Source organism: Leisingera thetidis (genome assembly GCF_025857195.1).
Lineage (GTDB): Bacteria > Pseudomonadota > Alphaproteobacteria > Rhodobacterales > Rhodobacteraceae > Leisingera > Leisingera thetidis.
The window spans coordinates 2,467,927-2,523,701 of the sequence record NZ_CP109787.1 but is presented as its reverse complement, the minus strand read 5'-3'; the positions used below and the strand labels follow the sequence as shown (position 1 = coordinate 2,523,701).

General features: G+C 65.9%; 52 protein-coding genes, 2 tRNA genes and 1 riboswitch (2 of these 55 only partly in view). Of the genes, 30 read left to right on the top strand and 24 right to left on the bottom strand.

Annotated features, from left to right (window positions below; translation table 11 throughout):
- A protein-coding gene (locus tag OKQ63_RS12105; protein WP_264210329.1) for a DUF1217 domain-containing protein crosses the window boundary here: on the top strand, positions 1-275 show its end. It extends 1,450 nt beyond the left edge of the window; the window shows 275 of its 1,725 coding nt (coding positions 1,451-1,725); the start codon falls outside the window, past its left edge; its stop codon occupies positions 273-275.
- A 301-nt stretch (positions 276-576) separates the two neighbouring features.
- Here OKQ63_RS12105 and purD read toward each other — a convergent pair whose 3' ends face one another.
- Complete coding sequence (gene purD, locus OKQ63_RS12100; protein WP_264210328.1) at positions 577-1,842, bottom strand: phosphoribosylamine--glycine ligase; 1,266 nt, start codon at positions 1,840-1,842, stop codon at positions 577-579.
- Positions 1,843-1,976: 134 nt separating this feature from the next.
- On the opposite strand from purD, the gene xseA reads away from it, so the two are divergent.
- The gene (gene xseA / locus OKQ63_RS12095; protein ID WP_264210327.1) at positions 1,977-3,428 is read left to right on the top strand and encodes an exodeoxyribonuclease VII large subunit; all 1,452 of its coding nucleotides are present in this window, start codon (positions 1,977-1,979) and stop codon (positions 3,426-3,428) included.
- A gap of 61 nt (positions 3,429-3,489) precedes the next feature.
- Here the strand turns inward: xseA and OKQ63_RS12090 are convergent, their stop codons facing one another.
- Positions 3,490-3,888, bottom strand: coding sequence for a hypothetical protein (locus OKQ63_RS12090; RefSeq protein WP_264213915.1), 399 nt, complete (start codon positions 3,886-3,888; stop codon positions 3,490-3,492).
- Between the two features lie 154 nt (positions 3,889-4,042).
- Between OKQ63_RS12090 and OKQ63_RS12085 the strand changes: the two genes are divergently transcribed.
- Positions 4,043-4,684 carry a lysoplasmalogenase gene (locus OKQ63_RS12085; protein ID WP_264210326.1) on the top strand — a complete coding sequence of 214 codons (642 nt, stop codon included), beginning with the start codon at positions 4,043-4,045 and terminating at the stop codon, positions 4,682-4,684.
- Between the two features lie 77 nt (positions 4,685-4,761).
- Complete coding sequence (gene ftsY, locus OKQ63_RS12080; RefSeq protein WP_264210325.1) at positions 4,762-5,844, top strand: signal recognition particle-docking protein FtsY; 1,083 nt, start codon at positions 4,762-4,764, stop codon at positions 5,842-5,844.
- 9 nt (positions 5,845-5,853) lie between these two features.
- Here ftsY and OKQ63_RS12075 read toward each other — a convergent pair whose 3' ends face one another.
- Complete coding sequence (locus OKQ63_RS12075; protein WP_434086061.1) at positions 5,854-6,339, bottom strand: MgtC/SapB family protein; 486 nt, start codon at positions 6,337-6,339, stop codon at positions 5,854-5,856.
- Between the two features lie 60 nt (positions 6,340-6,399).
- Between OKQ63_RS12075 and OKQ63_RS12070 the strand changes: the two genes are divergently transcribed.
- Together OKQ63_RS12070 and OKQ63_RS12065 are read left to right on the top strand one after the other, a co-directional pair.
- On the top strand, positions 6,400-7,302 hold the full coding sequence (locus OKQ63_RS12070) for a DMT family transporter (protein ID WP_264210323.1): 903 nt from the start codon (positions 6,400-6,402) through the stop codon (positions 7,300-7,302).
- A 28-nt stretch (positions 7,303-7,330) separates the two neighbouring features.
- Complete coding sequence (locus OKQ63_RS12065) at positions 7,331-7,945, top strand: inner membrane-spanning protein YciB (RefSeq protein WP_264210322.1); 615 nt, start codon at positions 7,331-7,333, stop codon at positions 7,943-7,945.
- 106 nt (positions 7,946-8,051) lie between these two features.
- On the opposite strand, the gene OKQ63_RS12060 is transcribed toward OKQ63_RS12065, so the two are convergent.
- Complete coding sequence (locus tag OKQ63_RS12060; RefSeq protein ID WP_264210321.1) at positions 8,052-8,741, bottom strand: glutathione S-transferase N-terminal domain-containing protein; 690 nt, start codon at positions 8,739-8,741, stop codon at positions 8,052-8,054.
- 114 nt (positions 8,742-8,855) lie between these two features.
- Positions 8,856-8,934: riboswitch (SAM riboswitch) on the top strand.
- A gap of 60 nt (positions 8,935-8,994) precedes the next feature.
- On the opposite strand from OKQ63_RS12060, the gene metZ reads away from it, so the two are divergent.
- Positions 8,995-10,185, top strand: a complete 1,191-nt coding sequence (metZ, locus tag OKQ63_RS12055; protein ID WP_264210320.1) for an O-succinylhomoserine sulfhydrylase — start codon at positions 8,995-8,997, stop codon at positions 10,183-10,185.
- Positions 10,186-10,307: 122 nt separating this feature from the next.
- Here the strand turns inward: metZ and OKQ63_RS12050 are convergent, their stop codons facing one another.
- Positions 10,308-11,096 carry a HalD/BesD family halogenase gene (locus tag OKQ63_RS12050; RefSeq protein WP_264210319.1) on the bottom strand — a complete coding sequence of 263 codons (789 nt, stop codon included), beginning with the start codon at positions 11,094-11,096 and terminating at the stop codon, positions 10,308-10,310.
- A 103-nt stretch (positions 11,097-11,199) separates the two neighbouring features.
- On the opposite strand from OKQ63_RS12050, the gene OKQ63_RS12045 reads away from it, so the two are divergent.
- The 12 genes from OKQ63_RS12045 to OKQ63_RS11990 all read left to right on the top strand — a co-directional run bounded on the left by OKQ63_RS12045 (position 11,200) and on the right by OKQ63_RS11990 (position 27,139).
- Positions 11,200-12,051, top strand: a complete 852-nt coding sequence (locus OKQ63_RS12045) for a LysR substrate-binding domain-containing protein (protein ID WP_264210318.1) — start codon at positions 11,200-11,202, stop codon at positions 12,049-12,051.
- A 111-nt stretch (positions 12,052-12,162) separates the two neighbouring features.
- On the top strand, positions 12,163-13,266 hold the full coding sequence (gene folE2 / locus OKQ63_RS12040; RefSeq protein ID WP_264210317.1) for a GTP cyclohydrolase FolE2: 1,104 nt from the start codon (positions 12,163-12,165) through the stop codon (positions 13,264-13,266).
- Positions 13,267-13,561: 295 nt separating this feature from the next.
- Positions 13,562-14,332, top strand: coding sequence for a hypothetical protein (locus OKQ63_RS12035; protein WP_264210316.1), 771 nt, complete (start codon positions 13,562-13,564; stop codon positions 14,330-14,332).
- A 47-nt stretch (positions 14,333-14,379) separates the two neighbouring features.
- Positions 14,380-15,828: a TrkH family potassium uptake protein gene (locus OKQ63_RS12030; RefSeq protein WP_264210315.1), complete on the top strand. Its 1,449-nt coding sequence runs from the start codon at positions 14,380-14,382 to the stop codon at positions 15,826-15,828.
- Positions 15,829-16,003: 175 nt separating this feature from the next.
- Complete coding sequence (locus OKQ63_RS12025) at positions 16,004-17,242, top strand: aspartate kinase (RefSeq protein WP_264210314.1); 1,239 nt, start codon at positions 16,004-16,006, stop codon at positions 17,240-17,242.
- Between the two features lie 259 nt (positions 17,243-17,501).
- On the top strand, positions 17,502-19,742 hold the full coding sequence (ptsP, locus tag OKQ63_RS12020; protein ID WP_264210313.1) for a phosphoenolpyruvate--protein phosphotransferase: 2,241 nt from the start codon (positions 17,502-17,504) through the stop codon (positions 19,740-19,742).
- 213 nt (positions 19,743-19,955) lie between these two features.
- On the top strand, positions 19,956-22,250 hold the full coding sequence (locus OKQ63_RS12015) for a bifunctional salicylyl-CoA 5-hydroxylase/oxidoreductase (protein ID WP_264210312.1): 2,295 nt from the start codon (positions 19,956-19,958) through the stop codon (positions 22,248-22,250).
- A complete protein-coding gene (locus OKQ63_RS12010; protein ID WP_264210311.1) occupies positions 22,247-23,002 on the top strand; it encodes an SDR family NAD(P)-dependent oxidoreductase in 756 nt (251 codons plus the stop codon). Before OKQ63_RS12015 ends, OKQ63_RS12010 begins: the two co-directional genes overlap by 4 nt.
- Positions 22,999-23,451, top strand: coding sequence for a MarR family winged helix-turn-helix transcriptional regulator (locus OKQ63_RS12005; protein ID WP_264210310.1), 453 nt, complete (start codon positions 22,999-23,001; stop codon positions 23,449-23,451). The genes OKQ63_RS12010 and OKQ63_RS12005 overlap by 4 nt, the downstream gene beginning before the upstream one ends.
- Entirely contained in the window at positions 23,451-24,254 is an 804-nt protein-coding gene (locus OKQ63_RS12000; protein WP_264210309.1) for an enoyl-CoA hydratase family protein, read from the top strand. The genes OKQ63_RS12005 and OKQ63_RS12000 overlap by 1 nt, the downstream gene beginning before the upstream one ends.
- Positions 24,255-24,363: 109 nt before the next feature.
- Positions 24,364-25,524, top strand: a complete 1,161-nt coding sequence (locus OKQ63_RS11995; protein WP_264210308.1) for an acyl-CoA dehydrogenase family protein — start codon at positions 24,364-24,366, stop codon at positions 25,522-25,524.
- 1 nt (position 25,525) lies between these two features.
- Entirely contained in the window at positions 25,526-27,139 is a 1,614-nt protein-coding gene (locus OKQ63_RS11990) for an AMP-binding protein (RefSeq protein ID WP_264210307.1), read from the top strand.
- 497 nt (positions 27,140-27,636) lie between these two features.
- On the opposite strand, the gene OKQ63_RS11985 is transcribed toward OKQ63_RS11990, so the two are convergent.
- Positions 27,637-27,710, bottom strand: a tRNA-Cys gene (locus OKQ63_RS11985).
- 136 nt (positions 27,711-27,846) lie between these two features.
- On the bottom strand, positions 27,847-28,554 hold the full coding sequence (locus OKQ63_RS11980; RefSeq protein ID WP_264210306.1) for a CbiX/SirB N-terminal domain-containing protein: 708 nt from the start codon (positions 28,552-28,554) through the stop codon (positions 27,847-27,849).
- Between the two features lie 173 nt (positions 28,555-28,727).
- Between OKQ63_RS11980 and OKQ63_RS11975 the strand changes: the two genes are divergently transcribed.
- The 4 genes from OKQ63_RS11975 to OKQ63_RS11960 all read left to right on the top strand — a co-directional run bounded on the left by OKQ63_RS11975 (position 28,728) and on the right by OKQ63_RS11960 (position 33,930).
- A tRNA-Gly gene (locus tag OKQ63_RS11975) sits at positions 28,728-28,801 on the top strand.
- A gap of 179 nt (positions 28,802-28,980) precedes the next feature.
- The gene (locus OKQ63_RS11970; protein ID WP_264210305.1) at positions 28,981-30,780 is read left to right on the top strand and encodes an ABC transporter transmembrane domain-containing protein; all 1,800 of its coding nucleotides are present in this window, start codon (positions 28,981-28,983) and stop codon (positions 30,778-30,780) included.
- Between the two features lie 209 nt (positions 30,781-30,989).
- On the top strand, positions 30,990-32,885 hold the full coding sequence (locus tag OKQ63_RS11965; RefSeq protein ID WP_264210304.1) for an acyl-CoA synthetase: 1,896 nt from the start codon (positions 30,990-30,992) through the stop codon (positions 32,883-32,885).
- Positions 32,886-33,003: 118 nt separating this feature from the next.
- A complete protein-coding gene (locus OKQ63_RS11960; protein WP_264210303.1) occupies positions 33,004-33,930 on the top strand; it encodes an alpha/beta hydrolase in 927 nt (308 codons plus the stop codon).
- Between the two features lie 6 nt (positions 33,931-33,936).
- Here OKQ63_RS11960 and OKQ63_RS11955 read toward each other — a convergent pair whose 3' ends face one another.
- The 10 genes from OKQ63_RS11955 to OKQ63_RS11910 form a co-directional block, all read right to left on the bottom strand.
- On the bottom strand, positions 33,937-34,494 hold the full coding sequence (locus OKQ63_RS11955) for a DUF4453 domain-containing protein (protein WP_264210302.1): 558 nt from the start codon (positions 34,492-34,494) through the stop codon (positions 33,937-33,939).
- An 81-nt stretch (positions 34,495-34,575) separates the two neighbouring features.
- Positions 34,576-35,412, bottom strand: coding sequence for an alkaline phosphatase family protein (locus OKQ63_RS11950; RefSeq protein WP_264210301.1), 837 nt, complete (start codon positions 35,410-35,412; stop codon positions 34,576-34,578).
- Positions 35,413-35,563: 151 nt separating this feature from the next.
- Positions 35,564-36,385, bottom strand: coding sequence for a DUF2182 domain-containing protein (locus OKQ63_RS11945; RefSeq protein ID WP_264210300.1), 822 nt, complete (start codon positions 36,383-36,385; stop codon positions 35,564-35,566).
- 6 nt (positions 36,386-36,391) lie between these two features.
- Positions 36,392-37,033, bottom strand: coding sequence for a DUF1326 domain-containing protein (locus OKQ63_RS11940; protein ID WP_264210299.1), 642 nt, complete (start codon positions 37,031-37,033; stop codon positions 36,392-36,394).
- 218 nt (positions 37,034-37,251) lie between these two features.
- Complete coding sequence (locus OKQ63_RS11935) at positions 37,252-38,889, bottom strand: ABC transporter ATP-binding protein (protein WP_264210298.1); 1,638 nt, start codon at positions 38,887-38,889, stop codon at positions 37,252-37,254.
- A complete protein-coding gene (locus tag OKQ63_RS11930; RefSeq protein WP_264210297.1) occupies positions 38,886-39,701 on the bottom strand; it encodes an ABC transporter permease in 816 nt (271 codons plus the stop codon). The genes OKQ63_RS11935 and OKQ63_RS11930 overlap by 4 nt, the downstream gene beginning before the upstream one ends.
- Positions 39,698-40,654 (bottom strand): ABC transporter permease, encoded by a 957-nt coding sequence (locus OKQ63_RS11925; protein ID WP_264210296.1) that lies wholly within the window; start codon positions 40,652-40,654, stop codon positions 39,698-39,700. The genes OKQ63_RS11930 and OKQ63_RS11925 overlap by 4 nt, the downstream gene beginning before the upstream one ends.
- Complete coding sequence (locus tag OKQ63_RS11920) at positions 40,655-42,238, bottom strand: ABC transporter substrate-binding protein (RefSeq protein WP_264210295.1); 1,584 nt, start codon at positions 42,236-42,238, stop codon at positions 40,655-40,657.
- Between the two features lie 429 nt (positions 42,239-42,667).
- Entirely contained in the window at positions 42,668-43,114 is a 447-nt protein-coding gene (gene dtd, locus OKQ63_RS11915; protein ID WP_264210294.1) for a D-aminoacyl-tRNA deacylase, read from the bottom strand.
- A gap of 20 nt (positions 43,115-43,134) precedes the next feature.
- Positions 43,135-43,809, bottom strand: coding sequence for a nitroreductase (locus OKQ63_RS11910; protein WP_434086010.1), 675 nt, complete (start codon positions 43,807-43,809; stop codon positions 43,135-43,137).
- Between the two features lie 136 nt (positions 43,810-43,945).
- Here OKQ63_RS11910 and OKQ63_RS11905 point away from each other — a divergent pair, with 136 nt between their 5' ends.
- Positions 43,946-44,365 carry an Hsp20/alpha crystallin family protein gene (locus OKQ63_RS11905; RefSeq protein ID WP_264210293.1) on the top strand — a complete coding sequence of 140 codons (420 nt, stop codon included), beginning with the start codon at positions 43,946-43,948 and terminating at the stop codon, positions 44,363-44,365.
- Positions 44,366-44,460: 95 nt separating this feature from the next.
- Here OKQ63_RS11905 and OKQ63_RS11900 read toward each other — a convergent pair whose 3' ends face one another.
- From OKQ63_RS11900 to OKQ63_RS11875, 6 genes are all read right to left on the bottom strand, one after another.
- A complete protein-coding gene (locus OKQ63_RS11900; protein WP_264213913.1) occupies positions 44,461-45,582 on the bottom strand; it encodes a TFIIB-type zinc finger domain-containing protein in 1,122 nt (373 codons plus the stop codon).
- Between the two features lie 90 nt (positions 45,583-45,672).
- Complete coding sequence (locus OKQ63_RS11895; protein WP_264210292.1) at positions 45,673-46,845, bottom strand: SPFH domain-containing protein; 1,173 nt, start codon at positions 46,843-46,845, stop codon at positions 45,673-45,675.
- Positions 46,846-46,893: 48 nt separating this feature from the next.
- Entirely contained in the window at positions 46,894-47,835 is a 942-nt protein-coding gene (locus tag OKQ63_RS11890) for a DUF2927 domain-containing protein (RefSeq protein WP_264210291.1), read from the bottom strand.
- 5 nt (positions 47,836-47,840) lie between these two features.
- The gene (locus OKQ63_RS11885; RefSeq protein ID WP_264210290.1) at positions 47,841-49,031 is read right to left on the bottom strand and encodes a toxic anion resistance protein; all 1,191 of its coding nucleotides are present in this window, start codon (positions 49,029-49,031) and stop codon (positions 47,841-47,843) included.
- Between the two features lie 18 nt (positions 49,032-49,049).
- Complete coding sequence (locus tag OKQ63_RS11880; RefSeq protein WP_264210289.1) at positions 49,050-49,943, bottom strand: 5-bromo-4-chloroindolyl phosphate hydrolysis family protein; 894 nt, start codon at positions 49,941-49,943, stop codon at positions 49,050-49,052.
- A gap of 174 nt (positions 49,944-50,117) precedes the next feature.
- Complete coding sequence (locus OKQ63_RS11875) at positions 50,118-51,170, bottom strand: pseudouridine synthase (RefSeq protein ID WP_264210288.1); 1,053 nt, start codon at positions 51,168-51,170, stop codon at positions 50,118-50,120.
- 170 nt (positions 51,171-51,340) lie between these two features.
- Here OKQ63_RS11875 and OKQ63_RS11870 point away from each other — a divergent pair, with 170 nt between their 5' ends.
- The 4 genes from OKQ63_RS11870 to OKQ63_RS11855 all read left to right on the top strand — a co-directional run bounded on the left by OKQ63_RS11870 (position 51,341) and on the right by OKQ63_RS11855 (position 53,407).
- A complete protein-coding gene (locus OKQ63_RS11870) occupies positions 51,341-51,790 on the top strand; it encodes a nucleoside deaminase (RefSeq protein ID WP_264210287.1) in 450 nt (149 codons plus the stop codon).
- A gap of 99 nt (positions 51,791-51,889) precedes the next feature.
- The gene (locus OKQ63_RS11865) at positions 51,890-52,471 is read left to right on the top strand and encodes a TetR/AcrR family transcriptional regulator (protein ID WP_264210286.1); all 582 of its coding nucleotides are present in this window, start codon (positions 51,890-51,892) and stop codon (positions 52,469-52,471) included.
- A gap of 22 nt (positions 52,472-52,493) precedes the next feature.
- The gene (locus tag OKQ63_RS11860) at positions 52,494-52,787 is read left to right on the top strand and encodes a YciI family protein (protein ID WP_264210285.1); all 294 of its coding nucleotides are present in this window, start codon (positions 52,494-52,496) and stop codon (positions 52,785-52,787) included.
- The gene (locus OKQ63_RS11855; protein WP_264210284.1) at positions 52,784-53,407 is read left to right on the top strand and encodes a DNA-3-methyladenine glycosylase I; all 624 of its coding nucleotides are present in this window, start codon (positions 52,784-52,786) and stop codon (positions 53,405-53,407) included. The genes OKQ63_RS11860 and OKQ63_RS11855 overlap by 4 nt, the downstream gene beginning before the upstream one ends.
- A 103-nt stretch (positions 53,408-53,510) precedes the next feature.
- Here OKQ63_RS11855 and OKQ63_RS11850 read toward each other — a convergent pair whose 3' ends face one another.
- Complete coding sequence (locus OKQ63_RS11850; protein WP_264210283.1) at positions 53,511-54,203, bottom strand: metal-dependent hydrolase; 693 nt, start codon at positions 54,201-54,203, stop codon at positions 53,511-53,513.
- A 175-nt stretch (positions 54,204-54,378) separates the two neighbouring features.
- On the opposite strand from OKQ63_RS11850, the gene gatC reads away from it, so the two are divergent.
- Together gatC and gatA are read left to right on the top strand one after the other, a co-directional pair.
- Positions 54,379-54,666, top strand: a complete 288-nt coding sequence (gene gatC, locus OKQ63_RS11845; protein ID WP_264210282.1) for an Asp-tRNA(Asn)/Glu-tRNA(Gln) amidotransferase subunit GatC — start codon at positions 54,379-54,381, stop codon at positions 54,664-54,666.
- A 5-nt stretch (positions 54,667-54,671) separates the two neighbouring features.
- On the top strand, positions 54,672-55,775 hold the 5' portion of the coding sequence (gatA, locus tag OKQ63_RS11840) for an Asp-tRNA(Asn)/Glu-tRNA(Gln) amidotransferase subunit GatA (protein WP_264210281.1). 384 nt of this gene lie beyond the right edge of the window; only the first 1,104 of its 1,488 coding nucleotides appear in the window; it begins with the start codon at positions 54,672-54,674; its stop codon lies off the right edge, out of view.

Genomic DNA, 55,775 nt, shown 5'->3' with positions numbered 1-55,775 from the left:
AGCGTGAGCTGCAAAGCGTTGCCGACGAGGGCGGCAGCGAAAACGCCCATTGGTACAACATCATCGGATCGCCGCCGTTGCGCACGGTCTTCGAGACGGCGCTGGGCCTGCCCTCGGGCATTGGCCAGCTGGATATCGAGCGGCAGCTGGAAGAGATGAAGGACCGTTCCTTTGCGGCCTTCGGGACAACCCACCCGGCGGATTTTCTGGAGCCGGAAATGCTGGATCAGTTCCGCAGGCGGTTCCTGATACTGAGCGACCTGAACAGCTTCTAGCCCGGCGGCGCTGAAAAATCCGGGCCGTGCCGCCGCCGGCCGGAAGCGGTGCCGCGCCTCTGCGATATCCGCGCCGGCCTTTGGCGGACCCCGCCGCACAGGGCCGGGACACAGGACCGGAACACAGCGCCGGCCCCTGCCGGGCGGCGCTGCCGGACATCAGAGAACGACACCCGGCGCGGCGGCGGCGGCCTGCGGCGGCAGCCGGGCGCCTTTGCGCCCGGCCGGGCCCAACTGCGGCGGACAATCTCCGATTGGCCGGGCGCGGGCGGGAGTGCCCCGGCGGACCGGGGCGCGGCGGTTATTTCAGGGCGCGCCAGCCGATGTCGCGGCGGAAGAAGCCTTCTGCCCAGTCCACCCCGCCGGCCATCTCATAGGCGCGGTCGCGGGCCTCCTGCAGGGAGGCGCCGCGGGCGGTCACGTTCAGCACCCGGCCGCCAACCGCCAGCACCTTGCCGTCCTGCGCCTTGGTGCCCGCGTGAAACACCATGCTGCTGCTGTCCTCGGGCAGCGCGTCCAGCCCCTTGATCTCGGAGCCTTTCTCGTAAGCGCCCGGATAGCCTTCGGCGGCCAGAACCACGGTGATCGCGTGGTCGTCGGCCCAGTTCACCTGCGCGTCGGCCAGGCGGCCTTCGGCGGCGGCGTGCATCAGGTCGAGCGCCTGCGCGCCCAGCCGCATCATCAGCACCTGGCATTCCGGGTCGCCGAAGCGGACGTTGTATTCCACCAGCCGCGGCAAACCGTCCTGGATCATCAGACCCGCGTAGAGCACCCCCTGATAGGGCATGCCGCGCTCGGCCATCACCCGCATGGTCGGCTTCACGATCTCTTCCATCGCCTTCGCCTCGATTTCGGCGCTCAGCACCGGCGCGGGGGAATAGGCGCCCATGCCGCCGGTGTTGGGGCCGGTGTCGCCTTCGCCCACCCGCTTGTGGTCCTGGGCGGAGCCGATCGCCAGCACGTCCTCGCCGTCGACCAGCACAAAGAGGGACGCTTCCTCGCCTTCCATGAACTCCTCGATCACCACCTCGGCGCCGGCGCCGCCGAAGGCACCGCCGAACATGTCGCCGATGGCGGCAATGGCTTCATCTTCTGTCATGGCGATGATCACGCCCTTGCCGGCCGCCAGACCGTCGGCCTTGACCACGATCGGCGCGCCATGCTTGCGCACATGCGCCTTGGCGGCCTCGGCATCGGTGAAATGGCCGTAGGCGGCGGTGGGGGCGCCGGCGGCGTCGCAGATCTCCTTGGTGAAACTCTTGGAGGCTTCCAGCCGGGCCGCGGCCTCGGAGGGGCCGAACACCAGCAGGCCCGCCTCCCGCAGCCGGTCGGCAACGCCCGCCGCCAGCGGCGCTTCGGGGCCGATGATCACGAAGTCGATGGCGTTTTCCTCGGCAAAGGCGGCGACCGCGCCGCCGTTTTCGATGTCCAGCGCGGCGCAGTCGGCAATCTGGGCGATGCCTGCGTTGCCCGGCGCCACGATCAGCTTGTCGCATTTGGGGTTCTGCATCACTGCCCAGGCCAGGGCGTGTTCGCGCCCGCCGCTGCCGAGGATGAGGATGTTCATGTGCGTGTTCTCCGATCTGCCTGAGCCGTCTGGCCTCCCGGCGCCATCCGGGGCTTGCCATGCTTGCGGCGCGTTCTATGCTGCGCGCGGCCTCAAAACAAGACCAGCCTCAAGCCACTGGAGAGCAGCGCCCCATGTCCGATCTGTTTGACGACCCGCAGCCGGGGCAGAACGCCCCCGAATTCACCGTTTCGGAAATTTCCGGCGAGGTGAAGCGCACGCTGGAGGGCACCTTTGGCCGCATCCGGGTGCGCGGCGAGGTGGGCCGGGTGTTCAAGGCGCGCTCCGGGCATCTCTACTATGACATCAAGGATGACCGCTCGGTGCTGGCCTGCACCACCTGGAAGGGGCAGATCAGCGGCCTCTCGGTGGTGCCGGAGGAAGGGCTGGAGGTGGTGGTCACCGGCCGGCTGACGGCCTTTGGCGCGCAGTCGAAATACAACATGAACGTGGATGAGGTTGCGGTCGCGGGCCAGGGCGCGCTGATGGCGCTCCTGGAGAAGCGCAAGAAGCAGCTGGAGGCGGAGGGGTTGTTTGCGCCGGAGCGGAAACAACCGCTGCCCTACCTGCCGCATATCATCGGGGTGGTGACCTCGCCGTCGGGGGCGGTGATCCGCGATATCCTGCACCGGCTGCGCGACCGTTTCCCGCGCAAGGTGCTGGTCTGGCCGGTGGCGGTGCAGGGGAAAACCTGCGCGCCCGAGGTCGCCCGCGCCATCGAGGGCTTCAACCGGCTGACGCCGGGCGGCGCGCTGCCGCGGCCCGATCTGATCATTGTCGCCCGCGGCGGCGGCTCGATCGAGGATCTGTGGGGCTTCAACGAGGAAATCGTGGCCCGCGCCGCGGCTGCCAGCCGGATCCCGCTGATCTCGGCGGTGGGGCATGAGACCGACACCACGCTGATCGACTTTGTCTCCGACCGCCGCGCACCGACGCCGACGGCGGCGGCGGAACTGGCGGTGCCGGTGCGGCTGGAGCTGATGGCCTGGGCGGAGAATCAGGGCGCGCGGCTGATGCGCGCCGCGGGCCAGGCGGTGCAGCTGAGGCGCCAGCGGCTGAACGATCTGGCGCGCGCGCTGCCCCGGCCCGACACCTTGCTGGAGACCCCGCGCCAGCGGCTGGACCGGATTTCCGACCGGCTGCCGGGGGCGCTGATGTCCGGCGTGCAGCGCCGCCGCCTGCACCTGAGCGAAACCGCGGCCTCCCTGCGCCCGGCCACCCTGCGCCAGCTGGTCGAGGGGCGGCGGAACCGGCTGCAGAACCTGTCCTCGCGGCTGACGCTGCGGCCGATCCAGCGCGAGGCGGCGGCCCGCAGGGACGCGCTGGCGCGGCTCGGCCAGCGGCTGGAGGCGGCGCAGGGGCTGCGGCTCGACCGGCAGCGCCAGAGCCTGGCCGCGGCAGGCCGCCAGCTGGAGATCCTGAGCTACAAGGCGACGCTGCAGCGGGGCTATGCGGTGGTGCGCTCGGGCGCGGAGATCCTGACGACCCGGACCGCCGCCGCCGCCGCGGCCGGCCCGCTGCAGATCGAGTTTGCCGACGGCACCCTGGATCTGGAGGGCAGGGACCCGGCAGGCGGCAGCGCCTAGGCGCCGGGCGGCAGCCGGGGCGCGCTGTTCCAGGCATCGCAGAGGGGGCCGGCCTGCGGCCTCAGGTGCCGACCTCGGGGCCGTAGCACAGCATCTTCTCGCCGATCTCCTCGGCCTCGTAGAGCTCGGTCGCGGCGGGGTCGTTTTCGAACCGCGCCGTCAGCCCGCGGGAGGTGAGCTCGAAGCTCCAGCATTGCGGGTCCTCGCGGTCCTGATAGAGGAAGCAGATCTGGCCCGCCTCCTCGTACCAGCTGCCTTCCTGGCACTCGCCGTCGAGAAAGGACCAGATCACCCGCCGTCCGGGCAGGTAGCGTTCGACCCCGTACATGGCGCCGCCGAAGCCGTAGAACAGGGTGCGGCCCTGGGTATAGCGGTCGAACTCCTCGGCGTTCAGAGGTTCGGCGGCTCTGAGCGGCCCGGAGAGGGCGGCGAGCAGGGGAATCAGCAGCAGCAGGCGCATGGCGCCAGTGTGCCAGAGTGTCCGCCGTCCGGCCACGCGTGATGTGCATGCCTGCGGAAAACCCGGCGGCGATGCCCGGGGTCCCGTTTGGTCACCTTTGACCTGAGCTCCGGCTTGCGGCCAAGCTGGCGGAAACAGGCAGGGAGGCAGGATGATGGCAGTTGAAGCGGCTGCTGCCGCGGGCGGCGCGGTCTGTGCAATCGGGTATCTGATCATGGCCGCGCGCCCGCCGGGTGCGTGGCGCAGCCTGGCCAAGACGGCCTCGGTGGCGCTGCTGGCGCTGGCGGGCTGGGCGGCCGGCGGGCCGCTGCTGCTGGTGCTGGCGCTGGCCCTGTGCGCGCTGGGCGATCTCATGCTGTCGCGCGGCGGCGAGACGGCGTTCATGGCAGGTACCGGCGCCTTTGCCGCCGGGCATCTGGCCTATGCCGCGCTGTTCCTGACCCGTGCGGACAGCGATCCCGCCCGGCTGCTGCAGCTGCCCGGGGCGGCCTGGGCGGCGGTGCTGCTGCTGCTGGGGGCCCTGATGGCCCGCGCCCTGGCGCCGCGGGCGGGCGCGCTGAAGGGCGCGGTGCTGGGCTATATCCCGGTGATCCTGGGGATGGCGGCGGCGGCGCTGGCCCTGCCGCCCGGCAGCGGCGTTTTTGCGGCCGTCTGCGCCTTTGTGCTGTCGGATATGGTTCTGGCGGCGGAGACCTTTGTGCTGGCGGCGGCGCATCCGCTGCGCCGCGTCGCGCCCTATGCGGTCTGGGCGCTGTACTGGGGCGCGCAGGCGGGGTTCCTGGCGGCATTTTCCTGATCCGCGGCGCGGCTTGCGCTTTGCACTCCGGCTCAAACCGCATTAGGTGGGGTGCAGACCCTTTTCCGGAGACCAAGATGGCGTTTTTCTCAAAGCTCAAGGAACGGCTGTTCAAATCCTCTTCCAAGCTCGAGCAGGGGCTTGATGCGATCGTGGAAGAGGGCGCGGAGAGCGGTGCGGACAAGGCGGTGGAGGCGCTGGCGCAATCGCCGGCGGTCGCGCCGGAGCAGCCTGCGCCCGCGCCGGCGCCGGAGCCGGAACCGGCCCGGGAGACGCCCGGCCTGCTGGGCCGGCTGATCGGGCGCGGCAGCGCCGCGGAGCCGCGCCGGGCGCTGGACGACGGCATGCTGGAGCAGCTGGAAGAGCTGCTGATCGGCGCCGACATGGGGGTGGACACGGCGCTGCGCGTCACCGCCAACCTGGCCGAGGGGCGGATGGGCAAGAAGGTGTCCAGCCGCGAGATCAAGGAGCTGCTGGCGCAGGAAGTCGCCCGCATCATGGAACCGGTGGCGAAACCGCTGCCGATCTACGCCAAACGCCCGCAGGTGGTGCTGGTCGTGGGGGTGAACGGCTCCGGCAAGACCACCACCATCGGCAAGCTGGCCAGCCAGTTCAAGGGCGCAGGCAAGAAGGTGGTGATCGCCGCGGGCGACACCTTCCGGGCCGCCGCGGTGGAACAGCTGCAGATCTGGGGCGACCGTGCCGGGGTGCCGGTGCTGACCGCGCCCGAAGGCTCGGACCCCGCGTCGCTGGCGTTCGACGCGATGACACGGGCGCAGGAAGAGGGCGCCGACCTCTTGATGATCGACACCGCCGGGCGGCTGCAGAACCGCGCCGACCTGATGGAGGAGCTGGCCAAGATCGTCCGGGTGATCCGCAAGAAGGACGAGACCGCGCCGCACAACACCCTCTTGGTGCTGGATGCCACCACCGGGCAGAACGCGCTGAGCCAGGTGGAGACGTTCCGGAAGCTTGCCGATGTGTCCGGCCTGGTGATGACCAAGCTGGACGGCACTGCCAAGGGAGGTGTTCTGGTGGCGCTGGCGGACAAGTTCGGCCTGCCGATCCATGCCATCGGCGTCGGCGAGCAGATCGACGATCTGGCCCCCTTTGATCCCGAGGAATTCGCCAGCGCGCTGACCGGTCTGGATGCCCGGTAAGGGCGGCGGCTACCGGGTGCCCATCCAGCGCTCCAGCGCCCGCAGCAGGATCAGCACCGCGAGCACGAGCACGGTGGCCAGCGCCGCCAAGGCAATTTCGCCGCTGCCGCAGCTGAGCCCGATGGCGCCGGTCAGCCACAGCGAGGCCCCGGTGGTGACATTGCGGACTTCGCCGCCGGAGGAGAAGATCAGCCCGGCAGCGAGGAAGGCCACCCCTGCGGTGACCGCCTCGATCAGGCGCAGCGGGTCCACCCGCAGCGCATCGCCGGAGTTCATGAAGGGCGTTGCCGCCAGCTGCTGGCTGATCAGCATGAACAGGCAGGCGGCGACCGAGACCAGCATGTGGGTGCGCAGCCCGGCGGGTTTGTCGCGCACCTCGCGCTCCAGCCCGATCACCCCGGCCAGCACCAGCGCCGCGATCAGGCGCAAGGCCGCCACCGAGGGCGGCACCCCGCCGAACCCGTTTGCGATATCCTGCCTCAGACTGTCGAGTATGCCGTCCATGACCCCGGACGTTAGTGGATTTCCGGTCCGGCCGCCAACAGGGAAAATGGCATGAGCGCGTGGCTGATTTCGCTGGAGGGCACCCCGGCAGGGCACCAGGCGGCGCTGTATCTGGCGGTGATGGCGGCGTTTCTGCACGCGGTCTTCGGGGCGCTGCAGAAGGGGCGGCACGATCCCTGGCTGTCGCGCGGCGCGATCGATTTCTCCTACTGCGTGATGGCGGCGCCGTTTGCGCTGTTCGTGGTGCCCTGGCCGGAGCCGCACATGTGGCTGATCTTCCTGGGCGTCTGGGTGATCCATGTGCTCTACAAGCTGTTCCAGGCGCTGGCCTATACCAAGGGCGCCTATACGGTGGTCTACCCGGTGGTGCGCGGCACCGGGCCGCTGTTCACGGTGATCGGCGCCTACTGGCTGTTCGGCGAGATCTTCACGGTGACGCAGTGGCTGGGCGTGGGCGTGCTGCTGGCCGGGATCTTCGGCCTGGCCATCTACAATTTCATCTTCCTGGTCTCGGCGCGCGAGACGCTGGGGATTGCGCTGGTGCTGGCGGTGATCACCGGGCTGTTCGTCGCGCTCTACACCACCTATGACGCCTATGGCATCCGCTCCACCGCCGATCCGTTCACCTTTCTGGCGTGGTTCTTCATGATCGACGGGCTGGTGTTCCCCTTCATCGCGCTGGCCCGCTGGCGGCGGATGCCGGAGCCGCCCGCGCCAGGGCCGCTGATGGTCAAGGGGTTCTTCGGCGGGCTGGTGGCCTTTGCCTCCTTCGGGGCGATCATGCTGGCGACCCGGCTCGACAAGGTGGGGGAGGCGGCGGTGCTGCGCGAGACCTCCACCGTGTTTGCAGCCCTCATCGGCTGGCTGGTGCTGAAGGAAACCGTGGGGCCGCGGCGGATCGCGCTGATGGCTTTGATCGCGCTGGGTGCCGTGATAGTGGAAATGGGCGGCTAAAGCCCGCGCAGAATTGACAGGAGGCCCCATGGCCGGAAAGAGAATCAACCCGACCCTGAAGATGGTGCTGGAGCTGGGCCCGATCGTCCTGTTCTTCATCGGCTATCTGAAGCTGAAGGACGAGGTGTTTCTGATCGGCGGCAGCGAATACAAGGGCTTCATCGTCATCACCGCCGCCTTCATCCCGCTGATGGCGGCCTCGACCCTGGCGCTGTGGAAGCTGACCGGGCATCTGTCGCGGATGCAGTTTGCCACGCTGATCCTGGTGGTGCTGTTCGGCGGCATGTCGGTGTGGTTCAACGACGACCGCTTCATCAAGATGAAGCCGACGATGCTGTACCTGCTGTTCGGCGGGCTGCTGGGTCTTGGGCTGCTGCGGGGGCAGAGCTGGCTGAAGGTGGTGATGGAGGAAATGATGCCGCTGCAGCAGGCGGGGTGGATGATCCTGACCCGGCGGCTGTGCGCGTTCTTTTTCGCCCTGGCGGCGGCCAATGAGCTGATCTGGCGGACGCAAAGCACCGAGACCTGGGTCTATTTCAAGACCTTCGGCCTGCCGGTGGCGATGTTCGCCTTTTTCATGCTGCAGGGGCAGCTGTTCCAGAAATACGGCGCCGAGGAGGAAGAGGCAGGCCCGGCGGAGTGACCGGCGGGCGGCAAGGGCGGGCTCCCGCGCCTTGGCACTTCATCACGGATGAAGCTTGAAGCCTTGGGCCGGGCAGCGCACCTGCGGTGCGCTGCGGTTGCGCAAATCAGCCGCCTTGCCCGAAAATCACCTGCTGCGCCCGGGTGTCCGACCTGTCCGCCCGCAGATCCGCGTGCAGCGCCCGGCCTGCAACCACCCCGGGCCGCGACCACATCAGATCGAGCCAGCGGGCGAAGTGGGGCTTGTCCTCCAGCGTCTGCTGCTGGCCCTCCCAGAGCGAGGCCCAGGGCCAGATGGCGATGTCGGCAATGGTCATGTCCGGCCCGGCCGCGTATTCATTCTCCGCCAGCTGCCGGTCCAGCACGCCGTAGAGGCGGGCCACTTCGCTGCGGTAGCGGTCTTTGGCATAGGGCAGGTCCTCGGGCGCGTATTTCAGGAAGTGATGCGCCTGTCCGGCCATCGGGCCAAGGCCGCCCATCTGCCACATCAGCCATTGGTCCGCCGCCAGCCGCGCCCGTTCGTCCCGGCCATGGAACTGCCCGGTCTTGCGGGCGAGATACTGCAGGATGGCGCCGCTTTCGAACAGAGAGACCGGGGCGCCGCCGGGGCCGTCCGGGTCGATGATTGCGGGCATCCGGTTGTTGGGGGAGATCTTCAGGAATTCCGGCGCGAACTGATCGCCCCTGGTGATGTCGATCAGCGTGACCTCGTAAGGAAGCCCCATCTCCTCCAGCGCGATGGAGATTTTCCAGCCGTTCGGCGTGGGCCAGTAGAATAACTGGATCGGGTCCTGCATCTTTCTTCTCCGCCGGTTGCCCGGCCACAGGAGCATACGCCGGGGCCTGGGGGCAAGAGCGGAACCGATGCCGCCCGCCGGCTTGACCGAATCCCGCGGCGGGCGTAAAGGCAGGCATCATATCGTGGCGATTTGTTACCGGATTGCGGGCCACGTTAAACATTCCCGCTAAAGAGGTCAGGACGAGAAGGACCCCCTTTCGCTTGGCCGATCGGGGGTTTTTTTGTGCGCTGCGGGCGCGAGGAGACAGAAGATGAGCGACAACTGGAACAGCCGCACCAAGCTGGTTCACGGCGGCACCCGCCGCAGCCAGTACAACGAGGTGAGCGAAGCGATTTTCCTGACCCAGGGCTTTGTCTATGACACGGCCGAGCAGGCCGAGGCGCGGTTCATCGAGACCGGCCCGGACGAGTTCATCTATGCCCGCTACGGCAACCCGACCGTGGCCATGTTCGAAGAGCGGATCGCGGCGCTGGAAGGGGCCGAGGATGCCTTTGCCACCGCCTCCGGCATGGCGGCGGTCAGCGGCGCGCTGACCTCGGTGCTGAAGGCGGGCGACCATGTGGTGTCGGCCAAGGCGCTGTTCGGCTCCTGCCTTTATATCCTGGAGACCATCCTGACCCGGTTCGGCGTCGAGGTGAGCTTTGTCGACGGCACCGACCTGGAGCAGTGGCGAGCGGCGATGCGGCCGGACACCAAGGCGGTGTTCTTCGAGTCGATGTCGAACCCGACGCTGGAGGTGATCGACATCAAGGCGGTGGCGGAGATCGCCCATTCCTGCGGCGCGCTGGTGATCGTCGACAACGTGTTCTCGACCCCGGTGTTTTCGCGCGCGGTCGAGCAGGGCGCCGATGTGGTGGTCTATTCCGCGACCAAGCACATCGACGGCCAGGGCCGGGCGCTGGGCGGCGTGGTGCTGGGCAGCAAGGATTACATCCGCGGCACGCTGGAACCCTACATGAAGCACACCGGCGGCAGCCTCAGCCCGTTCAATGCCTGGGTCATGCTGAAGGGGCTGGAGACAATCGACCTGCGGGTCAACGCCCAGGCCGGCAGCGCGTTGAAGATTGCCGAAGCGCTGGACGGCCACGCGGCGCTGGAACGGACCATTTATCCTGGCCTCGCGGGCCACGCGCAGAACGCGCTGGTGCAGACCCAGCTGGGCGGCAAGGGCGGCACCGTGCTGTCGCTGGACCTGAAGGGCGGCAAGGAGGCGGCGTTCAGGTTCCTGAACGCGATGACCATCCCGGTGATCTCCAACAACCTCGGCGACGCCAAATCCATCGCCACCCACCCGGCAACCACCACCCATCAGCGCCTCAGCGAAGAGCTGAAGGCGGAACTGGGCATCACGCCCGGGCTGGTGCGCTTCTCGGTGGGGCTGGAGGATGCGGACGACCTGATCGCTGACCTGAAAGCCGCGCTGGACGCAGCGCAGGCCTGAGGCCGCCGCAGCCAGAGGATCCAGTCTTCATCTGGCCGGAAATATCCTCGGGGGTGAATTGAGCCGAAGGCGCAAGAGGGGGCAGACGGCCCCCTCTTTTGTTCCTTCCGGCAGGTGCTTGGTCATGCGGCACGCCCGTAAAAACCGATCTGCTCCTTGGCGCTGAACATCACGCCGGGGCGGTCGAAGAAGGAGAAGACGGCAATCACCCGGTGTTTTTCCCCTTTGACGGTGCCGACCCGATGGGGGGAGTTCCTGCCGCGGAAGATGTTGAGCGTGCCGGGGGACAGCGTCACCGAGCGCATGTTGGGGTCCGTGCCGGTCAGCAGCCGTTCGACACCGTCGTAATTCGGGTCCTCTTCGCTGCGCAGTTCGGGGCTGTAGATGAACGCGCCGCCTTCCTCCGGGGCCTGCAGCAGCATCGTGGTGGTGAATTCGGAACGGTCGAAATGCCAGTTCAGGGCCTGCTCCGGACCATAGGACATCACATTCACCCGGGCCAGCGGATCCTGCATGGTGTAGAGCTGCGCCTTGCCCATGGCGGCGGCGAGGAAGTCCGCAAACGGCGGCCATTCATAGAGCCGCAGAACCGGCGAGCCTGCAAGCTGGTCGGCGCAGAGTGTCAGATTCGAGGTCTTGAACCGCTGCAGGGCAGGGTGGTCCGGGGCCAGCCCCTCGATCCCGTCCTGGAAGTAGATGTTGTGCTCGCGCTCATGGCGGAAGCTTTCGGTTTCGAACTTGGCCGCCAGCGCCTCCGCGGCGCCCCGGGCCGTCTCCGGCGTCATCAGCCCGTGCAGGCTGAACATGCCGTCTTTTGCCAGCTCCTCCCGGCAGCGGTGCACCAGTGCCTGCCAATCGGGGCTGCCGGGGCGGTCGAGCGGGTAACGCTCCAGATCCAGAATATCGCGCATGTCGTTTCTCCCTTGGCCTTTTGCCTGAGCCTGCGCGCCGGGCGGGGGTCTGACCACTGTAAAATATCTTGGCGAGCATAAGAAAATCTTGCACTGTGCCGCCATGAAGCTGCCGCCGCTCAATGCCTTGCGCGCCTTTGAATGCGCCGCCCGGAGCGGGAGTTTTTCGGCTGCCGGGGCAGAGCTGGGGGTGAGCCCGGCGGCGGTGTCGATGCAGGTGAAGAACCTGGAGGACTGGCTGGGCCTGAAGCTGTTCACCCGCCGCGCCAACCAGGTGCGGCTCACCGATGCGGGGCGGGACTATTACCAGAAGGCGGCGGTGGCGCTGGCGGAGATTGCCAGTTTCACCCGGGCGCTGACCGAGGGCGGCAAGCGCCGCCCGCTGGTGGTATCGGCCACGCCCGCGCTGGCGCAGTTGTGGCTGCCGGAGCGGCTCAAGGCATTTGCGGCGGCCCGCCCGGATGTGCCGGTGCAGCTGCGGATCGAGGATGACAGCATCGACCTGGAGGCCGAGGGCATTGATGCGCGGCTGTCTTATGGCGGCGAGCATCCGGACCACCGCATGCAGGAGCTGTTCACCGACCGCTTGGTGCCGGTGGGCGCGGACCCCCAAGCCGGCCTGGACTGCGCGCCGCTGGTGGAGGTGAACTGGGGGGCGGCGATTTCCTCGGTTCCGGGCTGGCGGCAGTATTTTGTGCAGCACGGGACCGCGCGCGGCGACGCGGCGGCGGCCATCGCGCCGTCGGTGCCTTCGGCGGTGGCGCTGGTGCAGGCGGGGCTGGGCATTGCCTTGCTGCCGGAGCAGGTGATTGCCGGGGAAATCCGCGCAGGCCGGCTGCACCGCCTGGACGGTCCGGTGCTGGAAATGCCGCGGCCCTATGTGCTGGTAACGGCGCATTACAAGTCGCGGTCACGCAGGCTCACGGCGCTTGCGGAGGCGCTTTGGGTCCGATAAGGCGCCGGTTCTGCCGCAAATGGCGGATCCGTTTTGAAAATTGCCGCGTAACAGTATATGAGGGTGGCCTGCCGGCTCTTATATGGGCCGTATGACTTGGGGGAAACGCCGATGAACATTCACAACCGCGACGCTGCCGAGGCGCCGGACCGCGAGGCAGCTGCCGCCGCGCTGGATGTGCTGCGGGCCTGGGCCGGCACCGTGACCCAGACCGAGATTGCCGAGCTGGACCCGGCTGTGGCGCGGCTGCTGCCGGGCCGCGAGGTCGGCAACTACCCGGAGCTGTCGCGGCAGTATCCCGAGGATTTCACATCGGACGAGGCCTACCGCGCGACGCTGCCGGATCTGCAGAACGGCCCGACCAGCCTGATCCGCGGCGCGCAGGAGCAGATCCAGCATGTGGGGATCTCCAACTTCCGCCTGCCGATCCGGTTCCACACCCGCGACGACGGCGATCTGACGCTGGAGACCAGCGTGACCGGCACCGTATCCCTGGATGCCGGCAAGAAGGGCATCAACATGTCCCGGATCATGCGCACCTTCTACAAGCACGCCGAGCGCACCTTCAGCTTTGAGGTGATGGCATCGGCGCTGGACGATTACCTGAGCGACCTGGACAGCCCGGATGCGCGCATCCAGATGCGGTTCTCCTTCCCCGCAAGGGTGGAAAGCCTGCGCTCCGGCCTCAGCGGCTACCAGTATTACGACTTTGCGCTGGAGCTGGTGGACCATGACGGGGTGCGTGAGAAGATCATGCATCTGGACTATGTCTATTCCTCGACCTGCCCGTGCTCGCTGGAGCTGTCGGAACACGCCCGCCAGTCCCGCGGCCAGCTGGCGACGCCGCATTCGCAGCGCTCGGTGGCGCGGATTTCGGTGCAGTCGGTGCCGGGCAGCGACTGCCTGTGGTTCGAGGATCTGATCGAGCTGTGCCGCCGCGCGGTGCCGACCGAGACCCAGGTGATGGTCAAGCGCGAGGACGAGCAGGCCTTTGCCGAGCTCAACGCCGCCAACCCGATCTTTGTCGAGGACGCGGCGCGGCTGTTCTGCGAGGCGCTGCAGGCGGACGCGCGGATCGGCGATTTCCGCGTCATCGCCAGCCATCAGGAAAGCCTGCACAGCCATGATGCGGTCAGCGTGCTGACCCAGGGGCCGCTGTTCAAGGCGATGAGCCTGGATCCCAAGCTGTTCGCGACGCTGATCCACCAAGGGTAGGGAAAGCGGGCAGACCTGCCTGATCTGCAGGCAGGTTTCCGCTTGGCCTGCGGCAATTGCTGCGTTGCCGCAGATTTTATGCCGCTGTGCAGAAACGCATGCTAGCCTGCTTTGCGAATCCCCCGGTCATCCTGCCGGGGGCATGGGGAGCTTGTGCGCAGGTGTCTGCAATTTACGGCCCGATTTCCGCTGCACCCGGCCTGGAGCGCTGCCGGCGCCCGCTTCCCGTCATCCTTGCCCGGATACCGCAGCGCAGACCCGGCGCAAGGCCAGTGCAGGACTTGAGGAGTATCAAATGACGAGCTTTCACCAGATTCCCGGCCTTGCGGCCAAAGCGCACGAATGGGCGGGGTTTGCGGCCGGGCTGCAGATGAAACTGTGGCGGCAGGCGGCAGAGGCGGCGATGCAGGCTCCGCTGGAGCAGATGCGGCTGGCGCATTCGATGATGGAAGCGCAGAAGCGGCTTCTGGGCGGGACCGCGGCCGCACCCGGGGCAGCGCGGGATGGCGGCGCAGCGGCCACGGCCGAAACCGCCCCAACGGCCGGGCCCGCGAAAAAGCCGGCCGGCAAGGCGGCGGCCAAGAAACCTGCGGCCAAGAAACCTGCGGCCAAGAAACCTGCATCCAGGAAGCAGGCGGCCCGCAAGGCTGCGGTCCGCAAGCCGGCCGTCCACAAGGCCCCTGCGCAGGCCACTGCCGGACCCGCAGCGGTCAGGCCGGAGCCGGCCGCAGCGGCGCCGGCCCAGCCGCTCTCCGGTTCTGCCAAAGCGGCGCCAGCAAAGCCAACCGGCGGCGCCGGCGGACCCGGACCGGCGGAAGGGCCTGCAGTGTTCCGCATGTCTGCGGCCCGCGCAGAGCCGGCCAATGGCCCTGCGGCGGCAAAACAGCAATCCGCGCAGACCGCTGCCGCCAAACCCCAGGCGCCGGAGCCGGCGGCGCAAACTGCAGCTGCCCCGGTGCAGGCGGCGGCACAGCAGGACACCCCGGACAAGCGTCCGCGCAAGCCGTCCAACCCGCCGCAGATGCCGCAGCGCAACGCTGCCGGGACAAGCAGCAGCGGGGATTAACGCCGCAGGCTTGACACTTGCCGGGCACAGGGCCAACGCTGCGCCGCATGTTGGATCTGCGCCCGGTTGGGTATGTCATCGGCCTGCTGGTCGTCATTCTGGGAGCCATGATGGTGTTCCCGCTGCTGGTCGATCTGATGGACGGCCGCGGCGAATGGCACGTGTTTCTGGAAAGTGCTGTGTTCACCATTCTGGTCGGCGGCCTGCTGGCGCTGAGCTGTGCCAATGGCGTGCGCGAGGGGCTCAGCATCCGCCAGACCTTCCTTCTGACCACCACGGTCTGGCTGGCGCTGCCCTTGTTCGGGGCGATTCCGCTGATGCTGGGGGCCACCGAGCTGCGCTTTGTCGATGCGTTTTTCGAGGCGATGTCGGGGCTGACCACCACCGGATCGACGGTGATCTCAGGGCTTGACGGCCTGCCGCGCGGGCTTTTGCTGTGGCGCGGCATCCTGCAATGGGTCGGCGGCATCGGCATCATCGTGGTGGCGATGGTGTTCCTGCCCGAGCTGCGGGTCGGGGGGATGCAGATCTTCCGCTCGGAAGCCTTTGACACCATGGGCAAGATCCTGCCCCGGGCGCAGGCGATCGCCAAGCAGATCTCGCTGATTTATGTCTCGCTGACGCTGGCCTGCGTGCTGGTCTACATGGTGCTGGGAATGGAGCCATTCGACGCGCTGGTGCATGCGATGACCACCATGTCCACCGGCGGGTTCTCCAACTACGATGCCTCGTTCGGGACGTTTTCAGGGCCCGCGGAATATGCCGCGTCGTTCTTCATGATCGCGGCGGCGCTGCCGTTTGTGCGCTATGTGCAGCTGATCAACGGCCATGCGGTGCCGCTGTTCCGCGACAGCCAGATCCGGGTGTTCATGATGACGATCGGGGTGTTGGTGGCGGTGACGTCGGGGGTGCTGGTCACCGTGTTTCCGCACCATCCCGAGCAGGCTTTCCGCGAAGCGCTGTTCAACATCACCTCGATCATTTCCGGAACCGGCTATGCCAGTGTCGATTACATGCAGTGGGGCAGCTTCCTGATCATGGTGTTCTTCTTCATCGGGCTGATCGGCGGCTGCGCGGGCTCGACGGCCTGTTCGGTCAAGATCTTCCGCTACCAGCTGCTGTTTGCCTCGATCCGGGCGCAGATCCAGCGCATCCGGTCGCCGCACGGGGTGTTTCCCACCCGCTATGACGGCCGCCGTGTCGATGCCGAGGTGCTGAGCTCGGTGATTTCCTTCTTCATGTTCTTCGTGGTGACCCTGGGCATGGTGGCCTGGGCTCTGGCGCTCACCGGCCTGGACTTTGTGACCTCCGTGTCGGGCGCCGCCACAGCCGTGGGCAATATCGGGCCTGGCCTGGGGAATACCATCGGGCCTGCGGGCAATTTCTCCACGCTCAACGATCCGGCCAAATGGATCCTCAGCGCCGCGATGCTGATCGGGCGGCTGGAGCTGATGGCGGTCTATGCCATCCTGACGATCCGCTTCTGGCGCGCCTGAGACACCGGTTGGCGAAAATTGCGCGGCCTGCGCCTTGTGGCGGTTTGCCGCGCTGCAATTACCGCCGGAACCGCAGCTTCCTTGCCCGGCGGGCCTGCGCGCTCTTGCCCTCAAGGGGCCGCTCGCATATGAGGCACGGGACCGAAACCCGCAAGCGCAGGGAGACCTGTTCCATATGCCCGTACTTGTGATGAAATTCGGCGGCACCTCTGTCGCCAACCCGGACCGCATCCGCCGCGCCGCCAAACGTGTGGGCGTCGAGGTGGCCAAGGGCTATGACGTGATCGTCATTGTGTCGGCGATGTCCGGCAAGACCAACGAGCTGGTGGGCTGGGTGGATGAGACCTCGCCGCTGTATGATGCGCGCGAATATGATGCCGTGGTGTCCTCGGGCGAGAATGTGACCGCGGGCCTGATGGCGCTGACGCTGCAGGAAATGGATATCCCGGCGCGCAGCTGGCAGGGCTGGCAGGTGCCGCTCAAGACCAATTCGGCGCACAGCCAGGCCCGGATCGAGGAGATCCCGCCGGAAAACATCCGCGCCAAGTTTGCCGAGGGCATGAAAGTGGCGGTTGTGGCCGGCTTCCAGGGCATCAGCCCCGAGGGCCGCATCACCACCCTGGGCCGGGGCGGCTCCGACACCACGGCGGTGGCCTTTGCCGCGTCCTTCGAGGCCGAGCGCTGCGATATCTACACCGATGTGGACGGTGTCTATACCACCGACCCGCGGATCTGCGGCAAGGCGCGCAAGCTGGACAGGATCGCCTTTGAAGAAATGCTGGAGCTGGCCTCGCTGGGGGCCAAGGTGCTGCAAACCCGCTCGGTTGAACTGGCAATGCGCTATAAGGTGAAGCTGCGCGTGCTGTCGAGTTTTGAGGAACAGTCCGACGAGGCCGGAACCCTGGTCTGCGACGAGGAGGAAATCATGGAATCCAATGTTGTGGCCGGTGTGGCCTATTCCCGTGACGAAGCCAAGCTGACCGTGCAGTCGGTGGCCGACCGCCCCGGCATCGCGGCGACCATTTTCACCACGCTCAGCGATGCGGGCGTGAACGTCGACATGATCGTGCAGGACATCTCCGACGAGGGCCGCACCGACATGACGTTCTCCTGCCCGACCGACCAGGTGGCGCGCGCCGAGCAGGCGCTGCTGGCGATCAAGGAAAAGGGCGAGCTGAACTATTCCGAACTTCTGGCCGACAAGGATGTCGCCAAGGTGTCGGTGGTCGGCATCGGCATGCGCTCGCAGTCGGGTGTGGCGGCCAAGATGTTCAAGGTGCTGTCGGGCGAGGGCATCAACATCAAGGTGATCACCACCTCGGAAATCAAGATCTCGGTGCTGATCGACCGCAAGTACATGGAGCTGGCCGTGCAGGCGCTGCATGATGCGTTCGAGCTGGAGAAGGCCGGCTAAGCGCCGGGCTGAAAAGAATTTTCCGTTTCCTGCAAAGGCGCCGCTCCGGCGCCTTTGCCGTATCTGCCCGGCGGCAGGCGGCGGTTGCCCGAAGCCGCGGCATTCCGCTTTGATTGCAGGCGGAGCCGCAAAAAAACTTGGACTTTTTCCGCTGGGGTGGGACAAGTGGGTGGAGGAGCGCGCGCTGCCGCACTACTTTGGGCGGAGTCCGTCTCAGGGGGCGGCGGCGAACAGGGTATGAGCCCGGGAGAGGGTGGCAATGGCTGACACGACAGAATCCGAGAGCAGGAGGCTTCTGGTTCGCTTGCGCGAGGCGATGGCGGGGGATGATGCCGGCCAGGCGCGGCTCGACAAGATCACCCATCTGATCGCCGACAGCATGGGGACCGAAGTGTGCTCGGTCTATCTGTTCCGGGATGACGAGACGCTGGAATTGTGCGCGACCCAGGGCCTGAACCTCGAATCGGTGCACCAGACCCGGATGCGCATCGGCGAGGGGCTGGTGGGACGGGTGGCAAGGTTCGGCAAGGTGGTGAACACCCCGGATGCGCCCAATGCCAAGGGCTTCCGCTACATGCCGGAAACCGGCGAGGAGCGGTTTTCCTCCTTCCTTGGCGTGCCGGTGCAGCGGCTGGGCGAGATGCTGGGCGTGCTGGTGGTGCAGTCCAAGGAGGCGCGCGAGTTCTCGGCCGACGCCGTCTATGCGCTGGAAGTCGTGGCGATGGTCATCGCCGAGATGACCGAGCTGGGCGCCTTTGTCGGCGAGGGCGCGGCCCTGTCGCCCCTGCACCAGCAGGCGGTGCTGATCCACGGCACCTCGGCCCAGGAGGGCGCCGCCGAAGGCCATGTCTGGCTGCACGAGCCGCGGGTGATCGTCACCAACCCGATCGCCGATGATCCGCAGCGCGAGCTGGAGCGGATGAACAATGCGGTCGAGGAACTGCGGGTGGGCGTCGACAAGATGCTGGAAGTGTCCCGCAACGGCGACAAGGAGCAGCTGCAAGTCCTTGAAGCCTATCGGATGTTCGCCAATTCCAAGGGCTGGATGCGGCGCATGGAAGAAGACATCGCCCGCGGCCTGAGCGCCGAAGCGGCGGTGGAGAAAGAGCAATCCCAGGCCCGCACCCGCATGAGCCAGGTGCAGGATGCCTATCTGCGCGAGCGTCTCAGCGACCTGGACGACCTGTCCAACCGGCTGCTGCGCATCCTGACCGGGCAGGGCGCCAACACCGGGGCGGAGCTGCCGGACAACCCGATCCTGATTGCCCGCAACATCGGTCCCGGCGACTTGCTGGAATACGGCCGCAGCTTGCGGGGAGTCGTGCTGGAGGAGGGCTCGGTCGGCTCGCATGCTGCGATTGTCGCCCGCGCGCTGGCGATCCCGCTGGTGGTCAATGCAAAACGCATCACCACCGAGGCGCTGAACGGCGACCACATCATGGTGGACGGCGATCAGGGGGTGGTGCATTTGCGCCCCGATGAAACTGTTGTCGGCGCCTTCCGCGACAAGATCGCGATGCAGGCCAAGGCGCAGGAGCGCTATGCCTCGATCCGCGACAAGCCCGCCGTGACCACCGACGGGCAGCGCATCAACATGGTGATGAATGCCGGGCTGATGGCGGACCTTCCGTCGCTCGACGGCTCCGGTGCCGAAGGGGTCGGGCTGTTCCGCACGGAATTGCAGTTTCTGGTGCGCAACCAGATGCCGAAACGCTCGGAGCTGGTGGCCCTGTACAAGCGGGTGCTGGATGCGGCGCATGGCAAGCCGGTGGTGTTCCGCACCCTGGACATCGGGTCGGACAAGGTGCTGCCCTACATGAAGCCCACCGACGAGCCGAATCCGGCGCTGGGCTGGCGGGCGATCCGGGTCGGGCTGGACAAGCCGGGCGTGATGCGGATGCAGCTGCAGGCGCTGCTGCGCGCCGCCGAAGGCCGGCCGCTGTCGGTCATGTTTCCCTTTGTCGCCCAATTCGAGGAATACCGCGCTGCCAAGGCCGAGGTGGACAAGACCATCGCGCGGGAGCGCATTCTGGGCCACGTGCTGCCGTCCGAGCTGGAAGTGGGGGCGATGCTGGAGACGCCGTCGCTGGCCTATGCGCCGCAGAAATTCTTTGACGAGGTGGCCTTCATTTCGATCGGCGGCAACGACCTGAAACAGTTTTTCTTTGCCGCCGACCGCGAGAACGAGCGGGTCAGGCGCCGCTATGACACGCTGAATGTAAGCTTCCTGAGCTTCATCGAGCGGATCGTCGAGCGCTGCGCCATCTCCGGCACGCCGCTGAGCTTCTGCGGCGAGGATGCGGGCCGCCCGGTCGAGGCCGTGTGCCTGGCCGCCATGGGTATCCGCACGCTGTCGATGCGCCCGGCCTCCATCGGGCCGGTGAAGTCGCTGCTGCTGCGGGTGGATCTGGGCGAGCTGCGCAAGATCATCGCCGATGCGCGCCACCGCGGCGATCAGGCGGTGCGCCCGGCAGTCATGGAATACCTGCGGGGGCTGTGAACCGCGCTGATCCGCGGTTCGCGCCGTGACCCCCGGGTCCGTGCCATCTTCGGCGGGTGTTTTTGCAGACAGCCAGTGTCAAGGCGGTGCCGCCTGCGGGCCGCGGGGAGACGGCTGGCCATTTACTTCAAGCTTAAAACTTTATGCTTGAAGTTTTTTGGATCCCGCTTATCCTGACTTTCAGAGAGTTGCGCTGAACGGGAAGGGATGATCATGAAAATCGCCTGTCTGGGAGGAGGGCCTGCGGGCCTCTACTTTGCGATCTCGATGAAGCTGCGGCGGCCGGAGGCGCAGGTCACGGTGATCGAGCGCAACAAACCCGATGACACATTCGGCTGGGGCGTGGTGCTGTCGGATGACGCGCTGGAGAACCTGAGCGCCAACGATCCGCAGAGCGCCGAAGCAATCCGCGAAAACTTTGGCTATTGGGACGACATTGCGGTGGTCCATAACGGCACCCGCACGGTGTCGGGCGGCCATGGATTTGCCGGGATCGGGCGCAAGCAGATGCTGCTGCTGCTGCAGGACCGGGCGCGCGAACTGGGGGTGGACCTGCAGTTTGAAACCATTGCCAAATCCGCTGCCGAGTATCAGAACGACTATGACCTTGTGGTCGGTTGCGACGGGCTGAATTCCAGTGTCCGCAATGAGTTCGCGGAGCATTTCAAACCTGAAATCGACGTGCGGCCCTGCAAGTTCATCTGGCTGGGCACCCATCAGAAATTCGACGACGCCTTCACCTTCATCTTCGAGAAGACCAAGCACGGCTGGATGTGGATCCACGCCTATCAGTTCGACGCCGCCACCGCGACGGTGATTGTCGAATGCTCGGCCGAGACCTGGGAGAACTGGGGGTTCGAGGGGATGAGCAAGGAGGAGATCATCCGCACCTGCGAGGAGATCTTTGCCGATCACCTGGGCGGGCATCAGCTGATCTCCAATGCCGCGCACCTGCGCGGCGCGGCGGTGTGGATCAACTTCCCGCGGGTGCTCTGCGAGAAATGGCATCACGAGAACGTGGTGCTCTTGGGCGATGCCTCGGCCACCGCGCATTTCTCCATCGGCTCGGGCTCGCGGCTGGCGTTTGACAGTGCGATTGCGCTGGCGGAGCTGGTCAGCACGGAACCCTCGCTGGAGCGTGCCTTTGAGCGGTACCAGGAGGAGCGGCGGCTGGATGTGCTGCGGCTGCAGTCGGCGGCGCGCAACTCCTTGGAGTGGTTCGAGGAGGTCGAACGCTATCTGGACATGGATCCGGTGCAGTTCAATTACTCGCTGCTGACCCGCTCGCAGCGGATTTCCCATGAAAACCTGCGCCTGCGCGATGCCGAATGGCTGCAGAGCGCCGAGAAATGGTTCCAGGACAGGGCCGGCGCGCCCGCCGATGCGCCGGTGCGGCCGCCGATGTTCGCCCCCTACAAGCTGCGGGAGATGGAGCTGAAGAACCGCATCGTGGTCTCGCCCATGGCGCAGTACAAGGCGGTGGACGGCTGCCCGACGGACTGGCATTTCGTCCATCTGGGCGAGCGCGCCAAGGGCGGCGCCGGTCTGGTCTACACCGAGATGACCTGTGTTTCGGCAGAGGGCCGGATCTCGCTGGGCTGTCCGGGGCTTTATGCGCCGGAGCATGAGGCGGCGTGGAAGCGGCTGACGGATTTTGTCCACGGCGAGACCACGGCGAAGATCTGCTGCCAGATCGGCCATTCGGGGCGCAAGGGATCGACCCAGCTGGGCTGGGAGGAAATGGACGCGCCGCTGCCGGAGGGGAATTGGGAGACGGTCTCGGCCTCCGCAATCCCGTGGTCGGCCAACAACCCGGCGCCGCGGGAGATCACACGGGGCGAAATGGACGCGATCAAGGCGGAATTTGCGGCCTCGGCACAAATGGCAGCGCGTGCCGGGTTTGACATGATCGAACTTCATGCGGCGCATGGCTACCTGATTTCGTCGTTCATATCGCCAAAATCGAACATCCGGGACGATGAGTACGGCGGCTCTCTGGACAACCGCCTGCGCTACCCGCTGGAGGTGTTCCAGGCGATGCGCGCGGTATGGCCGCAGGAAAAACCGATGTCGGTCAGGATCTCCGCCAATGACTGGGTTGGAGACGAAGGCGTCACGCCGGAGGACGCGGTGGAAATCGCCAGGGCCTTCACCGCTGCCGGCGCCGATATCATCGACGTCTCCGCCGGGCAGACCTCGACGGATGCGCAGCCGGTCTATGGCCGCATGTTCCAGACGCCGTTTTCCGACCGCATCCGCAACGAGGCCGGAATCGCCACCATGGCGGTGGGCAACATCTATGAGGCGGACCATGCCAATTCGATCCTGATGGCGGGCCGCGCCGATCTGGTCTGCGTGGGGCGGCCGCATCTGGCCGATCCCTATTGGACCCTGCACGAGGCAGCGCGGATCGGCGACCGGCACGGCGACTGGCCGCTGCCCTATCATGCCGGCCGGGATCAGGCCTGGCGGCTGGCCGACCGCGAAGCGGAGGTGATCCGGGCATGAGCGTGGCAGGCAAACATGCGGTGATCACGGGCGGCGGCTCCGGCGTTGGCGCCGAATTGGCGGCGCGATTTGCCGCGGCGGGTGCCAAAGTCACCATCCTGGGCCGCCGCATGGAGCCGTTGCAGCAGGTGGCTGCTGAAACCGGCGCCTTTGCCGCCGTATGTGACGTGACGGACCGCGAGACGCTGGATGCGGCTCTGGCCGAGGCGGTTGCGGCCAACGGGCCGGTGAGCATCGCGCTGGCCAATGCGGGAGCGGCACCGTCGAAACCTTTTGAGAAGATGGCCACGGCTGATTTCGAGGCCGCGCTTTCGGTCAATCTGACCGGTGTCTTCAACTTGTGGCAGGCCTGTCTGCCGGGGATGAAGGCGCAGGGCTGGGGGCGGCTGATTGCCATTGCCTCCACCGCCGGGCTGAAGGGCTACCCTTATGTCTCCGGCTACTGCGCCGCGAAACACGGGGTTGTCGGCCTGACCCGGGCGCTGGCGGTGGAACTGGCGAAAACCGGGGTCACGGTGAATGCGCTGTGCCCGGGGTTCATTGAAACACCGCTCTTGCAAAGATCGCTGGACAACATCGTGGCAAAAACCGGGATGACCGGGGAGCAGGCGGCAAGATCGCTGCGCCGCGGCAATCCGCAGGACCGCTTTGTCCAGCCGGAGGAAGTGGCGGATGCGGCGCTGTGGCTGGCGGGGGCCGGCGCGGGCGCGGTCAATGGCAGCGCGCTGCCCATATCGGGAGGGGAGATATGAGCACGACATCGAAAGACCGGCTGCGGCTGTGGCTGAAGGTGCTGAAGGCGACCAAGGCGGTGGAAAGCGAAGTGCGGGAGAACCTGCGGCGCGATTTCGCCACCACGCTGCCGCGGTTCGACGTGATGGCGGCGCTGATGCGGCACGGAAAAGGTTTGAAGATGAGTGAGTTGTCGGGCGTTCTGAAAGTCTCCAACGGCAATGTCACCGGCATTGTCGAGCGGCTGGTCGAGGATGGCCATGTGCTGCGCGAAAAGGTCGAGGGCGACCGGCGCGCCAATCTGGTGCGGCTGACGCCAGCAGGCAAGGCGGAGTTTGCCCGCCAGGCGGATGCGCATGAGGGCTGGATCAATGCGGCCTTTGACGGACTGACCGCGGATGAGGCGCAAGGGATTGCGGAAAGCCTGGACGCGGTGGCCCGGCGGCTGGACAACGGAGGCAAGGCGTGATGCTGAAGACGGACCCGAAACATTTCCTGTGCCGGATCGAGGACGGTGTCGCCACCGTCTCGCTGGACCGGCCGGAGCGGAAGAACCCGCTGACCTTCGACAGCTACGCCGAGCTGCGCGACTGGTTCCGCGATCTGCATTATGACGACACGGTGAAGGCGGTGGTCTTTGCCTCCAACGGCGGCAATTTCTGCTCGGGCGGGGATGTGCATGACATCATCGGCCCGTTGACCAGGATGAGCATGAAGGAGCTGCTGGCGTTTACCCGGATGACCGGCGATCTGGTCAAGGCGATCGTCAACTGCGGCAAGCCGGTGATTGCGGCCATTGACGGGATCTGCGTGGGCGCAGGCGCGATCATCGCCATGGCCTCGGACATCCGGATTGCCACGCCGGAGGCAAAGACCGCGTTCCTGTTCACCCGCGTCGGGCTGGCGGGCTGCGACATGGGCGCCTGCGCAATCCTGCCGCGGATCATCGGCCAGGGCCGGGCGGCGGAGCTGCTGTACACCGGCCGCTCGATGAGCGCCGGGGAGGGGCACGCCTGGGGCTTTCACAACAAGCTGGTCGCGGCGGATGCGCTGGAAGCCGAGGCGCAGAGCTGGGCAGAGCGGATCGCGGCAGGGCCGAACTTTGGCCACATGATGACCAAGACCATGCTGGCACAGGAATGGTCGATGTCGATCGAGCAGGCGATCGAGGCCGAGGCCCAGGCGCAGGCGATCTGCATGCAGACGGCGGATTTCGAACGCGCCTATCATGCCTTTGTGAACAAGGAAAAGCCGCTGTTCGAAGGCGATTGAGCCGCGGCGACGCTGGGATCTGCGCCGGGGGTGGGTGCGGGAGCCTCCGGCGGGGATATTTGGGGCCAGATGAAGGAGCGGATCCTTTCCCTGGCCGGGAGGAGTGAAGATGGCAGACAAATCGTTTTTGGAATGGCCGTTTTTTGAGGACCGCCACCGCGCGCTGGCGGCGGAGCTGGATGATTGGGCCGGGGCGCATCTGGGTGGTATTGACCATTCGGATACAGATGCGGCCTGCCGGTCGCTGGTGGCAATGCTGGGCGCGGGCGGCTGGACCCGGCACAGCGGCGCCGAAGCGGGAGAGAGGCTGGATGTGCGCACCCTCTGCCTGATCCGAGAAACGCTGGCGCGCCATGACGGGCTGGCGGATTTCGCCTTTGCCATGCAGGGGCTGGGCACCGGCGCGGTCTCCTTGTTCGGCTCGCCGCAGCAGCAGGGTGAATGGCTGCCGCTGACGCGGGCGGGCAAGGCGATTTCGGCCTTTGCGCTGACCGAACCGCAGTCCGGGTCGGATGTGGCGAATTCCACCATGACGGCGCGGCTGGACGGCGACACTTATGTGCTGGACGGCGAGAAGACCTGGATTTCCAACGGCGGCATCGCTGACGTCTACACGCTGTTTGCCCGCACCGGCGAGGCGCCGGGGGCCAAGGGGCTGTCGGCCTTTGTCGTGCCGGCCGGGCTGCCGGGGTTCGAGGTGGCGGAGCGGCAGCAGGTGATCGCGCCGCATCCGCTGGCGACCCTGCGCTTCTCCGGCTGCCGCATTCCGAAGTCCGCGATGCTGGGGCGGCCGGGGCAGGGCTTCAAGATTGCCATGTCGGTGCTGGACGTGTTCCGCTCCACCGTGGCGGCGGCGGCGCTGGGGTTTGCCCGCCGCGCGCTGGATGAGGCCCTGCAGCGGGTGACGGAACGCCAGGTGCAGGGCGCGCCTCTGTTCGAATTGCAGATGGTGCAGGGCCATATTGCCGATATGGCGCTGGATGTGGATGCCAGCGCGCTGCTGGTCTACCGCGCCGCCTGGGCCAAGGATTCGGGTGCGGCGCGGGTGACCCGCGAGGCGGCGATGGCCAAGCTGTTCTCGACCGATCAGGCGCAGCAGGTCATTGACAAGGCGGTGCAGCTGCATGGCGGCGACGGCGTGCGGCGGGGCCAGAAGGTGGAGGAGCTTTACCGCGATATCCGCGCCTTGCGGATTTACGAGGGGGCGTCCGACGTGCAGCGGGTGGTGATTGCCCGCCAGACCCTTGGCGCCTTTCAGGGAGGGAACTGAGATGCTGGGACCATCAGCCCATGTGGATACCTTTGCCCGGGACAACCTGCCGCCGGCGGCGCAATGGCCGGAGTTCCTGCTGGAGGGGTTCGACTATCCCGAATACCTGAACGCCGCGGTCGAGCTGACCGATGCGATGGTCGAGAAGGGCTTTGGCGACCATACCGCGCTGATCGGCAACGGCCGCTACCGCACCTACAAGGAGCTGGCCGACTGGACCAACCGGCTGGCGCATGTGCTGAGCGAGGATCTGGGGGTGAAACCCGGCAACCGGGTGCTGATCCGGTCCGCCAACAACCCGGCGATGGTGGCCTGCTGGCTGGCGGCGACCAAGGCGGGGGCGGTGGTGGTCAACACCATGCCGATGCTGCGCAAGGGCGAGCTGGCCAAGATTGTCGACAAGGCGGAGATCTCCCACGCGCTGTGCGACACCAGGCTGAAGGACGAGCTGGTGGCCTGCGCCAAGGAGTCCAGGTTCCTGAATACGGTTGTCGGTTTTGACGGCACCTCCAACCACGACGCGGAACTGGACCGGCTGGCGCTGGAAAAACCGGTGGCTTATCAGGCAGTGCGGACGGGCCGCGACGATGTGGCCCTGCTGGGGTTCACCTCCGGCACCACAGGGTCGCCCAAGGCGACGATGCATTTCCACCGCGATCTGCTGATCATCGCCGACGGCTATGCCCGCGAGGTGCTGGATGTGCAGCCCGAGGATGTGTTTGTCGGCTCGCCGCCCTTGGCCTTCACATTCGGCCTGGGCGGGCTGGCGATCTTTCCGTTGCGATTTGGCGCTGCCGCGACGCTCTTGGAGAATGCCTCGCCGCCGAACCTCATCGAGATCATCGAGAAATACAAGGCAACGGTCTGCTTTACCGCGCCGACCGCCTACCGGGTGATGCTGCGGGCGATGGACGAGGGGGCGGATCTGTCCTCGCTGCGGGCGGCGGTTTCGGCGGGCGAGACCTTGCCCGCGCCGGTCTATCAGGAGTGGCAGGACAAGACCGGCAAGCCGATGCTGGACGGCATCGGGGCCACCGAGATGCTGCATATCTTCATCACCAACCGGTTCAGCGATCACCGGCCCGCCTGCACCGGCAAGCCGGTGGGCGGCTACCAGGTGAAGGTGCTGGACGCGGACGGCGGCGAGGCGCCGCGCGGCGCGGTCGGGCGGCTGGCGGTGAAAGGGCCGACCGGCTGCCGTTACCTCGCCGACGACCGCCAGGCCGATTACGTCCAAGACGGCTGGAACATCACCGGCGACAGTTTCATCCGCGACGCGGACGGCTATCTGCATTTTGCGGCCCGCAACGACGACATGATCGTTTCGGCCGGCTACAACATTGCCGGGCCGGAGGTGGAAGCGGCGCTGCTGGCGCATGAGGCGGTGGCGGAATGTGCTGTGGTCGGCGCGCCGGATGAGGCCCGCGGCGAGATCGTGCAGGCGCATGTGGTGCTGGCCGAAGGGCTGGTGCCGTCGGAGGAGCTGGTCAAACGTCTGCAGGACCACGTGAAAGCTGAGATCGCGCCTTACAAGTATCCCCGGTCAGTGGTGTTCACGGCGGCTCTGCCGAAAACGGAGACGGGCAAGATTCAGCGGTTCCGGCTGAAGGCCTGAACGCCGGGAACCAGGGCTGGTGCAAGCCGGCCCGCTGGTTGCCTGGCGGCCTTGCTGCCCCCCGTCATGATGCAGGGTCTGCCCCGCCTTAGGGGGGCAGGCGAATGCGCAGATGCGCCGCAGGCACGGGCGCAGCCCGGCAGTCTTTTGCAAGCAGATTTCCAAGTAAGGCAGCATGAAACGCTCCGGCGATCGCGCAAGGCACGCGGCTGGCCCCAAAGCGGCAGGCGCGGAGTGCTGGCCGGGCAAGGGTCTGCAAAGGGCCAATGTGGAAAGAATGCACTTTGTCCATGCGCGCGTGGCAGCAGCTGGCACCGCCCTGCGATTTCACGCTTCGTTTCCGCTTTGACCGTGGGAGCAGAGCTGGAAAAGCGGCTGGTTCCGCACCGTTCAACGGGAACTTAAAATCCCCTGTGCGGCCCTCGAGAACCGAATGGAACCGAAACAGGAATGTCGAGAAAAGTGTTGAGAGGGCGCCGCGGATTTCGGCTAAGTGCTGGAGGCGAGTACCGGAATCGAACCGGTGTACACGGATTTGCAATCCGCTGCGTCACCACTCCGCCAACTCGCCATCCGTGGTGTAGGGCGTGATTAATCATATGCCCGCGGCCGGTGCAAGAGGCGTTTTGCGTCCCGCAGGGGCAAAATCGCTTTTCTCTCCGGGTGGGCAGACTCCCACCTGACGGGCTTTCGGTCAAGGGGGCCAGTCAAAGGCCGCTTTCACCGGCTGCGGAGCGGATGGCCTCGGCGATCAGCATCGGAACCCCCGGCAGCGCGCCGGTGACAGGCAGCAGGACGCCGCCGAAACCGGCCGACGCCAGGGCGTCGGGAATATCCCGCTTCACGTGATCACCGGCCTGGGCAAAGAACGGCAGGCAGAAGGAGCGGGCGGGCAGCTGCGCGGCGGCGGGGCTGATCCGGGGATCCTGTTCGACATAGCCAAGAGTGACCCGGCAGCCCGGCAGCAGGGGGCGCAGCTTTGCGGCATAGGCTTCGGCGGCCTCAGCCGCCTTGGGGCCGCGGGCAGACCCGTGGGCGGCCAGCAGCAGATGGAGCGCGTCCAGGTTCCACCCCTGCGCCCCTGCCGCCTGCTGGACCGCGCGCGCCGCCAGAAGCGGCAGGCCGGCATCAAGGCCGAAAGGCGCCGCGATGCGGCAGCTGCGGCCCTGCAGGCGGTCCGGCAGCACCTGGGCGGTGAAATAGCCTTGCGACATGAAGAACGGGTAGACCACGGCGCCGGTCTCCGTCACCTGCTCGAGCCGTCCGGGTGCCGAAAGAGTGGCGGACCGGACATCCCAGCCAGGCAGATATGCCGCAGCCTGCGCCGCCAGCTCCGCCAGCTCCGCCTCGGCCGGGGCAGGGGCGGAGGGCTGGCCGTGGGCGGTGATGACGGCGGTTTGCGGGCTTTGGGTCAAGGCGGGCGTCCAGGCTGTTCAGGGGGCTGCCAGGCAGCAGGATTATCCCGTTATTTGGGGGGCTTGGGGGGCACTCCGCAAGGGGGTGCAGAATTTTCCGGCCGCTCCCGGAGAAACCGGATCAAGATGGTTGACCTTCCCTGGCGCTTCACCTAAATCAGCAAATGTCCTGAGCGGGTATGGTGAAATGGTATCATAAGAGCCTTCCAAGCTTAAGGTGCGGGTTCGATTCCCGCTACCCGCTCCAGACCTTCCCCAAGCCGCCCGAGCGCCCCCCGGACTGATACAGTGTGACGCGGGCCGATCTTGCTGTCCTGCGCTGATTGAAACGGCTCTGCGCTTGACGCGGCAGGCCTGCGGGGCCATGAACCTTGGCAAAAGCGCGGGGTTCCGCCCCGCCAGCCCCAAAGTGCAGAAGGATCCGGAATGGCGCGGAGACAAGCGGCCCCGAATGCGGAACAGGAGCGGGAAAGCTCCCGGAAGATTGGCGTGCTCTCGGCGCTGTGGCCATTCATGCGGCCCTACCGGGGGCTGATGCTGGCGGCCACCTGCGCGCTGGTGATGACGGCGGGGCTGTCGCTGACGCTGCCCCTGGCGGTGCGCCGGGTGGTGGACAATTTCCGGATCTCTGATTCCGAGCTGCTGAACCTCTATTTCAGCGCCGCACTGGTGATTGCCGCACTGCTGGCCGTTGGCACCGGCGTGCGTTACGCGCTGGTCACCCGGCTGGGCGAGCGGGTGGTGGCCGATATCCGCAAGGCGGTGTTCGACCGGGTGATCGGCATGAGCCCGGAGTTCTATGAACGGATCATGACCGGCGAGGTGCTGAGCCGGATCACCACGGATACCACGCTGATCCAATCTGTGCTGGGGTCGTCGGTGTCGATTGCGCTGCGCAACCTGCTGATTTTCCTCGGCGGCATGGTGCTGATGCTGCTGACCTCGGCCAAGCTGACGCTGATGGTGCTGCTGATCGTGCCGGCGGTGATCGTGCCGATCCTGGTGCTGGGCCGCCGCCTGCGGGCGATCAGCAAGGAGAACCAAGATTGGATCGCGGCGTCCTCGGGCAACGCGGGCGAGGCGCTGGGGGCGGTGCAGACGGTGCAGGCCTTCACCCATGAGGCCGCCAGCCGCCGGAAATTCGGCGAGATGACCGAGACCGCCTATGACGTCTCCCGCCGCCGGATCCGGACCCGGGCCTATCTGACGGTGATCGTGATTTTCCTGGTGTTCTCCGGCATTGTCGGCGTCTTGTGGATGGGCGCCAATGACGTGCGTGCGGGGGTGATGTCCGAAGGCACCCTGATCCAGTTCGTGATCTATGCGGTTCTGGTGGCGGGGTCTGTCGCCGCCCTGTCGGAGATCTGGAGCGAACTGCAGCGCGCGGCTGGCGCAACCGAGCGGCTGGTGGAACTGCTGAATACCAAGGATACCGTGCTGGACCCGGTGGCGGCAGAGGTGCTGCCGACGCCGGTCCGGGGCGAGATCGAGTTCGATGCCGTCTCCTTCCGCTATCCCTCGCGCCCCGATGTTTCGGCGCTGGAGGAAGTGTCGCTGGCGGTGAAACCGGGCGAGACCGTGGCCTTTGTAGGCCCGTCCGGGGCGGGCAAGACCACCATCATCCAGCTGCTGCAGCGCTTCTATGACCCGAACCAGGGCGCGGTGAAGCTGGACGGCGTGGCGCTGACGCATCTGCAGCGGGACGAGTTCCGCCGCCATATCGCGCTGGTGCCGCAGTATCCGGTGATTTTCGCCGCTTCGGCCCGCGAGAACATCCGCTTTGGCCGGCCGGAGGCCTCGGACGCTGAGGTCGAGGCCGCCGCCAAGGCCGCCGCGGCGCATGATTTCATTTCCAAGCTGCCGGAAGGTTACGACAGCTTTGTCGGCGAGCGCGGGGTGATGCTGTCGGGCGGCCAGAAGCAGCGGATTGCCATTGCCCGCGCCATCCTGCGCGACGCGCCGGTGCTGCTCTTGGACGAGGCGACCTCGGCCTTGGATGCCGAGAGCGAACGTCTGGTGCAGGCCGCGGTGGATGAGCTGAGCCAGGGCCGCACCACGCTGATCGTGGCGCACCGTCTGGCCACCGTGAAAAAGGCCGACCGGATCGTGGTGATGGACCAGGGCCGGATCGTGGCCACCGGCACCCATGACGAACTGGTGGCGCAGGGCGGGCTTTATGCGCGGCTGGCCAAGCTGCAGTTCACCGAAGGGCTGGCGGCGGAATAACCGCCCCGGACAGCAATGCCGTCAGGCGCCCCGGACCGTTGCCGGGGCGTTTTTTTTGTCCAGGGCTGCAATTGGCCGGGAATTGGCGCCACGTCATGCGGGTAATTGCCTTGGCGTGACCCTGAGCCGGCGCTTGCGCAAATGCGCGTTTGCAATACTCTGGGCGGAAACAGAACACCCCATGCATTGGGGGAACGGGGAGGAGATTTATGGGTTTTTCCGGAATTGCGGACCGCAATGCGCTGCAGAATGAAATGCCGTGGGAGGCGCGCGGTCTGCCAGCCACGCTGTACGGGCTGCTGTCGCGCACTGCGGGCAAATTCCCGGACAGCAAGGCGGTCAGCTATCAGATCTTTTCCGGGCCCAAGGACAAGGCGGAAACCCTGACATGGAGCACCCTGAAGGATCAGGTGAGCCAGGCCGCCAACATGTTCCGCGCGCTCGGCATCGGCGAGAAGGACGTGGTCGCCTATGTGCTGCCCAACTGCCACGAGACGCTGGTCACCCTGCTGGGCGGCGCGGTGGCGGGGATCGTGAACCCGATCAACCCGCTGCTGGAGCCGGAGCAGATCGCCTCGATCCTGCGCGAGACCAAGGCCAAGGTGGTGGTGACCCTGCGGCCCTTCCCCAAGACGGATGTGGCGCAGAAGGTGGCTGAGGCGGTGCGCCATGCGCCGGGGGTGAACACGGTGCTGGAGGTGGATCTGAACCGCTACCTGACGCCGCCGAAATCCTGGATCGTGCCGCTGGTGCGGCCCAAGCTGGACAACCAGGCCAAGGCCGCCCATGCCGATTACATGAGTTTTGCCAAGGAAATGGCAAAACACCCCAAGACGCTTGGCTTTGCCGACAGCGCGGGCGACCGGGTGGCCTGCTATTTCCACACCGGCGGCACGACAGGCATGCCCAAGGTGGCGCAGCACAAGTATTCCGGCCTGATCTACAACGGCTGGCTGGGCGATACGCTGCTGTTCACCGAAGAGGACAACATCATCTGCCCGCTGCCGCTGTTCCATGTCTTTGCGGTGCATGTGATCATGATGGCGGCGGTGTCCTCCGGTGCGCATGTGGTGTTTCCGACGCCGCAGGGCTACCGGGGCGAGGGCGTGTTCGACAATTTCTGGAAGCTGATCGAGCGCTGGAACATCACATTCATCATCACCGTGCCCACCGCGGTTTCAGCGCTGATGCAGCGGCCTGTCGATGCCGATATCTCGTCGGTGAAAACCGCCTTTTCCGGCTCGGCGCCGATGCCGATGGAGCTGTTCAAACGATTCGAAGCCACCTCGGGCGTGGCCATTGTCGAAGGGTACGGTCTGACCGAGGCCACCTGCCTGGTCTCCTGCAACCCGCCGGGCGGGGAAAAGAAGGTGGGCTCCGTTGGCATTCCGCTGCCCTACACGGATGTGCGGATCGTCAAGCAGACCACGGACGGGCCGCTGGAATGCGGGGTGGATGAGGTGGGGGAGATCTGTGTCTCGAACCCCGGCGTCTATGCCGGCAATACCTACACCGAGGCTGACAAGAACGCGGATCTCTACTATTTGGACAAGTACCTGCGCACCGGCGATCTGGGCCGCATCGACGGCGATGGCTACCTGTGGATCACCGGCCGCGCCAAGGATCTGATCATCCGCGGCGGCCACAACATCGACCCGGCAGAGATCGAAGAGGCGCTGCTGGGGCATGAGGCGGTGGCCTTTGCCGGGGCCATCGGCCAGCCGGACGCGCATTCGGGCGAACTGCCCTGCGCCTTTGTCGAACTGGTGGAAGGCTCCTCGGTCAGCGCGGAGGAGCTGCTGGAGTACTGCAGGATCCACGTGCATGAGCGCGCGGCGATTCCCAAGCATCTGACCGTGCTGGACGAGCTGCCGAAAACCGCCGTGGGCAAGGTTTTCAAGCCCGACCTGCGCAAACATGCGATCACCCGCGTCTACAATGGCGCGCTGGAACAGGCCGGACTGGCCGCGCGCGTGGTCAGTGTGACCGACGACAAGAAACGCGGGCTGGTGGCGCAGGTGGCGGCCAACGGCAGCCCGGAGGCGGAAATCGCCGGAGTCCTGAGCAGTTTCACCCGGCCTTGGGAGCCTGCGCCTGCGGCATGACCGCGTTGGCGGACGCAAGATAATAGGCGCCCTGCGGGGCGCTTTTTCTTTCAGGCATTCCATTTGCGGGAAACTGTGCCTAGGCTCTGGGAAACAGGGCGCGCAGGGAGGCTCGCAGATGGATTACGAACGGCTGATCGACGAGGAGACCTGGGATTTCATCCAGAAGACCGGCGAGCTCTATCCCGATGACGCTGTCGAGATGTCCATAGATGAACAGCGCCGCATCTACGATGCTATGGCGCGCGAGTTCCGGGTGCCGCGGCCGGATGTGGTGTCGGTCGAGAACATCTCGGCCAATGGTGTGCCGGTGCGGATCTATACCGCGGGTGATCCCACCCGCACCGTGCTGTTCTGCCATGGCGGCGGTTTTGTGGTGGGCGGGCTCGACAGCCACGATGATGTCTGCGCCGAAATCTGTGCCCAGACCGGCTACCGGGTGGTGGCGGTGGACTACCGGCTGGCCCCCGAGCACAAGCACCCTGCCGGTTTCGAGGATGCCTGGGTGGTGCTGGGCTGGGTCGAGGCCGCTTACGGCAAGGGCATCGTCCTGGTGGGCGACAGCGCCGGTGCGAATCTCTGTGCGGCGGTGGCGCACCACGCGCGGGGCCGGTCGGAGGCGATTCTGGGGCAGGTGCTCATCTATGGCGCCTTCGGCGGCGATATGGACCAAGGCTCCTATATCGAGCACTCGCAGGCGCCGATGCTGACCCGCGAGGATGTGCTGTACTACATGGGCATCCGCACCGACGGGGCCGTGCCGGAAGATGACCCGTTGTTCGCACCGCTTGCGGACAGCTCCTTTGCCGACCTGCCGCCGACCGTGCTGGTGACCGCCGACTGCGATCCGGTGCGGGATGATTCCCGCGATTACCGCGACCGTATTGTTGCGGCAGGCGGCCGGGCGCATTGGATCAATGAGCCGGGCCTGATCCACGGCTACCTGCGGGCCCGCCACAGCGTCGGCCGGGCGCGCGACAGTTTCGAGCGGATCTCGCTGGCGGTCGAGGCGCTGGGGCAGGGGATCTGGCCTTACGAGGACTAGGCCCGCTTATCCTGCATAATCCCGGCATTGCTCCTGGAACAGCGAAGTGTCCAGCCAGCCGCCGCTGGTGACCTGCCAGTCCGGCCCGGAGGTGGTGACATAACTCCAGCTGCCCACCGGAATGTGCGAGTGACTCACGTAATCGCCTGGGGTGATGCGGCCGACCAGCGGGGCGTCCGGCCGGTGGCCCGCCCTCAGGCCCATCACCGGTCCCAGCCAGCCCAGGCAGGCGCTTTCGTATTCATCCCTCACCGGCAGGTCCCACAGCTGATACCGCAGGAACTGATCGTCCAGGTTCAAATAGGTCTGCTTGTTGCTCACCCGGCAGCCGAAACGGGTTTCCATCTCCTTGACCAGCGCCACCACCCGTTCGGCCTGCGGCGGCAGGGAGACGGATTTGCCGGTGCAGCCCCTGTTGTCAAAGATCGTCTGGCCCAGCGGCGAGCCGAAGCAATAGCCCGCGCGGTCGATCACCGCGTTCCTGGTGAACCAGAGGTCATGGCAGGCGTCACTGGCCAGCACCGGAAAGGCCAGCAGGGAGAAGGCAAAAACAAGGGATTTCATGGCAAATCTTCCTGACAGGCAAAAACGGCGGCTGCGTGCCATCCTAGCACAAAGCCGCCGTCCGGGAGACCGTGCCCGGGGTTACTTCAGGAACGGCTCTGCCTTCATGGTTTCGGCAACCGGTGCGCCCAGCCGCCTGAGGATGGTGGGCGCCAGCTGGCGCTGGTCGATGACATCGCCCTGGTCGGGGCCGTCCGCCTCGCCAAAGTAATAGAGCGCGGTTTCCTGCTGCAGCGGGCTGCGGCCGCCGTGGTGGCCGCGCTCGTCCTGGCCGTGGTCGGCGGTGACGATCACCTCATAGCCCAGCCCGCGCCAGCGGCTGATGAAGGGGGCCAGCATCTCGTCCATCACGAAGCAGGCGTGGTCCATCTCCTGGCAGTCGTGGAAAAAACGGTGGCCCATGCTGTCCAGCGTGCAGGTGTGCAGCATGCCGTAATCGAGCCCGAAGCGCAGGCAGAGGTTGGTCAGCGTGCCGAACAGGTCGACATCCGACGGCGTCATCTGGTTGTCCTTGCCGTAGCCGGTCATCGAATGGAACCGGCCGTGGTTGATGGTCTTGCTTTCCGGCTCGTCGTATTCGATGTCGCGCACATAGTCGAACGGGTGGCGGTTGAAGAAGGAAGACCAGTAGCTGTGGGCGACAGCTCCGGTCACGCCGCCCGCCTCGCGGACCTGGCTGAACACGTCCTTTTCCTTCAGGCGGAAGACGTTGGCATTGCCGGTGCAGCCATGAATGGCGGGGGCCACGCCGGTATGGATGGAGGCATAGCAGCTGGCTGAAATCGACGGCAGCACCGCGCGCAGTTTCCAGACGCGGGCATCGCCGCTGTCGACCCAGCCTTCGAGGTTGCCGAACAGGCGGCGGAAGTTGCGCCAGGGCACGCCGTCCAGAATGATGAGCAGGAGTTTGTTGTCCATGCGCCGAATCCTTTTGCATCGCAGGGGCTTCGGTGCTGCATCTTCGCGGCAGAATCTTGAATTGCCATTCAAAAAAGCGGCGGAATGGGCGGAAACCGGCATTTTGGGGGATTTCGGCCATGCGGCGGGGCGAGTTTCCGGCTGCCTCGGGTCAGACGGCGGTGGCGATGACGTAGAGGCCGGCAAGAATCAGGAGCCCGCCAGTGGCCGCGGTGAACAGCCGCCCGTTCGGGGCATATTTTTCTGCCAGCACATAAAGCGCCAGGCCGCCAATCCAGTAAAGGTTCATGAGACCGCCGGCAAACAGCAGAAGCATCAGCGCCCAGCAGCAGCCCAGGCAGTAGGTGCCGTGATGGGCGCCTATCAGTAAAGCACCAGCCAGGCCTGTGCGGTTATGCGCGGTCAGAAACTGAACCGGCAAACGGCAGTGGGAGAGGCAGGCGTGCTTGTAGGGGGTGAACTGATAGGCGCCCGCCGCCAGCAGCAATGCACCGCAAAGTGCACGGCTGCTGAGCGACATCATGGGGCCGTTCGACAGGCCCGCTGTTTCCAGCCACCATTGCAAGGCGGTGGCTGCGATCGAAAAACCGGCCCAGGCCAGCAGGTAGCCGCTGAGGAACAGCAGGCCCAGAAGCGGTGCCTGGGCGGACCGGGAGCCGGTTTTCTTGACGGCCGTGTAGAGCAGCAGAACCGGCGCCGCGCTGGGGGTCATCATGGCGATCATCATGATCCACCACATCAGGAAGATCAGCACCGCATAGGCCGGGGTCCAGGCGGCGGCGGCCATCGGCATCGGCTCGCCGACCGGGCGGGCCATGCGGGTCATCTCGACCGCGCTCATCTCCATGCCGACGCCAAACACCGTGTAAAGCGCGCTCAGCAGCACGACGAAGACCACCGCGCCAATCACCACCGCCTGATCATGGCGGGCGAGGCGTTCGGCCGGCCCCTCAATGTGCTGCTGCCGGCCCATCGCGGGTCAAGCCGCGCGCTGCACGCCGTCGCCGGTCAGATGCAGTTCGGCGACATGGGCGTGGGTGTTGCTGTTCTTTTCCAGGCTGATGGCAGACCCTGGAGTCCGGGTTGTGCCCTGGCACACGGAGGCCTCTGAGTATTCAAACCCATTGGGCAGTTTGATCTGAACAGAATGGGGCGCTCCGGAAACGATGTGCGCAATCGGTTCGACCCTGGTTTCGCCAATGCCACCCGCCTGCGCATGGCCGATGCCGGTTTCCTGGTCATAGCTCAGGGAGACCGGCGCGCTGAGGGTTTCGTGCTTGGTTGCGCACATGGCGTTGAAGACAAAGAACATCGTCGCGAACTCGGCAGTGTCCTGCCCGGTCATGATGGCTTCCAGCGCGGTTTTCTGCTCCGCCGTGGCGCGCTCGTCAATGATCAGCTGCATCTCGCCGTTGCCTTCGTGAATCGGGCCCGGCCATTTGTAGATGGCGGCTGCCAGCAGCCCGTCCAGCTTGGTATCCCCGTAGTGCCCGCTGTCGATGCGGTAGGTCAGCATCGCTTCGCAAGTGCCGTCATTGGGCAGCTGCGAAAACTGGCAGGGGCAGCCAGGGACGCAGTTGCAGTTGGCGATTTCAAATCCGTGAATGGCCCAATCAGTCATGACAGTCCCTCCAGTTCCGCCTGTTCAAGCAAAACTGCCCGGTAGATTCGGGATGGGCCCGTATGGAAAAACAACCGCGCTCAGTGATGTTTCTATAGCCTGCAGCTGGTTCCGCCGCATTCTTTCCGGTGGCATTAAATTATCACAAAATGGCGGGGGCTGAAAAAGAAAAAGCCCCTGACCGCATTGGGACAGGGGCTTTACATCCTTGGGAGGAATCAGTTGCCGGCGCTTTCCATCTTACGGTTGGCGATCACCTCTTCCAGCCAGCCCAGCTTCATCTCGGGGACGGAACTCAGCAGCAGGTCGGTGTAATCGTCGAACGGCGGGCTCAGCACCTGGCTCTTGCCGCCGTAGCGCTGCACCTTGCCCTGGTACATCACCGCGATGTTGTCGGAAATGGCGCGCACCGTCGCCAGATCGTGGGTGATGAACAGATAGGCCACATCCTCGATCTTCTGCAGGTCCAGCAAGAGCTTCAGGATGCCGTCCGCCACCAGCGGGTCCAGCGCCGAGGTGACCTCGTCGCAGATGATCATCTTGGGCTTGGCCGCCAGCGACCGGGCAATGCAGACACGCTGCTTCTGGCCGCCCGACAGTTCCGCCGGGTAGCGGTCCATGAACTTCTCGCCCAGCTCGATCTCGTCCAGAAGTTCGATGATCCGCTTCTTCTTCTCGGCGCCGCGCATGCCGAAGTAGAACTCCAGCGGGCGGCCGATGATGGTGCCGACGGTCTGGCGCGGGTTCATCGCCACGTCTGCCATCTGGTAGATCATCTGCAATTCGCGCAGGTCCTCGCGCGAGCGCCCTTTGAGGTCCGGCGACAGGGTGCGGCCGGCAAACTCGATCTCGCCCTCGCGCGGCGGCAGCAGGCCGGTGATGACGCGGGCGAGGGTGGATTTGCCCGAACCGGACTCGCCCACCACGGCGAGGGTCTGGCCAGGGTACAGATCGACGTTCACATTGTGCAGCACGTCGAACCGGGTGCCCTTGTAGCGCGCGGTGATGTTGCGCACGCTCAGCACCGGCTCCTCGGTCGGCGCCTTCTCCTCATGATCGATGGAGCGCACCGAGACCAGCGCCTGGGTGTATTCCTCCTGCGGGTTGTTGATGATCTGGTCGACCGTGCCGTATTCGACGGTGTCGCCCATTTTCAGCACCATGATGTCGTCGCTCACCTGCGCCACAACCGCGAGGTCGTGGGTGATGTAGAGCGCGGCAACGCCGGTGTCGCGGATCGCTTCCTTGATCGCCATCAGCACGTCGATCTGGGTGGTCACGTCGAGCGCGGTGGTCGGCTCGTCGAACACCACCAGGTCCGGCTCCGGGCACAGCGCCAGCGCCGTCATGCAGCGCTGCAGCTGGCCGCCCGACACCTGGTGCGGGTAGCGCTCGCCGATGTTGTCCGGATCCGGCAGGCCCAGCTTGGCAAACAGGGTGCGGGCGCGGGCCTCGGCGTCCTTGCGGGAGAACTTTCCCTGCTCCACCGCCGCCTCGACCACCTGGTCCATGATCTTCTTGGCCGGGTTGAAGGAGGCCGCTGCCGATTGCGACACATAGGTCACCTCGCCGCCGCGCAGCTTGCGCACATCGCGCAGGCCGGTTTTCAGGATGTCGCGGCCGTTGACCCAGACTTCGCCGCCGGTGATCTTCACGCCGCCGCGGCCATAGGCCATGGAGGCAAGACCGATGGTGGATTTGCCGGCCCCGGATTCACCGATCAGCCCCAGCACCTTGCCCGGCGCGAGGTCAAAGCTGACCCCGTGCACGATCTCGATGTCCTTGGGCTTTTCCCCCGGCGGGTAGATGGTCGCGCCGATTTTCAGGTCGCGGACTTTCAACAGGGTCTCGCTCATCCGCGGCCTCCTTTCAGCGAGGTTGTCCGGTTCAGCACCCAGTCAGCCACCAGGTTGACCGAGATCGCCAGGGTGGCGATGGCAAAAGCCGGGATCAGGGCCGCGGGGATGCCATAGACGATGCCGTCCTTGTTTTCCTTCACGATGCCGCCCCAGTCAGCCGCCGGCGGCTGCACGCCCAGGCCCAGGAAGGACAGGGTGGAGACGAACAGCACCGCAAAGATGAACCGCAGGCCCATTTCCGCCACCAGCGGCGACAGCGCGTTGGGCAGGATTTCACGGAAGATGATCCAGGAGGTCCTCTCGCCGCGCAGGCGGGCCGCTTCGACGTAGTCCATCACCTCGATATCGACCGCAACCGCGCGCGCCAGACGGTAGACCCGGGTCGAGTCCAGGAGGCCCATCACCACGATCAGGATCGGGATGGTCACCGGCATCACCGACAGCACCACGAGGGCAAAGATCAGCGTCGGGATCGACATGATCAGGTCGACAAACCGCGACATCGCCTGATCCAGCCAGCCGCCGGCCTCGGCGGCGATGAAGCCCAGAACGGAGCCGGTGGTGAAGGACAGCAAGGTTGCTGCGGTGGCGATGAAGATGGTGGTCTGGCCGCCGTAGATCATCCGGGTCAGCAGGTCGCGGCCGATGTTGTCGGTGCCCAGCAGAAATTCGGCGCTGGCAGGCTCCCAGACGTCGCCGACCACTTCGCCGACGCCGTAGGGGGCCAGCAGCGGCGCAAAAATCGCGCCGAGGAAGTACAGGGCCGTGAAGAACAGCCCGATGAGTGCGGAAACGGGGATAGTCTTCATTTCGGATGCCTCAGGCGCGGGTTCGACAGGATGGCGACGACATCGGCAATCATGTTGAGACCGATATAGACGGCGGCAAAGATCAGGCCGCAGGCCTGCACCACAGGCACGTCCCGCTTGGACACGTGGTCCACCAGATACTGGCCCATGCCGGGATAGACGAACACCACCTCGATCACCACGACGCCGACCACCAGATAGGCGAGGTTCAGCATCACCACGTTGACGATGGGGGCAACCGCGTTCGGGAAGGCATGGCGGTAGATCACCTGAAAGGCGTTGAGGCCCTTCAGCTCGGCGGTCTCGATATAGGCCGACTGCATCACGTTGAGGATCGCCGCCCGGGTCATCCGCATCATGTGCGCCAGCACCACCAGGGTCAGCACGGCGATGGGCAGGGCGATGGCGTTGAGCTTTTCGAACAGGCTCATGTTGTCGTTGATCATCGCCACCGACGGGAACCAGCGCAGCTGCACCGCGACGAGATACATCAGCACGTAGCCGATCAGGAATTCCGGAATGGAGATCGAGGCGAGGGTGACGCCGGAGATCAGCTTGTCGGGCCAGCGGTCCTTGAAGCGGACAGCGAGCAGGCCCAGGAAGATGGCCAGCGGCACCGCAACCACGGCGGCCCAGAAGGCAAGGAACAGGGTATTCCAGAAGCGGCTGGCGAGGGCCTCGGAAATATCCTGGCCGCTGGTCAGCGCGGTGCCCAGGTCGCCCTGGATGGCACCGAACAGCCAAGCGAAATAGCGCTGCACGGGCGGATCGTTGACACCAAGCTCAGCTCTCAGGTTGGCAAGCGCTTCCGGGGTTGCCGACTGGCCCAGGATCGACTGGGCGACATCGCCGGGCAGGATCATAGTGCCGGCGAAGATCACCATTGAGATGAGCAAAAGAAGGAGGAGGCTCAGCGCGATGCGCTGAGCCAAGAGTTTGAAAACAGGCGACATTTAGGCTTTGACCCACAGCTTGCTGGCGGCGTAGCCATTCATCAGGACCTGGCCCGGAATACCTTCGACCCAGCCGTCCACATTGTCGGTGGTTGCCTCGACAAAGTCGTTGAACATCGGGCAGATCAGGCCGCCTTCGTCGCGCAGGATGGTCGACATGTCGGCGTACATCTGGGTGCGCTTGGCCACGTCCAGCTCGCCGCGGGCGGCCACCAGCATCTGGTCGAACTGCTCGTTGTTGAAGCGGGTGTCGTTCCAGTCCGCGGTCGACAGATAGGCGGTGGTGAACATCTGGTCCTGGGTCGGACGGCCGCCCCAGTAGCTGGTGCAGAAGGGCTTGTTGTTCCAGACTTCCGACCAGTAGCCGTCGTTCGGCTCGCGCTTGACGTCCAGCTGGATGCCGGCGCTGCCCAGCGACTGCTGGAACAGGGCAGATGCATCCGGCGCGCCCGGGAAGGAGTTGTCCGAGGTGCGCAGCAGGATCGAGCCGTCGTGGCCTGCCTTCTTCAGGTGGTGCATCGCCTTGTCCGGATCGAACTGGCGCTGCTCCAGCTCGGTGTACATCGGATAGGAGGCGTTGATCGGAGTGTCGTTGCCGACGGTGCCGTAGCCGTTCAGGATCTTGTCGACCATTTCCTGGCGGTTGATGCCGTATTTCAGCGCCATGCGCACATCGTTGTTGTCGAACGGCGCGGTGTTGCAATGCATGATGAACACGTAGTGGCCGGCCGCGGAGGTCGAGTGCACGGTGATGTTCGGCGCGCGGTCCACCAGTTTCGCGGTGCGCGGCGGCACCCGGTCGATCACATCCACCTGGCCGGACTGCAGCGCGGCGACACGGGCGGTGTCGTCGTTGATGACGATGATTTCCACGGTGTCCGCATTGCCCAGATCGCCCCAGTAGTTCGGGTTCTTCTCGGCCACGAAGCGCACGCCCATGTCGGAGGACTTCATGATGTAGGGGCCGGTGCCGATGGCCGCTGCGGGATCGTCGTTGCCGCCGTTCGGCTGGATGATCAGGTGGTAGTCGGCCAGCAGATAGGGCAGGTCGGCATTCGGGCTGTCGAGCTCGAAGACAACGCTGTCGCCATCCGCCCGCACGTCCTTGATGCCGCGCATGATGCCCAGGGCGCCGGACTTGGTGTCCTCGCCGCTGTGGCGTTCCATGGTCTTGACCACGTCCTCGGCAGTGACGTTCTGGCCATTGGAATACGTGACGCCCGGGCGCAGCTTGAAGGTCCAGGTCTTGGCGTCGGCCGAGGCTTCATGGCTTTCGGCCAGCTTGCCTTCGATGCCGCCGTCGTCGGCCAGTTCGACCAGCGTTTCCCCCCACAGGCGGGTGACCATCAGGCCGACGGTGTTGGTGACCAGCGCCGGATCCAGGCTGTCGGTGGTGGAGCCGCCCTGCAGGCCCAGGCGGATGGTGCCGCCTTTTTGCGGGCCGGCCGCCTTGGCGGCGGTGGACAGCAGCAGGTTGGCGGAAACAGCGGTAAAGCCCAGAGCGGCGGCCTTGCCCAGGAAGTCGCGGCGGGACAGCTTGCCTGCCACAGCCTGGCTGGCCAGATACTGCATGTGTCTGTTCATTGAGTTCTCCCGATTGGTTGCGGTGCTGCAAGCACCCGTTTTTTGATTGGTGGTTTAAGATTTGCGCATTTGCCGCAACCTCGCAAGCGTTATTCGCGAAACGCCTGGCAGGGCTGCACACGCGCCTGCGAGGCCTGCTGAAGGGAAGTCGCCTTTTTCAAGCAAGGTGCCGCTTTTAGCCGCCATGCCACGTGTAAAACAAAAAAACATCGGGAATGCGACAGGAAACTTTTGTGCGGAGAAATGACGGATTTTTTATGAATTGACCGGGTTGAACCGCAATGCTGGCGGTAACAGGGAAAGAATCGATGCTTTCTGTCCTAAAAACGTCGCACTCGCCACCGCCCCCATCAGGTGCCCCGCCCCGCGGCGCTTGCGCCGGAGGGAGCGGCGGGGGCCTGATTGCGGCGGCAGGTCGCGACCGCCGGATCAGGCCTGTTCCGTATCCATCCAGATGGTGACCGGGCCGTCGTTCAGCAGCCGCACTTTCATGTCGGCGCCGAACCGTCCTGTTGCGGTTTCCAGACCCAGCCGGGAAAGCTGATCCGCGAAATACCCGTACAGCCGTTCCCCGTCGGCCGGGGCGGCGGCGGTCGAAAACCCGGGCCGGTTGCCGCGGCGGGTATCGGCGGCCAGGGTGAACTGGCTGACCGCCAGCACGCTGCCGCCGGTGTCCAGCACCGAGCGGTTCATCTTGCCGCCCTCATCCTTGAAGATCCTGAGCTTGGAAATCTTGGCGGCCAGCTGGTCCGCCTGGGCCTCGCCGTCGCCCTGCATGGCGCAGACCAGGATCAGCAGGCCGGGGCCGATCTCTCCCAGGGTCTCGCCATCCACCGTGACCGAGGCTTCGCTGACCCGCTGTATCAATGCCCGCATCTGTATGTCCTTGTCCTGTCTCAGCCGCGCCAGTCGGCAAAGTCCGCCAGCGCCGCCCGGCGGGTGCGGAACCTGTTGGCCGGGTGGTCCCCGTCGCCGTAGCCAAAGGAAATGGCGCAGAGGATGATCCGGTCGTCCGGTATCGCCAGCAGTTCATGCAGCAGCGGCGCAAAGGACGCAACCGCCGCCTGCGGGATGCTGGCAACCCCGGCGGCCCGGGCCGCCAGCGTGAAGGCCGCAACAAAGCCGCCGCAATCCATCGCGCCGTAGGACCCAAGCTCTGCCGGAGACGACAGGATCGCGCAATGCGGCGCGCCGAACAGCCGGTAGTTCTCCCTCATCTGCCGCGCCGAGCCCGCGCGGTCGCCTTTCTGCACGCCGACAGCCTCATACAGCGCCCAGCCGCAGTCGCGCCGCCGCTGCTGGTATTCACCGGAATAGCCATCGGGAAAGGGCAGGTCGGGGCTGTGCCCGCCGCCCTCCGCCGCCTTCAGAAGGGCAGCCCGCACGCGTTCCGTCTCGGCACCGCTGCAGATGGTCGCTTTCCAGGGCTGTGCATTGCACCAGGAGGGCACTTTCTGCGCGGTGCGCAGGATGTCTTCGATCACCCCGCGCGGCACCGGGTCCGGGCGGAAGGCGCGGCAGCTATGGCGGGCGGCAAACAGGGTGTCCAGGCTTTGCAGTTCGGGTGTCACATCCAGTCCCTCCAGGCGGCTGCAGGCCAGACTGGCGTCAGAATTTCTTTTGCGCAAGCGCCCCGCTTGCGCCGGATCAAGGCAGTGCCGCAGCGTCAGAGGTACAATGGGCCGAAACCAGAAAGGAGTGTGGACCATGGTGGAAAAAACCGAACACGGCGGTTTCTGGCCGTCGCTTTATGATCCTTTCCGCAGCTTCGGAAGCCGTCTTGCCGATTGGCTCAATCCCGCAACCGAGGCATCCTCGGGCAAGGAGGCCTACGATATTGCGATGGAGCTTCCGGGCGTTGCCCTGGGCGATGTCGAGCTGACCGTGGACAACGGCGTGCTGACGATCCGCGGCGAGAAGAAGACGCAGTCCGAGAAGACTGGCGACACCTGGTACTTCAGCGAACGCCAGTATGGTGCCTTCCGCCGCTCCTTCCGTCTGCCGGAGGATGCCGACGGGCAGGCGGCCTCTGCCAGGATGGAGGACGGCGTGCTGCATATCTCGGTGCCGAAGAAGGCGCTGGAGCAGCCTGAGACCGCCCGCAGGATCGAGATCAGCAAAGGCTGACAGGGGGGCCGGCCAAGGTTCCGGTTCAGAACCGGGGACAGGAACCGGCCGGATCAGGAAGGGGGAGACCGCTCCCCCTTCCGCATTTTCAGGGATTACTGCTGGCTGGCCAGCAGGGCAGCGCCCGCGGCGATGGCGAGCGCCAGGATGACCGCAGCGGCAATCTTCCAGGCCGAATAGGGCCGCTCGCCCTGCACCCGGCCGGATTGACCGTTCACCACAAAGCGGTAGGTCCTGCCGCGGTATTTATAGGCCGCCAGCCAGACCGGCAGCAGGATGTGCTTGAAGGTCACGCCGGACATCTGCGTCTCGATGCTGTTGATGCGCTGCCGGTCGCCGCCGATGTCGAACCGCACATCGCGCTCGATGACACGCTCCATCTTCTGCCCCGCCTCGGCAAAGCCCGCTTCCAGCTCCACCGTGTAGGCTTCGGCCCGGAAACCGGCCAGGTACTGCGGCTGATAAGGTTCCAGCTGCGACAGGTCCCAGGGCTCCAGTGCTTCGGTATAGCGTTTGGGCAGGCTTTTTGACGCCAGCACCAGCACATCGTCAAAGAACCGCTGCACCCGGCCCGAAACCGGTGTCCAGCGCACTTTGGAGACTTGCCGGGTCCTGGTCTCGCCGTCCTGCCGGTAAGTTTCGGTGACGTAGTAAACGGTGCCGCGCTGACCGGAATAGCGGCTGCGGGTCTGGGCGTCATAGGTCCAGTAGGGCACATAGACCCCCTGCATGCGCCGCCCCTTGCGGGCGTATTCCTGCAGGCCATTGGGGGCAAACCACAGGCTGCCCAGCCAATTGTTCATCGCCTTGTGCGCGGTACGCTCAGCCACTGCAAAGGGCAGCACGCCCTTGGGCTTGATGTGCCGGTTCTCGCCGGTGCCGGTGACCACGGGAGTGGCACAGAACGGGCATTCCTTGGCGTGTGTATCGGGATCGAACTCCACCTGCGCCGCGCAATTGGGGCAGGTGGAGACACGGGTGACTTCGATCTCTGCTTCCGGCAGCTGCTCCGCCACCGCAGCACGGAAATCCAGCTCCTGCAGGGCGGTGCCTTGCCAGGGTCCGCTGCGGATGCTGTTGGTATGGCCGCAGTGGCTGCAGACCAGCGTGCCATCGGCCGGGTTGTAAGTGTAATCCGCGCCGCATTGCTCGCAGGGGAACCGGTGGCTGTTTTCCCCGGCAGGGAGCGCGCGTTCAGAGGGCGGCGGCGGAGGCATCGTCACGGGAAGCAGAACCTGTCAAAGGGAATGTAATCAGCGATTGGGCGCGCGGCGGCGGCTTTGAGCAACGGCCGCCGCGGCGGAAATTCAACCCGCCGGCGGGGGCGGGGGCGGCGGCAGGATGGTGAACAGCTGCGCCAGCTCCATCACGTCACCGGCCCGTTTCCAGCCATCCTGGCCGGGGGTCCAGACATGAGTGTCCCGCGTCAGCGTGCCGTCCTGCGCCATCCGCCCCATCCGCGCCTTGGAAAACGGGCCGGAGGTCTGCCCGTCCGCCGCGATATGCCAGACATGCTCGACAGGCGGCGGGGGCGGCGCGATGGGGGCGGCCTGCGGGCTGGCGGCAGGCGCTGCCGGTGCGGCGGCAGCGGGGGCGGGGCGGGCGCCCCAGGGCCCGGAGGGCTGACCCGCTGCCATATTGCCCATCTGCTGGGCCATCGCCATGCCCATTCCCATCCCCATGCCGGCCCCCATGCCGCTGTTCGGGGTCTGCGCCGCGGCCGTCATCGCCTCGGCTGCGGAAAACTGGGTGTAGCGGCCCAGATCGCCCAGCACCCCCATCTGGGTGCGCTTGTCCAGCGCGTCCTCCACCGCTGGCGGCAATGAGATGTTTTCGATGTAAAGCTCGGGGATGGACAAACCGTATTCGGCGATTGTGCCGGAGATCTCAGCGGCCACCAGCCTGCCCAGATCCGCCGTGTTTGCGGCCATGTCGAGAACCGGAATGCCGGAACCGGCAACAACCCGGCTGAATTCCTGCACGATGACGTTGCGGATCTGGTAGGAAATCTCGTCCATGGTGAACTCGCCGTCGGTGCCGACGATCTCGGTCAGGAACCGCGCCGGATCCGCCACCTTGACCGTATAGGTGCCAAAGGCGCGCAGCCGCACTGGGCCGAACTCCGGGTCGCGGCAGATGATCGGGTTCTTGGTGCCCCATTTCAGGTCGCTGAACCGGGTGGTGTCGACAAAGTAGATTTCCGATTTGAACGGCGACTGAAACGCATGGTCCCAATGCTGCAGCGTCGTCATGACCGGCATGTTGTTGGTCTCAAGCATGTAGAGGCCCGGCGTGAACACATCCGCCAGCTGGCCTTCATGCACAAACACCGCCGCCTGGCCTTCGCGCACCGTCAGCTTGGCGCCGTATTTGATCGCATGGCCCTCGCGCTCGAACCGCCAGACCATGGTGTCATGCGTGTCATCCACCCAGTGAATGACATCAATGAATTCGCCTTTGAGAAAATCGAAAATACCCATCGTCAGGTCCTCTTCACTTGGCGCAGCCGCGTGGCTTTTGCATGGCGCCTACAATTCCTGGCCCATCGCCTCGCGGGCGAGAATGCGGATCACCGGGCGGGCGTCTTCGGCGCTCATGCCGGTCTTCAGTCTTGGATCATACAGCATCTGCAGCAGTTTTTCGTCAAAGCTGGTCAGCAGCGCGAATTCGTCGTCGTCGTTGAAGATCGAAGGCCGCGCCCGCGGGCTGTCGTTCCGAAGGCCCAGCCCCTGCGCCACTTCCTCGTGCACGCAGCTCTTGCGCACCAGATCGGGATGCTCCGCCCGGATCAGCGCGACCGCGCGGGTGTAGGACAGCGGGTCGCTTTGCGGCCCGCCTGCCACCACCAGGCAGTAAAAGCTGCGCGGCGGGGCAGCCAGCAGCGACAGATCCCTGGCGCTGATCGCGGGCAGCAATTCACGCACCCGTTCGGCGACAAAGGCGCTGTCATCCAGGCTGGCAAAGATCACGTGGAAATTTGCCCGGGACGCCACGGTGCTCACAGGATGGCTGGTGATCCGGGCCAGCCGGGCGGCATAGGCGGAGACCGTTTCCTTGTCCGCCGCCCTCCGGGCCGCAGGCACCGAGGGACCGAACTCGGCCGCGATCCGCACCGGACCGGCCCAGCGGCCCAGGCCGCCGGAAATACCCGAGCCGCCGTATTCGTCGTAAAAGGCCAGTGCTTCGAAACTCTCGGCCAGATCCTCGGCGTCAAAGGGCGTGTCCGGCCCGCCGCCATCGGTGCGCAGCAGGCCGCGGGTCAGCAGGTCGCGCTGCAGGGCGTTGTAATAATAGGCCAGCTGGGCGCTGTCGGCAGAGGGTTTGTAGACCGCCGGTGCCGGTGCGGCGGGGCGGGCCAGAGGCACCAGCGATTCCGGCTGGGCAAAGGGCAGGCAGGCCGACAGGGCCGCCAGCCCGGCAAGGGCCGCTCCAGTTGTCCATACGGCTTTCTGTGCCCGCACGCCTGCCATTCCGGTCAGTTCGGCACAGCGGTGCCGGCATTGTCGCCAACCCCATCACCGCGCGACTTGGCGGCCGCCAGCGTATCACGCAGCTCGGCCTCCATCTTCTGCAGATCGCTTTCCGCGGCGGCGCGTTTGGCCTTGCCCTCGTCGGCGATGCGCAGGCTGTCCTGAATGGTGCCGATCAGATCGGCATTGGCCTGTTTCACCGCCTCGATGTCAAACACGCCGCGCTCCATCTCCTGGCGGATCATCTCGTTCGACTGGCGCAGGTTGGCGGCGTTCGAGGTCAGCAGGTCGTTGGTCAGGTCATTGGCATCGCGCACTGCCGCCGCCGCCTGGGCCGAGCGCTGGATGGTCAGCGCCTGGGCCAGCTGGGTCTCCCACAGCGGCACGGTGTTCACCAGGGTCGAGTTGATCTTGGTCACCAGCGACTTGTCGTTCTCCTGCACCAGCCGGATCGAGGGCAGCGACTGCATGGTCACCTGGCGGGTGAGCTTGAGATCATGCACGCGCCGCTCCAGGTCGTCCCGGGCGGCCCGCAAATCGCGCAGCTCCTGCGCTTTCATCACTTGGTCGCCTTCCGGCGCGGCCCGAACCTCGGCTTCCTTTGCCGGAATCGCCGTGCCGTCCAACTCTGCCAGCTTGGCCTCGCCCGCGGCAATGTACAACGCCAGTTCGTCATAGAACTGCAGCGTCTTTTCGTACAGCATGTCGAGCGATCTGATGTCCTTCAAAAGGGTATGCTCATGCCCCAGCAGCTCATCGGTGATCTTGTCGATCTGCCCCTGCACGGTTTCATACCGGGCGGTGAATTTGGCAAAGGGGGCTGCCTTGCCCAGGAGCCGCTCCCAGAAGCTGGGCTTGCGGCGGATATCCAGTTCGGAGACCGAAAAGCCGCGGATCGTGGTCACGATGTTGCGCAAGCTGTCGCCTGCCGGCCCCACATCCTTGTTGCGCACATCCGAGAGCATCGCCTGGCTGATCGTCTGCAGCTCGCTCTGGGCGCCCGAGCCGAAATGGATGATCGAATTGGTGTCGCCCATGTCGATCTGCTCCATCCGCACCCGGATCGCCTCGCTGGTGGGGGCGTCGGCCTGCTCCAGCGGCTGAACTTCGGCAGCGGGTTCGGGCAGTTCGATGGCGGTGACCTCGTTGACCAGGGCCTCGGCCTCAGCGGCTTTCTGTTGCACGGCTTCGGACATGAATGGCTTCCTCGCTAATCAGTTCTGGTCCGGATGGACCCCTTCGCGCCGCAGCCTGTCGCGCAGCACATCAATTTCGATTGTCAGGTCCGCGCGGTCCTCCACCAGCATCCTGCGGGTGCGCGCGGCAAAGTTCTGCTCCAGATCGTCCAGCAACGCCAGATAGTCGGTGCGGGCCTGGGTGTCCTGGCTGCGGGTATAGATATCGGCAAATTTCACCGTCGCATCGCGGGCGCCCTGCAGATAGACGGTCAGGTACTTGCGCGCAGCGGTCAGGTCGCGGGGGTCTTCTTCCACCGTGCGGAACAGGTCGCGGGCCACGGCCTGGAACTGCTCCACCCGGGCCTCGATACTGCGGTCACGGGCGCGCAGGGCGGCGTCCCTCATCGCGGCAAGGCTGTCTTCGGCTTCATCCACCGCACGCGCCACGCGGGATTGCTGGAATTCGTCGATGCCTGCGGCCCCCTTGTCCTGCAAGGGGTCGATGCCAAAGGCGGTAATATGCAGCCCGGCTGTTGCAGCGCCGTAGATGGCGGCGGTCAGGATGCCGGGTTCGGCCTTCCACGCTGCCAGCACCGCGCCCGCGCCGGCCAGAAGCGCGGCCAGTATCTTGCGGGGCAGGGCGGGCCTGCGGGCCACCTTGCGGGCGGCAAAGGCGGCCTCGGCCTTCAGGCCCTCGCGCAGCAGGAATGCCCCGCCGGTCCAAAGCCCGGCGCCAACCAGTCCCAGCGCCAGCCCGGTTGCGCCGTGATTCAAGGACAAAAGCGTCAGCACCGCGGGCGGCACAAACATCAGGTTGGCGCGCACGCCAACAGGGTCCACCTGCGCATTGCGATAGGTCTGCCGCTGCCCGGAGGGCTGCGGCCCGGACTTGCCGCCGGGGCTGTATTTGCCGCCGAAACGCGGTGCCATGGTATCAGCCCCCCGCAATCCAGCCGGTGCTGAGACCCAGCATAAGGATCAACAGGGCGGCATAGGCAAGTTTCTGCACGCAAGTCCCCCCAGGAACGGCCAGTGAAGGTTAACTGATTGGAAATCTAGGGGATAGCTGGCGGTGTTGCTAGGGGGAAGTCTGCGGGAAATGGCTCAGCGGCGGGGATTCTTGCCGATCGGGCGCTTGCCGCTGCCGGGCTGGCCGGGGCGGCCGCTGTGCGCTGCGGGGCTTTTGCCTGCCGGTCCGCCGGGTCTGCCTTGCGCCTTTTGCGCAGGTTTGCCGCCGGGTTTGCCACCAGGCTTGCCTGCCGGCTTGCCCATCGGTTTGCTGCCGGGCTTGCCGCCGCGTGAACGGGTCGGGCGGGCTGCCGGGGGCTGGTCTTCCTCCGCCGCAAGCCCCAGCTGATCGCGCACCACGCGCGAGCGCAGTTCCTCGACCTCGCCCGGCTTCAGGCTGCCCAGCTGGAACGGCCCGTAGGAGACCCGCAGCAGCCGGTTCACATTGTAGCCGATATCCTCCATCGCGCGGCGGATCTCGCGGTTCTTGCCTTCGCGCAGGCCGACGGTCAGCCAGGCATTGGCGCCCTGCTGGCGGTCCAGCGACACCGTCATCGGCTGGAATTTCTCGCCCTCGATCACCAGACCCTTGCGCAGGGGGGCAAAATCCTCGTCCTTGGGACGCCCGTTGATCCGCACCCGGTAACGGCGCAGCCAGCCGGTTGCGGGCAGTTCCAGCTTGCGCTTGATGCCGCCGTCATTGGTCAGCAGCAGCAGGCCTTCGGAGTTGAGGTCGAGCCGCCCCACCGTCATCACCCGCGGCATGTCTTCGGGCAGCTCGTCAAAGATCGTCTTGCGGCCCTTCTCGTCGCTGTTCGACGTCACCAGCCCGATCGGTTTGTAATACAGCCACATCCGCGGCGCTTCGGCCTCGGGCAGGGGCTTGCCATCGACGCTGATCCGGTCCGCGGCGGTCACGTTCAGCGCCGGGCTGCCGATTTTCTCGCCGTTCACCGACACCCGCCCCTCGGCGATCATCCGTTCAGCCTCCCGGCGCGAGGCGACGCCGGCGCGCGACAAAACCTTGGCGATGCGGTCGCCGCCGGGAGAGGCAGCGGAGGCGGCGGCCGCGGAGGTGGCGGCAGCAGCTTTGCGGGGCTGGGATTGCGGGCCGGGTTTGCCCTTGGGGGATGCGGGTGTTTTGCTCATGTCCGTGCCATAGAGCATTCCGCCGCCTTGCGAAAGCGCGCAATCACGGGCAGGAAGGTTGCAGGGAGGGCGGAGCCCGCCCAAGGGGCGGACCTGCGCTGCCCGGCCGCTGCCGGGCGGACCCTGCTTCTGGGTCCTGAACACTGAACCATTGGGGATGCGGCGCACGCATGGCTTTCAAATCGCATATGGACAAGGCGCTGGCGCAGGCGCGGCAGGCGGCCGGGCGCGGCGAGGTGCCCGTCGGTGCCGCCCTGATCGCGCCGGACGGCACGGTGGCCGCGCTGGCCGGCAACCGCACGCGCGAACTGAACGATCCCACCGCCCATGCCGAAATCCTGACCATCCGCGAGGCCTGCGCTGCGCTTGGCAGCGAGCGGCTCACCGGCTTTGACCTCTATGTGACGCTGGAGCCCTGCGCCATGTGCGCCGCCGCTATTGCCGCCGCCCGCATCAGCCGGGTCTACTACGGCGCCTCCGACCCCAAATCCGGCGGCGTGGCCCATGGCGCCTGTGTGTTCTCCCACCCCCAGGCCCATCACGCGCCCGAAGTCTATGACGGCATCGCCGAGGCCGAGGCCGCGGCACTTCTCAAGGACTTCTTCGCAACAAAACGCTGACCCTGGGCACCGGCGGCGCATTGCCGCCGGAATTAACGGTTGCAGATTTAGGACACTTGTCCTAATTGTGGGATTGGGTCAATTGTCCTAGGGGTGAAGATGGCGCAGACCGGCACAAAGGACAGGATTTCCGAGGCCGCGGACCAGCTGTTCTATGAGCGCGGGTTCGAGGCTGCATCCTTTGCGGATATTGCCGCCGCCGTCGGCATCTCCCGCGGCAATTTCTACTACCATTTCAAGACCAAGGACGAGATCCTTGAAGCCGTGATCGCGCGCCGCATGGCCAAGACCCGCGCCATGCTGAACGGCTGGGAGGCTGAAGGTGCCGATCCTGCGCAGCGGATCATCTGCTTTATCCGCATCCTGATCGTCAACCAGTCCCAGATCACTCTCTATGGCTGCCCGGTCGGATCCTTGGTCACCGAATTGGGTAAACTGCAGCACGCCGCGCAAGCGCAGGCGGCCGCGCTCTTCACTTTGTTCCAGGATTGGCTCAGTCAGCAGTTTCAGGCGTTGGGCTGCGGTGCGCGCTCTGACGGGCTGGCGATGCATCTGCTGGCCCGCAGTCAAGGCGTGGCAACATTGGCGCAGGCGTTTGGCGACGCGGATTTCATCAACCGGGAAGTGGCGCTGATGCAAAACTGGCTCAGGGATCAGCTGCCGCCGGAGCATCCTCTTTAAAGACGCATCACAGGAGACACTCATGTATTTTATTTTGCTTTCATTTGCGGCGCAGAAGGACCGCCTGGCCGAGTTTCTGGAAGGGCACAAGTCCTGGCTGCAGCAAGGATTCGAGGACGGGGTGTTTCTTGCTGCGGGATCGATGACCGATGGCGAAGGCGGCGCGATCCTTGCGGTAGGCGAAAGCGAAGAGGACATGGCCGCCCGCGTCGCGCGGGACCCCTTTGTGACCGGCGGCGTGGTGGAGCCGGAAATCATCGGCGTGGCGCCCACCATGATGGACCCCCGGCTCGATTTCCTCAGGGGCGGCGAATGAGCGGTACTGTAACTGCCGCCGATGGCCATCCCCGCTGCGCCTGGAGTGCCTCAGCCCCCGATTTCCTGCGCTACCACGATGAGGAATGGGGCTACCCGGTCGGCGACGACATCCGCCTGTTCGAAAAGGTCTGCTTGGAAAGCTTCCAGTCCGGCCTCAGCTGGCGCACCATCCTGGACAAGCGCGAGAACTTCCGCGCCGCCTTTGCCGGGTTCGATTTCAACGAAATGGCCCATTTCGGCGCGGCGGATGTGGAGCGCTTGCTGGAGGACAAGGGCATCATCCGCCACCGCGGCAAGATCGAGGCGGTGATCAATAATGCTGCCCGCGCGCAGGAGCTTGTGGCGGAGGCGGGGTCGCTGGCGGCGTTTTTCTGGAGCTTTGAGCCGCGGCCGGAAGACCTGCCGGAGCCGCAGACCGCTTCCACCAGCCCGGACTCCGTGGCGCTTTCCAAGGCGCTGAAGAAACGCGGCTGGAAATTCGTCGGTCCGACCACGGCCTTTGCCTTCATGCAGGCGATGGGGCTGATCAATGATCACGCCCGCGGCTGCATCTGCCGGGAAAAGGCGGCTGAGGCCCGCGCGGCCTTTACCGTGCCGCAACTGAAACCGGCGGCCTGAAGACGCCCGCGCCGGGCCGCCAGGCCCGGCGCCACGCCCAACGGGAGCGGATCTGCACTGCAGATCCGGCGACGGGCGGGAGAACACGGCCCGCCTGCGCGGCTCAGATCTCGATGGCCTTCATCACTTCCGGTTCGATCACCTCGACCCCCGGCAGCCCCGCGATCAGGTCCTTTGCGTCCTGCTCCAGCACCGGAAAGCTCTTGTAGTGGCAGGGGATCACCGTCTTGAAATTGAAATAGCGCTTCGCCGCATAGGCCGCCTGCTTCATGTCCATGGTGAAATGGCCGCCCGCCGACAGGATGCCGGCGTCGGGTTTGTAGTAATCGCCCATCCACTCCATGTCCGCCATGATCGCGGTGTCGCCGGAGATATAGACGGTCTTGCCCTCGGCCATCAGCATGTAGCCCACTTCCGAGCCGCCGGTGCGCAAGCCATCCTGGGTGTTGAAGGTGGAGCTGTGCGAGGCGGGCACCATCGCGATCTTCACCGGTCCCGCCGCCACGGTGCCGCCCTTGTTGAAGCCGATCGTCTCAACCCCTTCGGTTTCGCCCCACAGCCCCATCAGGTCGTACTGGCCGATCACCGGCACTTCCAGCCGCTTGGCCAGCGGCAGCACGTCCACCACATGATCGAAATGCACATGGGTGAGCAGGATATGGGTGGCGCCTGATACCGCCGCCTCGTGCTGGTCTTCCGGCAGCACCGGGTTGCCGCTCAGCCAGGGGTCCACCAGCAGCACCTGGCCCTCGGTTTCAATGCGGAACGAGCCGTGGCCCAGCCAAATCACTTTCATCGCAAAAATCCTCCGGTTGACGGTGCCCGAAGCCTAGCAGGCTGGCGGCGAAAGGAAATGCGCCGCTGCCGGAAAATGCGGCGCGGCGGGCGGCGGGCGGCGGTTTGCCCCTTGCAGGCTTGCAGCGCGGGCGGTGCGGCGGTAAATGCCTTTCCAACACCAGATGAGGGTTTCCATGTCGATTGACCAAAGCACCGCCGCCAAGGTGGCCAAACTGGCCCGGATCAAGGTTGAGGATGCAGCACTTCCGGCGCTGGCAGACGAGTTCAACAACATCCTGGGCTTCATCGAGCAGCTGAACGAGGTGGATGTCGAGGGCGTCGAGCCGATGACCTCGGTCACGCCGCAGCGCCTCAAGCGCCGCGCCGATGAAGTCACCGACGGCAGCCAGCAGGACAAGGTGCTGGCCAACGCGCCGGATGCCCGCGAAGGCTTCTTTGCCGTGCCCAAAGTCGTGGAGTGAGAGACATGAGCGATCTGAACAAACTGGGCCTGGCCGAGGCCCGCGACGCGCTGCGCAAGGGCGACACCACCTCCGCCGAGCTGACCGAAGCCTGCCTCAAGGCCATTGATGCGGCCGATGCGCTGAACGCCTTCGTGCACAAGACGCCGGAGATTGCGATGGAGCGCGCCAAGGCAGCGGACGCGCGGATCAAGGCGGGCGGTGCGCCCTCGATGTGCGGCCTGCCGGTCGGCATCAAGGACCTGTTCTGCACCAAGGGCGTGCCGTCGCAGGCCGCCTCGAAAATCCTCGAAGGCTTCAAGCCGGAGTATGAATCCACCGTCAGCCAGAAACTGGCCGATGCCGGCTCCGTCATGCTGGGCAAGCTGAACATGGACGAATTCGCCATGGGGAGCAGCAACGAAACCTCCGCTTACGGCAATGCCGTCAGCCCCTGGCGCCGCGGCGGCGATGACGCACCGCTGACCCCCGGCGGCTCCTCCGGCGGCTCCGCGGCGGCGGTTGCAGCCGACCTCTGCCTGGCGGCCACCGGCACCGACACCGGCGGCTCGATCCGCCAGCCCGCGGCCTTCACCGGCACCGTCGGCATCAAGCCGACCTACGGCCGCTGCTCGCGCTGGGGCATCGTCGCCTTTGCCTCCTCGCTGGACCAGGCCGGGCCGATGACCAAATCGGTGCGCGACGCGGCCATCATGCTCGAGGCCATGTGCGGCCACGACGCCAAGGATTCCACCTCTGCCGAACTGGCGGTGCCGGATTTCGAATCCATGCTGACCGGTGACATCCGCGGCAAGAAGATCGGTATCCCCAAGGAATACCGCATGGACGGCATGCCCGGCGAAATCAGCAAGCTGTGGGCCGATGGCGCCGAAATGCTCAAAGCCGCCGGCGCCGAGATCGTCGACATCTCGCTGCCGCACACAAAGTATGCGCTGCCCGCCTATTACGTGATTGCCCCGGCCGAGGCGTCCTCGAACCTCGCGCGCTATGACGGTGTCCGCTACGGCCGCCGCGCCGCGCTGGACGCCGGCGACGGCATCACCGAGATGTACGAGAAAACCCGCGCCGAGGGCTTCGGCCACGAGGTGCAGCGCCGCGTCATGGTCGGC

Bases quoted from the DNA above. Each gene is read 5' to 3' on its own strand.
- folE2 (WP_264210317.1), top strand. From the start codon at position 12,163: ATGAACATTCACAACCGCGACGCTGCCGAGGCGCCGGACCGCGAGGCA.
- OKQ63_RS11875 (WP_264210288.1), bottom strand. From the start codon at position 51,170: ATGAGCAAAACACCCGCATCCCCCAAGGGCAAACCCGGCCCGCAATCC.
- OKQ63_RS11990 (WP_264210307.1), top strand. From the start codon at position 25,526: ATGCTGGGACCATCAGCCCATGTGGATACCTTTGCCCGGGACAACCTG.
- metZ (WP_264210320.1), top strand. From the start codon at position 8,995: ATGAGCGACAACTGGAACAGCCGCACCAAGCTGGTTCACGGCGGCACC.
- OKQ63_RS12015 (WP_264210312.1), top strand. From the start codon at position 19,956: ATGAAAATCGCCTGTCTGGGAGGAGGGCCTGCGGGCCTCTACTTTGCG.
- OKQ63_RS11965 (WP_264210304.1), top strand. From the start codon at position 30,990: ATGGGTTTTTCCGGAATTGCGGACCGCAATGCGCTGCAGAATGAAATG.
- OKQ63_RS12065 (WP_264210322.1), top strand. From the start codon at position 7,331: ATGGCCGGAAAGAGAATCAACCCGACCCTGAAGATGGTGCTGGAGCTG.
- OKQ63_RS11960 (WP_264210303.1), top strand. From the start codon at position 33,004: ATGGATTACGAACGGCTGATCGACGAGGAGACCTGGGATTTCATCCAG.
- OKQ63_RS11970 (WP_264210305.1), top strand. From the start codon at position 28,981: ATGGCGCGGAGACAAGCGGCCCCGAATGCGGAACAGGAGCGGGAAAGC.
- dtd (WP_264210294.1), bottom strand. From the start codon at position 43,114: ATGCGGGCATTGATACAGCGGGTCAGCGAAGCCTCGGTCACGGTGGAT.
- OKQ63_RS12035 (WP_264210316.1), top strand. From the start codon at position 13,562: ATGACGAGCTTTCACCAGATTCCCGGCCTTGCGGCCAAAGCGCACGAA.
- OKQ63_RS11870 (WP_264210287.1), top strand. From the start codon at position 51,341: ATGGCTTTCAAATCGCATATGGACAAGGCGCTGGCGCAGGCGCGGCAG.
- OKQ63_RS11900 (WP_264213913.1), bottom strand. From the start codon at position 45,582: ATGCCTCCGCCGCCGCCCTCTGAACGCGCGCTCCCTGCCGGGGAAAAC.
- OKQ63_RS12005 (WP_264210310.1), top strand. From the start codon at position 22,999: ATGAGCACGACATCGAAAGACCGGCTGCGGCTGTGGCTGAAGGTGCTG.
- OKQ63_RS12090 (WP_264213915.1), bottom strand. From the start codon at position 3,888: ATGCGCCTGCTGCTGCTGATTCCCCTGCTCGCCGCCCTCTCCGGGCCG.
- OKQ63_RS11895 (WP_264210292.1), bottom strand. From the start codon at position 46,845: ATGGGTATTTTCGATTTTCTCAAAGGCGAATTCATTGATGTCATTCAC.
- OKQ63_RS11850 (WP_264210283.1), bottom strand. From the start codon at position 54,203: ATGAAAGTGATTTGGCTGGGCCACGGCTCGTTCCGCATTGAAACCGAG.
- gatC (WP_264210282.1), top strand. From the start codon at position 54,379: ATGTCGATTGACCAAAGCACCGCCGCCAAGGTGGCCAAACTGGCCCGG.
- OKQ63_RS11865 (WP_264210286.1), top strand. From the start codon at position 51,890: ATGGCGCAGACCGGCACAAAGGACAGGATTTCCGAGGCCGCGGACCAG.
- OKQ63_RS11995 (WP_264210308.1), top strand. From the start codon at position 24,364: ATGGCAGACAAATCGTTTTTGGAATGGCCGTTTTTTGAGGACCGCCAC.
- OKQ63_RS11930 (WP_264210297.1), bottom strand. From the start codon at position 39,701: ATGAAGACTATCCCCGTTTCCGCACTCATCGGGCTGTTCTTCACGGCC.
- OKQ63_RS11925 (WP_264210296.1), bottom strand. From the start codon at position 40,654: ATGTCGCCTGTTTTCAAACTCTTGGCTCAGCGCATCGCGCTGAGCCTC.
- OKQ63_RS12025 (WP_264210314.1), top strand. From the start codon at position 16,004: ATGCCCGTACTTGTGATGAAATTCGGCGGCACCTCTGTCGCCAACCCG.
- OKQ63_RS12050 (WP_264210319.1), bottom strand. From the start codon at position 11,096: ATGCGCGATATTCTGGATCTGGAGCGTTACCCGCTCGACCGCCCCGGC.
- OKQ63_RS12085 (WP_264210326.1), top strand. From the start codon at position 4,043: ATGGCAGTTGAAGCGGCTGCTGCCGCGGGCGGCGCGGTCTGTGCAATC.
- purD (WP_264210328.1), bottom strand. From the start codon at position 1,842: ATGAACATCCTCATCCTCGGCAGCGGCGGGCGCGAACACGCCCTGGCC.
- xseA (WP_264210327.1), top strand. From the start codon at position 1,977: ATGTCCGATCTGTTTGACGACCCGCAGCCGGGGCAGAACGCCCCCGAA.
- OKQ63_RS11945 (WP_264210300.1), bottom strand. From the start codon at position 36,385: ATGGGCCGGCAGCAGCACATTGAGGGGCCGGCCGAACGCCTCGCCCGC.
- OKQ63_RS11950 (WP_264210301.1), bottom strand. From the start codon at position 35,412: ATGGACAACAAACTCCTGCTCATCATTCTGGACGGCGTGCCCTGGCGC.
- OKQ63_RS11905 (WP_264210293.1), top strand. From the start codon at position 43,946: ATGGTGGAAAAAACCGAACACGGCGGTTTCTGGCCGTCGCTTTATGAT.
- OKQ63_RS11935 (WP_264210298.1), bottom strand. From the start codon at position 38,889: ATGAGCGAGACCCTGTTGAAAGTCCGCGACCTGAAAATCGGCGCGACC.
- OKQ63_RS11890 (WP_264210291.1), bottom strand. From the start codon at position 47,835: ATGGCAGGCGTGCGGGCACAGAAAGCCGTATGGACAACTGGAGCGGCC.
- OKQ63_RS11920 (WP_264210295.1), bottom strand. From the start codon at position 42,238: ATGAACAGACACATGCAGTATCTGGCCAGCCAGGCTGTGGCAGGCAAG.
- OKQ63_RS12010 (WP_264210311.1), top strand. From the start codon at position 22,247: ATGAGCGTGGCAGGCAAACATGCGGTGATCACGGGCGGCGGCTCCGGC.
- OKQ63_RS12000 (WP_264210309.1), top strand. From the start codon at position 23,451: ATGCTGAAGACGGACCCGAAACATTTCCTGTGCCGGATCGAGGACGGT.
- OKQ63_RS12060 (WP_264210321.1), bottom strand. From the start codon at position 8,741: ATGCAGGACCCGATCCAGTTATTCTACTGGCCCACGCCGAACGGCTGG.
- OKQ63_RS11885 (WP_264210290.1), bottom strand. From the start codon at position 49,031: ATGTCCGAAGCCGTGCAACAGAAAGCCGCTGAGGCCGAGGCCCTGGTC.
- OKQ63_RS11860 (WP_264210285.1), top strand. From the start codon at position 52,494: ATGTATTTTATTTTGCTTTCATTTGCGGCGCAGAAGGACCGCCTGGCC.
- OKQ63_RS12030 (WP_264210315.1), top strand. From the start codon at position 14,380: ATGTTGGATCTGCGCCCGGTTGGGTATGTCATCGGCCTGCTGGTCGTC.
- ftsY (WP_264210325.1), top strand. From the start codon at position 4,762: ATGGCGTTTTTCTCAAAGCTCAAGGAACGGCTGTTCAAATCCTCTTCC.
- OKQ63_RS12045 (WP_264210318.1), top strand. From the start codon at position 11,200: ATGAAGCTGCCGCCGCTCAATGCCTTGCGCGCCTTTGAATGCGCCGCC.
- OKQ63_RS11940 (WP_264210299.1), bottom strand. From the start codon at position 37,033: ATGACTGATTGGGCCATTCACGGATTTGAAATCGCCAACTGCAACTGC.
- ptsP (WP_264210313.1), top strand. From the start codon at position 17,502: ATGGCTGACACGACAGAATCCGAGAGCAGGAGGCTTCTGGTTCGCTTG.
- OKQ63_RS11955 (WP_264210302.1), bottom strand. From the start codon at position 34,494: ATGAAATCCCTTGTTTTTGCCTTCTCCCTGCTGGCCTTTCCGGTGCTG.
- OKQ63_RS11855 (WP_264210284.1), top strand. From the start codon at position 52,784: ATGAGCGGTACTGTAACTGCCGCCGATGGCCATCCCCGCTGCGCCTGG.
- OKQ63_RS12070 (WP_264210323.1), top strand. From the start codon at position 6,400: ATGAGCGCGTGGCTGATTTCGCTGGAGGGCACCCCGGCAGGGCACCAG.
- OKQ63_RS11880 (WP_264210289.1), bottom strand. From the start codon at position 49,943: ATGGCACCGCGTTTCGGCGGCAAATACAGCCCCGGCGGCAAGTCCGGG.